Annotated in this window: 46 protein-coding genes; 15 read left to right on the plus strand and 31 right to left on the minus strand. The window is 69.2% G+C overall.

Translation table 11 applies throughout. The annotated features are described in order from the left end of the window. Positions 1-112: 112 nt before the first annotated feature. The gene (locus ACGFI6_RS17905; protein WP_393119772.1) at positions 113-1,711 is read right to left on the minus strand and encodes a S1C family serine protease; all 1,599 of its coding nucleotides are present in this window, start codon (positions 1,709-1,711) and stop codon (positions 113-115) included. A gap of 92 nt (positions 1,712-1,803) precedes the next feature. Then, positions 1,804-2,946, minus strand: a complete 1,143-nt coding sequence (locus ACGFI6_RS17910; RefSeq protein ID WP_393119774.1) for an epoxide hydrolase family protein — start codon at positions 2,944-2,946, stop codon at positions 1,804-1,806. A 61-nt stretch (positions 2,947-3,007) separates the two neighbouring features. Here ACGFI6_RS17910 and ACGFI6_RS17915 point away from each other — a divergent pair, with 61 nt between their 5' ends. Both ACGFI6_RS17915 and ACGFI6_RS17920 read left to right on the plus strand, forming a co-directional pair. Next, positions 3,008-3,952, plus strand: a complete 945-nt coding sequence (locus tag ACGFI6_RS17915) for a helix-turn-helix transcriptional regulator (RefSeq protein WP_393119775.1) — start codon at positions 3,008-3,010, stop codon at positions 3,950-3,952. A gap of 17 nt (positions 3,953-3,969) precedes the next feature. Next, entirely contained in the window at positions 3,970-4,785 is an 816-nt protein-coding gene (locus ACGFI6_RS17920; protein ID WP_393119777.1) for an alpha/beta fold hydrolase, read from the plus strand. Between the two features lie 18 nt (positions 4,786-4,803). Here ACGFI6_RS17920 and ACGFI6_RS17925 read toward each other — a convergent pair whose 3' ends face one another. The 15 genes from ACGFI6_RS17925 to ACGFI6_RS17995 all read right to left on the minus strand — a co-directional run bounded on the left by ACGFI6_RS17925 (position 4,804) and on the right by ACGFI6_RS17995 (position 22,683). After that, positions 4,804-6,435, minus strand: a complete 1,632-nt coding sequence (locus ACGFI6_RS17925) for a phospholipase C (RefSeq protein WP_393119779.1) — start codon at positions 6,433-6,435, stop codon at positions 4,804-4,806. A 20-nt stretch (positions 6,436-6,455) separates the two neighbouring features. Continuing rightward, complete coding sequence (gene efeB, locus ACGFI6_RS17930) at positions 6,456-7,664, minus strand: iron uptake transporter deferrochelatase/peroxidase subunit (protein WP_393119780.1); 1,209 nt, start codon at positions 7,662-7,664, stop codon at positions 6,456-6,458. A 115-nt stretch (positions 7,665-7,779) separates the two neighbouring features. Continuing rightward, entirely contained in the window at positions 7,780-8,901 is a 1,122-nt protein-coding gene (locus ACGFI6_RS17935) for an EfeM/EfeO family lipoprotein (protein WP_393119782.1), read from the minus strand. Positions 8,902-9,012: 111 nt separating this feature from the next. After that, positions 9,013-9,921 carry a ribonuclease Z gene (locus tag ACGFI6_RS17940; protein ID WP_393119784.1) on the minus strand — a complete coding sequence of 303 codons (909 nt, stop codon included), beginning with the start codon at positions 9,919-9,921 and terminating at the stop codon, positions 9,013-9,015. A gap of 39 nt (positions 9,922-9,960) precedes the next feature. Further along, positions 9,961-12,219: an aminotransferase class III-fold pyridoxal phosphate-dependent enzyme gene (locus ACGFI6_RS17945; RefSeq protein ID WP_393119786.1), complete on the minus strand. Its 2,259-nt coding sequence runs from the start codon at positions 12,217-12,219 to the stop codon at positions 9,961-9,963. 15 nt (positions 12,220-12,234) lie between these two features. Next, on the minus strand, positions 12,235-13,569 hold the full coding sequence (locus tag ACGFI6_RS17950) for a TldD/PmbA family protein (protein ID WP_393119787.1): 1,335 nt from the start codon (positions 13,567-13,569) through the stop codon (positions 12,235-12,237). Next, positions 13,566-15,017, minus strand: coding sequence for a TldD/PmbA family protein (locus ACGFI6_RS17955; protein ID WP_393119788.1), 1,452 nt, complete (start codon positions 15,015-15,017; stop codon positions 13,566-13,568). Before ACGFI6_RS17955 ends, ACGFI6_RS17950 begins: the two co-directional genes overlap by 4 nt. Positions 15,018-15,179: 162 nt before the next feature. Further along, on the minus strand, positions 15,180-15,398 hold the full coding sequence (locus ACGFI6_RS17960) for a hypothetical protein (protein WP_393119790.1): 219 nt from the start codon (positions 15,396-15,398) through the stop codon (positions 15,180-15,182). Further along, positions 15,395-16,195, minus strand: coding sequence for a COG4280 domain-containing protein (locus ACGFI6_RS17965; protein ID WP_393119792.1), 801 nt, complete (start codon positions 16,193-16,195; stop codon positions 15,395-15,397). The genes ACGFI6_RS17960 and ACGFI6_RS17965 overlap by 4 nt, the downstream gene beginning before the upstream one ends. A gap of 167 nt (positions 16,196-16,362) precedes the next feature. Beyond that, a complete protein-coding gene (locus tag ACGFI6_RS17970; protein WP_393121255.1) occupies positions 16,363-17,334 on the minus strand; it encodes a threonine/serine dehydratase in 972 nt (323 codons plus the stop codon). 181 nt (positions 17,335-17,515) lie between these two features. Further along, positions 17,516-18,322 (minus strand): ABC transporter ATP-binding protein, encoded by an 807-nt coding sequence (locus tag ACGFI6_RS17975; protein WP_393119794.1) that lies wholly within the window; start codon positions 18,320-18,322, stop codon positions 17,516-17,518. A 10-nt stretch (positions 18,323-18,332) separates the two neighbouring features. Continuing rightward, positions 18,333-19,361 carry a FecCD family ABC transporter permease gene (locus ACGFI6_RS17980; protein ID WP_393119795.1) on the minus strand — a complete coding sequence of 343 codons (1,029 nt, stop codon included), beginning with the start codon at positions 19,359-19,361 and terminating at the stop codon, positions 18,333-18,335. Continuing rightward, entirely contained in the window at positions 19,358-20,419 is a 1,062-nt protein-coding gene (locus tag ACGFI6_RS17985) for a FecCD family ABC transporter permease (RefSeq protein WP_393119797.1), read from the minus strand. The genes ACGFI6_RS17980 and ACGFI6_RS17985 overlap by 4 nt, the downstream gene beginning before the upstream one ends. Position 20,420: 1 nt before the next feature. Then, positions 20,421-21,443, minus strand: coding sequence for a Fe(3+) dicitrate ABC transporter substrate-binding protein (locus ACGFI6_RS17990; RefSeq protein ID WP_393119799.1), 1,023 nt, complete (start codon positions 21,441-21,443; stop codon positions 20,421-20,423). A gap of 43 nt (positions 21,444-21,486) precedes the next feature. Further along, the gene (locus ACGFI6_RS17995; RefSeq protein WP_393119801.1) at positions 21,487-22,683 is read right to left on the minus strand and encodes a C45 family autoproteolytic acyltransferase/hydolase; all 1,197 of its coding nucleotides are present in this window, start codon (positions 22,681-22,683) and stop codon (positions 21,487-21,489) included. A 207-nt stretch (positions 22,684-22,890) separates the two neighbouring features. On the opposite strand from ACGFI6_RS17995, the gene ACGFI6_RS18000 reads away from it, so the two are divergent. After that, entirely contained in the window at positions 22,891-23,820 is a 930-nt protein-coding gene (locus ACGFI6_RS18000; RefSeq protein ID WP_393119802.1) for a MurR/RpiR family transcriptional regulator, read from the plus strand. Positions 23,821-23,836: 16 nt separating this feature from the next. Here the strand turns inward: ACGFI6_RS18000 and ACGFI6_RS18005 are convergent, their stop codons facing one another. The 4 genes from ACGFI6_RS18005 to ACGFI6_RS18020 all read right to left on the minus strand — a co-directional run bounded on the left by ACGFI6_RS18005 (position 23,837) and on the right by ACGFI6_RS18020 (position 31,032). Continuing rightward, on the minus strand, positions 23,837-25,618 hold the full coding sequence (locus ACGFI6_RS18005; protein ID WP_393119804.1) for an FAD-binding protein: 1,782 nt from the start codon (positions 25,616-25,618) through the stop codon (positions 23,837-23,839). A gap of 94 nt (positions 25,619-25,712) precedes the next feature. Further along, positions 25,713-27,485, minus strand: a complete 1,773-nt coding sequence (locus ACGFI6_RS18010) for an aldehyde dehydrogenase family protein (RefSeq protein ID WP_393119806.1) — start codon at positions 27,483-27,485, stop codon at positions 25,713-25,715. Continuing rightward, positions 27,482-29,983 (minus strand): aconitate hydratase AcnA, encoded by a 2,502-nt coding sequence (gene acnA, locus ACGFI6_RS18015; RefSeq protein ID WP_393119807.1) that lies wholly within the window; start codon positions 29,981-29,983, stop codon positions 27,482-27,484. Before acnA ends, ACGFI6_RS18010 begins: the two co-directional genes overlap by 4 nt. After that, positions 29,980-31,032, minus strand: a complete 1,053-nt coding sequence (locus tag ACGFI6_RS18020) for an isocitrate/isopropylmalate dehydrogenase family protein (RefSeq protein ID WP_393119809.1) — start codon at positions 31,030-31,032, stop codon at positions 29,980-29,982. Before ACGFI6_RS18020 ends, acnA begins: the two co-directional genes overlap by 4 nt. Positions 31,033-31,137: 105 nt before the next feature. On the opposite strand from ACGFI6_RS18020, the gene ACGFI6_RS18025 reads away from it, so the two are divergent. Both ACGFI6_RS18025 and ACGFI6_RS18030 read left to right on the plus strand, forming a co-directional pair. After that, complete coding sequence (locus ACGFI6_RS18025; RefSeq protein WP_393119811.1) at positions 31,138-31,833, plus strand: GntR family transcriptional regulator; 696 nt, start codon at positions 31,138-31,140, stop codon at positions 31,831-31,833. Next, positions 31,830-32,822: a GDSL-type esterase/lipase family protein gene (locus ACGFI6_RS18030; protein WP_393119812.1), complete on the plus strand. Its 993-nt coding sequence runs from the start codon at positions 31,830-31,832 to the stop codon at positions 32,820-32,822. Before ACGFI6_RS18025 ends, ACGFI6_RS18030 begins: the two co-directional genes overlap by 4 nt. On the opposite strand, the gene ACGFI6_RS18035 is transcribed toward ACGFI6_RS18030, so the two are convergent. Further along, complete coding sequence (locus ACGFI6_RS18035; RefSeq protein ID WP_393119814.1) at positions 32,806-35,793, minus strand: glycine--tRNA ligase; 2,988 nt, start codon at positions 35,791-35,793, stop codon at positions 32,806-32,808. The genes ACGFI6_RS18030 and ACGFI6_RS18035 overlap by 17 nt on opposite strands. Positions 35,794-35,847: 54 nt before the next feature. Continuing rightward, positions 35,848-36,384 carry a TetR/AcrR family transcriptional regulator gene (locus ACGFI6_RS18040; protein ID WP_393119816.1) on the minus strand — a complete coding sequence of 179 codons (537 nt, stop codon included), beginning with the start codon at positions 36,382-36,384 and terminating at the stop codon, positions 35,848-35,850. A gap of 93 nt (positions 36,385-36,477) precedes the next feature. On the opposite strand from ACGFI6_RS18040, the gene ACGFI6_RS18045 reads away from it, so the two are divergent. The 3 genes from ACGFI6_RS18045 (at position 36,478) to ACGFI6_RS18055 (ending at position 40,048) form a co-directional block, all read left to right on the plus strand. Then, entirely contained in the window at positions 36,478-37,371 is an 894-nt protein-coding gene (locus tag ACGFI6_RS18045) for a TIGR03564 family F420-dependent LLM class oxidoreductase (RefSeq protein ID WP_393119818.1), read from the plus strand. Between the two features lie 116 nt (positions 37,372-37,487). Beyond that, positions 37,488-38,528 (plus strand): methyltransferase, encoded by a 1,041-nt coding sequence (locus tag ACGFI6_RS18050; RefSeq protein WP_393119820.1) that lies wholly within the window; start codon positions 37,488-37,490, stop codon positions 38,526-38,528. A 263-nt stretch (positions 38,529-38,791) separates the two neighbouring features. Next, positions 38,792-40,048, plus strand: coding sequence for an RNA polymerase sigma factor (locus tag ACGFI6_RS18055; protein WP_393119822.1), 1,257 nt, complete (start codon positions 38,792-38,794; stop codon positions 40,046-40,048). A 1-nt stretch (position 40,049) separates the two neighbouring features. Here ACGFI6_RS18055 and ACGFI6_RS18060 read toward each other — a convergent pair whose 3' ends face one another. Then, entirely contained in the window at positions 40,050-40,709 is a 660-nt protein-coding gene (locus ACGFI6_RS18060) for a response regulator (protein WP_393119824.1), read from the minus strand. After that, entirely contained in the window at positions 40,706-41,824 is a 1,119-nt protein-coding gene (locus ACGFI6_RS18065; RefSeq protein WP_393119826.1) for a sensor histidine kinase, read from the minus strand. Before ACGFI6_RS18065 ends, ACGFI6_RS18060 begins: the two co-directional genes overlap by 4 nt. Positions 41,825-42,019: 195 nt before the next feature. On the opposite strand from ACGFI6_RS18065, the gene ACGFI6_RS18070 reads away from it, so the two are divergent. Then, positions 42,020-43,495 carry a carboxylesterase/lipase family protein gene (locus tag ACGFI6_RS18070; protein WP_393119827.1) on the plus strand — a complete coding sequence of 492 codons (1,476 nt, stop codon included), beginning with the start codon at positions 42,020-42,022 and terminating at the stop codon, positions 43,493-43,495. Between the two features lie 39 nt (positions 43,496-43,534). On the opposite strand, the gene ACGFI6_RS18075 is transcribed toward ACGFI6_RS18070, so the two are convergent. Then, entirely contained in the window at positions 43,535-45,826 is a 2,292-nt protein-coding gene (locus ACGFI6_RS18075) for a M4 family metallopeptidase (protein WP_393119829.1), read from the minus strand. A gap of 229 nt (positions 45,827-46,055) precedes the next feature. Between ACGFI6_RS18075 and ACGFI6_RS18080 the strand changes: the two genes are divergently transcribed. After that, on the plus strand, positions 46,056-46,847 hold the full coding sequence (locus ACGFI6_RS18080) for an alpha/beta fold hydrolase (protein WP_393119831.1): 792 nt from the start codon (positions 46,056-46,058) through the stop codon (positions 46,845-46,847). 98 nt (positions 46,848-46,945) lie between these two features. Here ACGFI6_RS18080 and ACGFI6_RS18085 read toward each other — a convergent pair whose 3' ends face one another. The 3 genes from ACGFI6_RS18085 to ACGFI6_RS18095 all read right to left on the minus strand — a co-directional run bounded on the left by ACGFI6_RS18085 (position 46,946) and on the right by ACGFI6_RS18095 (position 49,867). Further along, on the minus strand, positions 46,946-47,572 hold the full coding sequence (locus tag ACGFI6_RS18085; RefSeq protein WP_393119833.1) for a superoxide dismutase: 627 nt from the start codon (positions 47,570-47,572) through the stop codon (positions 46,946-46,948). A 272-nt stretch (positions 47,573-47,844) separates the two neighbouring features. Then, on the minus strand, positions 47,845-48,222 hold the full coding sequence (locus ACGFI6_RS18090) for a YciI family protein (RefSeq protein ID WP_393119834.1): 378 nt from the start codon (positions 48,220-48,222) through the stop codon (positions 47,845-47,847). A gap of 178 nt (positions 48,223-48,400) precedes the next feature. Continuing rightward, positions 48,401-49,867 (minus strand): LCP family protein, encoded by a 1,467-nt coding sequence (locus ACGFI6_RS18095; protein ID WP_393119835.1) that lies wholly within the window; start codon positions 49,865-49,867, stop codon positions 48,401-48,403. 184 nt (positions 49,868-50,051) lie between these two features. Here ACGFI6_RS18095 and ACGFI6_RS18100 point away from each other — a divergent pair, with 184 nt between their 5' ends. Further along, positions 50,052-51,026: an NAD-dependent epimerase/dehydratase family protein gene (locus tag ACGFI6_RS18100; RefSeq protein WP_393119836.1), complete on the plus strand. Its 975-nt coding sequence runs from the start codon at positions 50,052-50,054 to the stop codon at positions 51,024-51,026. A gap of 191 nt (positions 51,027-51,217) precedes the next feature. Here ACGFI6_RS18100 and ACGFI6_RS18105 read toward each other — a convergent pair whose 3' ends face one another. Both ACGFI6_RS18105 and ACGFI6_RS18110 read right to left on the minus strand, forming a co-directional pair. Next, positions 51,218-52,120 carry a hypothetical protein gene (locus tag ACGFI6_RS18105; RefSeq protein WP_393119837.1) on the minus strand — a complete coding sequence of 301 codons (903 nt, stop codon included), beginning with the start codon at positions 52,118-52,120 and terminating at the stop codon, positions 51,218-51,220. Beyond that, positions 52,121-53,014, minus strand: a complete 894-nt coding sequence (locus tag ACGFI6_RS18110; RefSeq protein WP_393119838.1) for a GntR family transcriptional regulator — start codon at positions 53,012-53,014, stop codon at positions 52,121-52,123. An 85-nt stretch (positions 53,015-53,099) separates the two neighbouring features. Here ACGFI6_RS18110 and ACGFI6_RS18115 point away from each other — a divergent pair, with 85 nt between their 5' ends. Genes ACGFI6_RS18115 through ACGFI6_RS18130 form a run of 4 tightly spaced genes read left to right on the plus strand, consistent with a single transcriptional unit; the run spans position 53,100 to position 57,606 of the window. Beyond that, complete coding sequence (locus ACGFI6_RS18115) at positions 53,100-53,915, plus strand: ABC transporter ATP-binding protein (RefSeq protein WP_393119839.1); 816 nt, start codon at positions 53,100-53,102, stop codon at positions 53,913-53,915. An 11-nt stretch (positions 53,916-53,926) separates the two neighbouring features. Then, entirely contained in the window at positions 53,927-54,901 is a 975-nt protein-coding gene (locus ACGFI6_RS18120) for an ABC transporter substrate-binding protein (RefSeq protein ID WP_393119841.1), read from the plus strand. After that, positions 54,898-56,982, plus strand: coding sequence for an iron ABC transporter permease (locus tag ACGFI6_RS18125; protein ID WP_393119843.1), 2,085 nt, complete (start codon positions 54,898-54,900; stop codon positions 56,980-56,982). Before ACGFI6_RS18120 ends, ACGFI6_RS18125 begins: the two co-directional genes overlap by 4 nt. 45 nt (positions 56,983-57,027) lie before the next feature. Continuing rightward, entirely contained in the window at positions 57,028-57,606 is a 579-nt protein-coding gene (locus ACGFI6_RS18130; RefSeq protein WP_393119845.1) for an HhH-GPD-type base excision DNA repair protein, read from the plus strand. The last annotated feature ends 65 nt before the right edge of the window (positions 57,607-57,671 follow it).

A 57,671-nucleotide genomic window follows, 5' to 3' on the forward strand; every position in this document is an offset into this window, starting at 1 on the left:
CGTCGGGCCCGGGGGGTGGGTCGGTTGGGGTGTGGGGGGTGGGTTGGGGTGGGGTGGGGGGTGGGGTGGGGTGGGGTGGGGGGTGGGGTGGGTTGGGTGTGGGGTGGGGTGGTTAGCGGACTGGGCCGGTGATTAGTTGGATGGTGGCTTTGTGGGACTGGCCGGATTGGTCGGTCCAGCCGACTTCTACCTTGTCGCCGGGGTGTTGTTTGTTGAGGAGGGTGGAGAGGGTGTCAGGTGAGTCGACCGCGTGCCCTGCGAACGAGGTGATCAGGTCGCCGGCTGTGATGCCGGCGTCGTCTGCGTGACCGTTCGCGACCACGTCGCCGACTACTGCGCCGGTGGTGCCGGGGGTGGTTGCTACCGAGATTCCGAGCATTGCCGAGTCGCCGATGTGTACGGTGTCGGACGACTTGCCGTTCTCGATCTGCTTGGCGATGTCGAGCGCCTGGTTGATCGGGATCGCATACCCCTCGGTCGTCACACCCGACCCGTTCCCGTTGCCGTTCTCAGAGCCGTTGCCGTTTCCGTTGCCCTCGCCGGATCCGTTGCCGTTCCCGTAGCCGTTGCCGTTGCCCTGGCCGTCGCCGTACCCGTTCCCGGATCCGTCGCCCTGGCCGTTCCAGTAGCCGTTTCCGTTGCCGGATCCGTCGCCGTTGCCATTGCCCTGGCCGTTCCCGTTCCCGTTCCCGTTCGCGTTTCCTTGGCCGTTGTTGTTGTCGAAGGGGAAGCCGGTGCCGTCGCCATCGCCCCAGGCGGCGAGGATTGCGGTGGCGGCTTGGGCTGTTGACTGGGCTGTTGACTGGGCTGTCGACTGGGCGGTCTGGCCGGGGCGGCCCTGGCCGCCGTTGCTGCCGCCGTTGCCGGCTACGTCGACGCCGACCACTTCGCCGTTCGCGTTCACCAGGGGGCCGCCGGAGTCGCCGGCCTGGATGTTGGCGTCGGTCTCGATCAGGTTGGTCAGGTTCTCGGGGTCCTGGCCGTTCTGGTCGGTCGCGGTGATGGACTGGTTCAGCCCGGTCACCTTGCCGGCGGCGTAGCTCGGCGTTCCGCCGGTGCCGCCTGCGTTGCCGACCCCGACGACCTGGTCGCCGAGTTTCACCTGGTCGGAGTTGCCGGTCTTGGCGGTCTGCAGTCCGGACGCGTCCTTCAGTTTGAGTACGGCGATGTCGTGCGCCTCGTCGTACCCGACGACGCTCGCGCTGTACGTCTTCCCGTTGCCGATGTCGGTGACGGTGATCGACGTCGCGCCCTCGATGACGTGGTGGTTGGTGAGCACCTCGCCGTCGGAGGTGAGCACGATCCCGGTACCGGCGGCCCGGGCGTTCTCGTACCCGAGGACGGTGTTCACGTCGACCAGCCCGGGCGATATCTTCGCCGCTACGGACGATGCGTCGAACGCCTTCTGCGACAGCTCCGAGTTGTTCCCGGCGGTGCGCTGACCGATGCCCCAGGCAACCGAACCCGCGACCAGCGCCGCAGCCAGCCCGAGCGCACCGGCACCGAGCAGCCGGCGACCGCGCCGCTTCTTCGGCGGCTCCTGCTGCGCGAACGGAAACTGCGGCCCGTTCGGGTACTGCGGCCCACCCGGCCCAGGCTGGTACTGCGGCCCTGGTTGATACTGCGGATACGGGCTGTACCCGCCGGCTGCCTGCTCGCCGTGCGGCGCCTGCCCACCGTTGTACGGTCCCGGTCCAGCGCTCTCGTTCATTGCTGTCGCCCTCCTCGGCAAATTCCCTCTGCTACGAGTAGAGCGCGCCAGACTGAGAACTAGATCGGCCCAACCAATGAATCACCTGAGAATCAGCCCCGGAGCGTGTGGAAGAAGTCGCGGACGTCTGCCACCAGCGCCTCCGGGATCTCCAGCGCCGCGAAGTGACCACCCTCAGCAAGGTCCGTCCAGCGCGTGATGTTGTTGGAGGGTTCGCAGTACCGGCGGATGGCTACATCGTGAGCCGTGGCAAGGACCGCCGTCGGCACCCCGGAGCTGGGCGGCGGCGCCCAGGACCGCGGCTGGGCGTACCCGATGTACGCGGCCGACCCACCGGTCCCGGTGAGCCAGTACATCATCACGTTGGTGAGCAGCCGGTCCTTGCTGATAATTGCCTCAGGCAACTCGGCCGACGGCCAGGTCCAGGCCTTGAACTTGTCCATGATCCAGGCGAGTTGCGCGACCGGCGAGTCGACCAGCCCGTACGCCAGCGTCTGCGGCCGCGTGGACTGGATCGAGATGTAGCCGAACTCGTCCTTCATGAACTGCGCGATCCGCGCCATCTTGTCCTGCTCCAGCGGCGTCAGCGTCTGCAGCTCCTCGTCGGAGAGCTGCAACGGCGGCAGGTTCGTCCCGCCGTTCGTGTGGACGCCGACGACGTGCGCCGGAGCGGCCCGCCCCACCTCGGGCGACACCGAGCCACCGAGGTCGCCACCCTGCACGCCGTACCGATCGTAACCAAGCTCGGCCATCAACGCGGCCCACACCCGACCGATCCGCGGGAACGTCCAGTCGCCGTCTGCCGTCGGCCCCGAGAACCCGAACCCGGGCAGCGCCGGAATCACCACATGGAACGCGTCCGCAGCCTGCCCACCGAAGGCGACCGGATCCGTGAGCGGCCCGATCAGGTCAAGGAACTCGACGATCGACCCCGGCCACCCGTGCGTCAGCAGCAGCGGCAGCGCATCCGGCTCGGCGGACCGTACGTGCAGGAAGTGGATCTGCTGGCCCTCGATCTCTGCGGTGAACTGCGGGTACGAGTTCAGCTCCTTCTCGGCCGCGCGCCAGTCGTACGAGGTGCGCCAGTACTCGACCAGCGACGACAGCCAGGACACCGGAACGCCGGTGTCCCACTCGTCGCCGGGCAGCGGTGCGGGGAAGCGGACGTTCGCCAACCGAGCGGCGAGGTCGTCGAGGGTGCTCTGCGGGATGTCGATGCTGAACGGCTTGATCATGACTCCACTCTGACATCCACTTAGGACAGCTTCGGTCCTAACCAACTGGCAAACTGAGCACATGATCGAGACGTCCGCACGACTGCTCAAGCTGCTCAGCCTCCTGCAGCAACCCAAGGAGTGGAGCGGCAACGCCTTGGCCGCGGAGCTCGGCGTCGGGATCCGGACCGTACGGCGGGACGTCGACAAGCTGCGCAATCTCGGCTACCCGGTCGACGCCGCGCCTGGTGTGGCCGGCTACCGCCTCGGCGCCGGTGCCGCGCTGCCGCCGCTGCTGCTCGACGACGACGAGGCGGTCGCCGTCGCGATCGGACTGCGCGCCGCCGCGAACGAGACCGTCGCCGGCACCGAAGAGGCATCGATGCGCGCACTCACCAAGCTGGAACAGGTCCTCCCGTCCCGCCTGAGGTACCGCATCGAGCTGCTCCAGCAGGTCGCCGTCACCCCCGCCGGCGGGCCGAGCGTGCAACCCGACGTACTGCTTGCCGTCGCGGCGGTCTGCCGCGACCATCACCAACTGCGTTTCGACTACCGCAATCACGACGGTACGTCGACCACGCGGACGACCGAGCCGCATCGCCTCGTGCACACCGGCCGACGGTGGTACCTGGTCGCGTGGGACCTCGACCGCGACGACTGGCGTACGTTCCGCGTCGACCGCCTCCAGCCCCGGATCCCGACCGGCCCGCGGTTCACCCCGCGCGAAATACCGGACCTCGCCACCACGAACCGTGGCGTCGCGTACGGCGGCTACCGCTACCAGACCCGCATCGTGGTTCACGCCCCCGCCGAGCAGGTCGCCGACCGGTACGGGCCGAACGTCGCGTCCGTGACCGCGATCGACGACACGACGACGCTCGTCGAGACCGGCGCGAACGAGCTCGCCCAACTCGCCCTGTACCTGGGCGTACTGGGCCTCCCGTTCGAGGTCCAGGAGCCGCCGGAACTGATCGACGCGATCCGCGAACTGACGACGCGCCTGGCAGCCGCGATCCCAGCGCCCTGACCGGTACCGTTTCGAGCATGCAGGATCGGTACGTCGGCACCGTGCTCGGAAGGATCCGCCTGCGCGTCGACGGGACGGGGCCCGCGATGCTGTTCTGGCCGAGCCTGCTGATGGACGGCACGCTCTGGTCCGCGCAGGCCGCGCACTTCGCCGGCCGCTTCCAGGTGATCCTGGTCGACCCGCCCGGACACGGCGGCAGTGAGGCGCTCGACCAATCGTTCACGTTCGAGCAGTGCGCCCAGGTCGTGGAACACATCCTCGACGACCTGCAGATCGACAAGGTGCATGTGATCGGCAACAGCTGGGGCGGGATGATCGGCGGTACGTTCGCTGCCCTGCACCCGGAGCGCACCGGCATCGCCGTACTGATGAATGCGACGGCAGCACCGGCCGGGCTCAGGCAGAAGGCGGAGTATGGGATCCTCGTCCAGGCAGCCCGGCTGCTGGGTGGGATCCGTGGACCGCTCAAAGGGCCGGTCCGGGACGCGTTCCTCGGTCCCACTGCGAAACGGGACAAGCCCGAAGTGGTTGCCACGGTCAACGACCTGGCCGCCGAGGTGGACGTTCGATCGGGGATGCACGCGGTCACGAGCGTTGTCCCGCGCCGTCCTGACCAAAGAGCGTTGTTCAGCAAGATCCGTACGCCGGTGCTCGTGGTCGCCGGCGGCGAGGACAAGACGTTCCCGGTCACGGAGACCGAGGAGATGGCCGACGCGATCCCGGGTGCGCGCTTCGTCGTACTGGAGCAGTCGGCGCACCTGGCCGCGCTCGAGTCCCCGAAAGAGGTGAATGCCCTGATCGACGACTTTCTCGCCGATCAGGGCATCAGCTAGCTCAGTGCTTGAACCAGATCAGTGCTTGCCGACCGCGGCCCCGGTCTTCGGGTCCAGGATCAGCGGCTTGGTGTTCGGGTGCGATCGCCAGCTGAACATGCTGTTCAGGCTGCCGGCCCGCTCGTCGAACGAGTGGTCGCCGATCCGGCCGGTCCGCCAGTTGTCCTCGATGAACTTCAGTACCGAGGTCTGGTCGGTCAGCGCGTGGTCGACGTGGTTCGTCTTCGCGTACGGCGACACGACCATCAGCGGCAGGCGCGGACCGTAGCCGCACCGGTCGGCGTAGCCGCCGGCGGCAGGCTTGGTGCCGCACAGCGCCGCCTGGTCCAGGGTCGCGTCGTGCGAGCCGTTGACCACCGGTGCCTTCACGTGGTCGTACCAGCCGTCGGAGTCGTCGTAGGCCAGGACGACCGCGGTGGACTTCCACTCCGGCGACTTCTGCAGTGCGTTGATCTCCTTGACGACGAACGCCTGCTCGTCCAGCGGGTCGGAGTAGCCGGCGTGGCCGTCCTGATACGAGCCGGCCTTCAGGAAGCTGACCGCCGGCAGGTTGTGTGCCGCCAGCGCCGCGTCGAAGTCCGAGGTGTCGTACTGGTGGTTGGCCTGGTCGGTGTGACCGATCGCCTGCACCGACGAAGGCGGCAGGTGCTTTGGGTTCGCCGTCGACTTGTAGTACATGAACGGCTCGTGGTGTGGGCTGTAGTCGGTTGAGGCCTGGCCCCCGACGTTGGCGTGCTGCGTACCGCAGACCGCCTTGCCGTTGGCGGAGCCGGTCGGCTTGAAGCCACCCTGGAACCAGCCCCAACTGACGTTCCGCTTGTTCAGCAGGTCGCCGATGTTCTGCCCGTGCATCACGCCCAGGTTGTTCGAGGACTTGCCGTTGTTGTTCGAGCAGTCGTCATAGAACGGGTCGGGGTCGTTGGTCATCGTGCCGATCCCGTTCGCGTCCGGCGACTGCACGACGTAGGCGTCGGTGGTCGGCTCGCCCGTCTTCGGGTCGTAGGCCTGGATGCCATGGGTCTGGCCGGAAATCAGGTTGATGGCACCGGGGCTGGACGGGCCGTACACCGAGTCGAACGAGTTGTCGCTCAGCGAGTAGTGCTGCGCGTAGTTCCACATCGCGGTGACGGTGTTGCCGTCGAAGTAGTCCATCACCAGGCCCGGCTCACCGAACAGCACCGGTTGGCCGGTGCACTTGTCGGTCTCGGTGTTCTCGACGAACTTGTCCATCTTGCCGGCGTTGACGGCCTTCTGTTCCGCGCTGTAGCCGTGGTTCTGGTCGCAGGTCAGAGCCTGCGACGGCGCCAGCCGCTTCGGGTTGTACGCGTTCGGGTTGTTCGTCAGCAACTGCTTCGAGAGACCGTTCACCTTCGGCGTGTGCCGGGCCGGCGTGAACGGCGTACCGTCGGCGTTGGTCGCGTTCGGGTACACACCGAAGTAGTGGTCGAACGAGATGTTCTCGCCGAAGATCACCACCACGTGCTGGATCGGCGTGGTCGGGCGGACCGCCTGATGCCAGTTGGCGGGGTCGGCCACCGCGTAGGTCGCGGCGGCATCGGTGACCTGATGAGTGTTGTCGCCGGGCGCGGCGCAGGCGGCCAGCAACAGGCCCGTCGCGGCCGTGGCGGCGACAGCGAGTCTTGCACGCATGCCTTCTCCTTCTGGGTAACTCATGCGAGCAACGACCGGCCGAAGTGGTCGTTGCCGTCCCGTACACCGGGAAGCGTGAAGAAATAGCCGCCACCGACCGGCCGGATGTAGTCGACGAGGGGTTCGTCGGCCAGCCTGGTCTGTACGGCTTCGAACTGCCGGGCGATGTCCTGCTGGTAGCAGCAGAACAGCAGGCCCATGTCCAGGTCACCGACCGAGTCGGTGCCTTTGTCGTAGTTGTAGCCGCGGCGCAGGAACTGGCTGGCCGCGGTGTCGGCGGTCCGCGGGTTGGCCCGGCGGATATGACTGGTCAGCGGGATCGCTCCGCCGGTCGGATCGTCGCCGTAGTGCGGGATGTCGGTCTCGCTGCTGCCGTCCAGCGGTGCTCCGGTGTCGCGGCGGCGACCGAACATGTTCTCCTGCTCCTGCACCGACACACGGTCCCAGAATTCGACCAGCATCCGGATCTGCCGCAGTACTTGGTAGCTGCCGCCCTCGGTCCAGGCCGGCTCGCCGTTGCCCCGACCGACCCAGACGAGCTTGTCGTAGTCGGCCGATGCCGGCTTCACGGTGCCGTCCTTGAAGCCCATCAGGTTGCGCGGCGTACCAGCCGGTCGCGGCGGACTCTGGAAGCCGTCGACCCGCCAGCGCAACTGCATCCCGCCGCGGGTGTGCCGGGCGAGGTCGCGCAGCGCGTGCAGCACGACGTCGGTCTCGGATGCGCACAACTGCAGGCTCAGGTCCCCGTGGCACAGGCTCTCGTCGAGGCTGTCGTTCGGGAACTCCTTCATCGGCGTCAACTTGGCGGGCTTGCGATCCTTCAGGCCGTACCGATCATCGAACAGGGACGCCCCGACGCCGACGGTGACGGTCAGGTCGTCGCCGGGCATGTCCGGTCCGAGTACGCCGGAGTCGGCCGGCGGGGCCGTGATGCCCAAGGGCGGCAGGGCACCGCCGGTCGTGAGCAGCCGCGCCCTGTCGGTCAAGGTCTTGAACAGGTCGGTGAGCTCGGACTTGTCCACGGCGATCACGTCGAACGACGCGAAGATCGCCTGCTTCTGCTGATCGGTGACGATGCCGGCCTGGTGTACGCCGTGGAACGCCACCGAAGCCGGCGCCCCGTCGGGCCTGGTCGCCGCGTCCGCCGTCACCGAGAACCCGGTCACCGCCGCCGCGCCAGCACCTGCCAGCGTCCCGCGAAGGAACGACCGACGATCCACGCCGGTCATGGGGCCTCCCGGTCTGAACTGAGGAGCGCAGGGAGCGAAGCGACTGGAGCGACGAGGGAAGACCGGGAGTTCCAGCCCCATGACCCGCCGCGACGGAGTCGCGGCATGTGCACCGTCATCCGGCCCTCCGAACTTCGCAGATGGTGGCGACCGGGGCGAGCTTCTCGAGGAGCTCGCCGACCGCCCCGTCGAGTTGTTCGGACGTGGTGCGATCGAGCTGTCCGACCGGGGTGTTCTGATGCGCGGTCAAGAGGGCGCGTACGCGGTCCTCCCACTTCTGCACCGCAGGCAGGTCGGCGTACCGGGGCTTCAGCACCGGGTCGAGGATGGCCAGCACGTTCGCCGTCCCGTTCAGGTTCGCCAGCGCGGTGTTCAGCGACGTACCGCTGCCTTGGTCGTTCTCGCCGGTGAGCTCGAACTGCAGGGCGTTCTCCATGATCTCGTGGGCGCGCAGGCCCAGATCGTTCGGATCGACCTGTTCGTTGGGCAGATCCTTCTGCAGCCCGTGGACGTCGACTGCCAACTGGTCCGCGATCGGCTTCAGAGCGGCCGCGGAACCCTTGTGCCACAGGCCTTTCTCCAACGGGTGGAAGCCGGCCGACCCGTCGATCTTGTCGGCGAAGTCCCCGAACGCGTCGTACGCGGCGCCGAGCGAGTTGTACGCGAGATGCGCCGCCAGCCAGTCGGTCCGCGCAGTGTCCAGGTTGCCGGCGTCGACATCGGCGCGCAGCTTGTCCGTCTTGACCGCCAGGTCCGCGACACCGCGAGCGACGCTCGCCTCGTACTTCTTCACCAGCGGCAGCATGTCGTTCTTCGTGACGGGGACCACCGCAGGGCCGTCCTGCCCGTCGCCGGTCACCGTGACCGTCGGTCCGGTGATGACGTCGGTGTCCTCGATCAGGCAGCGGATCGCGTACCGGCCGGCGCCGAGTTGTACGGCCATCGCGGCACTGGTGTTGGGCCCCAGGCCCTCGACCTCGCCGTACACCTTGTTGCTGCCGACATCGACCAGATCGACCTCAGCGGGAGCGTCGCCGGTGTTGTGCACGGTCAGCGTCTGCCGGCCGGTCCGCGCGTCGGTCCAGCCCTGTCCGCACTGGCTGCGCGAGACGCTGATCCCGGCAGGCCCACCGGCCGCGTCGGCCGAACCTTCCCAGGGCCGCCACACAGTCACCGACGCGGCCGCAGCCAGCACCACGAGCGCGACAACCGTCGGTAGCGGACGGGGCGTGCGCACGAGAGATCGCTCCTGGAGATCGGCGGTTTACATTCGCGGGCAATGCTAATCCTGCCGCCGCCCGGGTGCAGCCTTGTTCGCGCGTCGGTCACGCATTGTTCGCCTCCGGCGCTAACGACGCGGCGGAACCGGCGTCCGCGCGAGATCGGAGGCGACCACGATCTCGCCGGAGAACTCCGCCGCCGCTTCCTCCGCGAAACGCTCCGGCTCCAGGTACCGCTGGGAGAAGTGCGTGAGGACCAGCTTCCGTACGCCGCACTCGGCCGCCACCCGCGCCGCCTGGCGGGCGGTCAGATGACCGAAGCGCCGGGCCAGCTCGGCCTCCGACGAGAGGTACGTCGACTCGATCACCAGCAGGTCCGCGTTCTCTGCGAGACGCAGGACGTTCTCGCACAGTCGCGTGTCCATCACGAACGCGAACCGCTGCCCACGCCGTACCTCACTGACGTCCTCCAACCGGACCGTCCGGCCGTCCACCTCGAGCGACCCGGCCCGCTGCAGCCGCCCGGCGGCGGGTCCCGTCACGCCGTACTCCGCCAGCTTGTCCGGCAGCATCCGGCGGCCGTCCGGCTCGATCAGCTGGTACCCGAACGACTCGATCGGATGCTCCAGCCGGCGTGCCCACAGCTGCCCGAACGACCCGACCGACAGCAGCCCGTCCTCCTCGACCGGCTCCTCGAGCAGCTCGGCGCGTTCGAAGAACGACGCGGCGTACCGCAGGCGGGTGAAGTACGTCTGCCCGGACGCCGGGTAGTGCGCGTGCACCGGATGCGGTACGTCATCGAGCGACAGCCGCTGCACCACGCCCGGCACCCCGAGGCAGTGGTCGCCGTGGAAATGGGTCACGCACAGCCGGGTGATCGCGCCGGCCGCGAGACCGGCGAAGATCATCTGCCGCTGGGTCCCCTCCCCCGGATCGAACAGGAACCCCTCGTTGTCCCACCGCAGGAAGTACCCGTTCTGGGTGCGTTCCCGGGACGGGACCTGACTGCCGGTGCCCAGCACAACCAGTTCACGCACGTGCCCAACAGTAGCTAACCGATCGCCCGTTGGAACGAACTAACCGATCGCCCGTTGGAACGCCGACAAGAAGTGCTCCACCTCCGCAGACGTCCAGATCAGCGGCGGCCGGATCTTCAGCACTCCCCCGCCCGGCCCGGTCGTGCCGACCAGTACGCCGTTGTCCCGCAACCGTTCCGCGAAGTCTGCCGCGCCGGGCAGCTCCACCCCGACCATCAGTCCTTGACCACGTACCGGCAGGTCCGGCACGAGCGCCCGCAGCCCGGCGCGCAACTCCGCGCCGACCTCGCCGGAACGCGCGACCAGTCCGGTCTGTTCGATCACGTCCAGCACAGTGAGCGCCGCGGCACAGGAGACCGGATTGCCGCCGAAGGTGCTGAAGTACTCGTCCAGCTCCGTGAACGCCTGGGCGATCTCGTGCCGGGTGATCAAGGCCGCGACCGGATGCCCGTTCCCCATCGGCTTGCCGAGTGTGACGAAGTCCGGCGTCAGCGCGAAGTCCTGGAACCGCCACAGGTTCCGCCCACCACGTCCGAAGCCGGCCTGCACCTCGTCGGCGAGGAACAGTCCGCCGGCCGCGTGCGTCGCGTCCAGCAACCCGCACATGAAGTCGTCCCGCGGCGTCAGAATCCCCGCGCTGCTGAACACACTGTCCACCGCGAGCAACGCTAGGTCGTGCCCGGCCCGCTGCAACTCGTCACGAGCGGCCTGGACTCGAGCAACGGCGGCGGCACCGTCATCGGCAACGTTCCGCGGGGCCTCGAAGACCGCGACGTGGGACGGGCGCGCCGACGCCGGATACGTGTTGGTCGAGAAGGCAGCGGTTGCCTCGCTGACCCCGTGGTACGACAGGTCCGCGGCGACCACACCGCCCCGCCCGGTCACGACCCGCGCCATCCGCCACGCCAGATCGTTGGCCTCACTCCCGGAATTGACGAACACGCACGTGTCCAGCCCGTCCGGCATCGACGCGACCAGCCGCTCCGCGAGCTCGACGACATTCCCGTGCAGGTACCGCGAGTTCAGATTCAGTACGGCAGCCTGCCGCGAAATGGCCTGCACGACGGCCGGATGCGTGTGCCCGACGACGGGAACGTTGTTGTAGGCATCGAGATACCGCCGGCCGTCGGCCGTGTACACCCATGGACCTTCCGCGCGGACGACCTGCAACGGTTGGCGGTAGAACAGCGGAGACAGCTCACCACCGAGTGCGGACCTGCGCCGTACGAGCAGAGTCGGGTCCGGGGCGGTGGCGACGCGCGAGGTGCCGCAGAGGCGGTGGAAGCGGTCGGCGAGCTCGGTCCGATCGACTTCGGTGAGCTGGTCGAGGATCTGCCAGCTGCCGGCGACCAGACTGGTCAGGTACTCCTCGTTGTCCGGATAGAGCGGTGCACGCCACGCCGAGATCAGCACGCTGGCGGCAGACCGGGCCAGGACGAGCTCACCGATCAGCGCAACCTCGGCCGGCTCCAACGGAAGTACGCGCTGATAGCCGTCGAGGAAGCGGCCGGCATCCGCCCAAAGGTCGTCGGACTCGCGGAGCAGGGAGGTCAGACTGATCGCGAGCTCAGCGACCCGCGCGGTGTGGTGCAGGTCGCCGAAGTCGATGACGCCGGTGATGCCGCCGTCCTGCAACAGCAGATTGCTCAACGTCACGTCGCCGTGCAGGGCGGACGCCGGGAGCTTGCGGGTCGCTTCCTCCAGACCGGCGAAGCGATCGAGCAGGCGGTGCATCGGAGCACGTCGCCGTTCGTCCGGCAGTTCGTCGGCGTACGGGCGCAGGTCCGTCACGTGGCGCGGGTCCCAGTCGAGCCTGCGGTACGCAGCCGGGTGCCCGAAGCCCTGGAGCGCACGGGTCAGCCGCGCGGTGATCGAACCGAACTCCGCCGCGAACCAACCCGGCAGCGCGGTCAGGTCGGCCACTTCGCCCGGCAGCGCGGTGATCACCCGCACCAGATGCGAACGACCGTCCGCAGCCTGGACCGTGGTGACGGGCCCGCCGGTCGTACTGGGAACGATGCGTGGGATCGGCAGGTCCGGGTCAACGGTGGCGACGTGCTCCATCGCGGCGCACTCCATCGCGATCTGGTTCGCGTCGTCGCCGGTGTTCGACACCTTGACCACGAGTCGCCGTCCGTCCGCCTCGGCCTCGGCGAGGAAGTTCCGGTCCCGCTCACTGCGCAGTTCGGACACCCCGGCGTTGATCCCGTACCGGGCCTTCAACAGCCGGGCCGCCGCCAGTACGTCGACGTACGGCGGATCCTCCTGCATGCTCGGCGTACGCTCACCCTGCTTCACCGTGCCTCCGTCGGGTCAGGTGAGGACGAATGGTCCGGCGTCGATCAGCAACGCCGGGACGACCACGCTGTCCATGAACGTCTGGTCGCCGATCTCCCGGGCCGCTCCGACCGCGAGGACGGAGTTCAGCACCTCGTCCATCCGGAAGGTGAAGCGCAACTGCGGGTGCCAGGCGACGATCTTGCCGTCCTCGGCCCAGTAGGTGGCGTCCCGGGTGGTCCCGGTGACCAACGTCTGCTTCGGGTGCTGGACCCGCAGATAGTCGAGCCGATTGACCACCAGACCACTGCCGCAGCCGGTGAGCAACTCGTCGTCGGTGGTGTCACCGGCGTCGAGCAGCAGGTGCGACGGCACCGGATCGCCACCGAACCGTGAGCCGTCCGGCACCGCATGACCGGTCGGCACACCACCGGTCAGCTCGGCCCGCCGGCGATCGGAGACCACGCCGGTGAGCACACCTCGATCGATCAGCGTGGTCCGCCGCCGAACGTTGCCCTCAGCATCGAACCCGCTGAGCAGGCCGGCCTCGTTGGTGGCGTCGTCGACCAGCGTGAGCTGCTCGCTCACCACCTGCTGCCCGATCCGCCCGGCCAGCGCCGAGCGTCCACTCGCGTAGTGCTCCGCGCCAAGGGCCCAGTGGCCGAAGGTCGCGATCAGGGTGTTCACCGCCGACGGCTTGAGCAGCACCCGGCAGGTGCCGCGGAACGGTTCCCGTACCGGCAGCGGACGCAACGCCTCCCGCAGCCGGCCGGGGATCTCCGCGACCGGGATCAGATCGGCGTCGCGATGCACGAGCTTGACACTCGCGGATTGCCCGTCCTGCTTGGCGATCGCCTGGATCGATGCCTTGGTCAACGTCTCGGACCGGAACAGGCCGGCCGAGTCCGCGACCACCCGATCCAGTACGTCGTACCGGATCGCACCGCCGAGGCGGGCGGACTCGTCGAGCCCGTCGCGCACCGTCGTGAACCACTGATGCCGTACGTCCGGATCGCCGTCCACGATGGACCTCGCCGGCTCGACCACGAACTGCTCGAACTCGGGCACCGGGTCCGAAGGCGCGGTCTCGGACTCACCGTTGGCCGGAGCCGGCAGGTCGGCGAAGGCCGCGCCAAGACGGTCGGCGAGAGCCTGTACAGCGTCCCGGTCCAAGGTCTCCAGCGTTCCGCCGGCGGTCCGGCCGTCGCGGTTCACCTTCACGCGGACACGGAGCCGGCGTTCGCTGTGCTGGGCGGTGATCTCGGACTCGGCGTACCGGAGCAGTTCGGCATTCTCGCCGAGCACGTCGAGGCGGGTACCCCGCCCGAGGATCTGCAGCGCCTGCTCGATGTCTGTCCGCTCGATGCTCATCGCCCCACCTGCACATTCTGGAAACGTCCCGGCACGGTGCCGTGACCGACATGAGCCACCTGCAGCGGCTCGCCCTTGTTGCACGACGGGACGCCGTGCAACTTCCACTCGTCCGGACCCCCGAGCGCGTCCAGACTGGCCCAGAACTGCGGGGTGACGCTCTGGTAGCTACAGTTCTTCAGCAGCCGGCCGACCTTGCCGTCGCGGATCTCCCAGCCGAGCTCGGTGGTGAAGCGGAACGACATCCGCTGGTCGTCGATCGAGAAGCCGCGGTTGGTGTCGACCAGGATGCCGCGCTTGGTACCGGCGATCATCTCGTCCAGCGACGACTCCCCCGGCTCCAGGCAGATGTTGGTCATCCGTACCAGCGGCAGCCGCTGCCACCCGTCCGCGCGGGACGCGCCGGTCGGACGATCGCCGAGCGCCGCGGCCGATTCGCGGCCCGACATGTAGCCCTGGAAGATGCCGTCCTTGACCAGCTGGGTGCGCTGCGCCGGGATGCCCTCGTCGTCGTACCCGAAGGAGCCCAGCCCGCCGGGGATGGTGGCATCGGCGTACGCGGAGACGATCGGCGAACCCCAGCGGAAGTTGCCGCGCCGCTCCGGCGTCGCGTATGTTCCGCCGGCCAGGCTGGCCTCGGTGCCGAGCGCCCGGTCGGCCTCCATCGGGTGGCCGGCGCACTCGTGCAGGACCATCGCCAGTTGGTTGCCACCGGCAATGAGTGTGGTGACCTCGTCCGGGCACTGTGGCGCGGTCAGCAGCGCGACCGCCTCGGACGCGACGCGGGCCGCGTTCTCCACCAGGCCGAGCGATTCGACGTGCTCCCAGCCTGCGGTGCTGAAGTCTCCCCGCTGGCCCCGGATCTGCCGTGGGACGCCTTGCGGGAACGACCGCCGTTGCAGGTCGTCACCGTTGCCGGCGTTCACCATCAGACCACCGCCGCTCTCGGTCAGGGTCTGCTCGATCAGTGCGCCCTCGGTGTTCGCGAACACCTTCTCGTCGCGGTAGAGGTCGATCGACGCCTCGATCTGCTGGACCAGCGGACCGGCGGTCGACGCCTCCTTGACGGTGGCCGAGAGCAGGTCGAGCTTGGTCGACAGCGGCACCTCGAACGGGTCGATCCGCAGCGGCGACGACCAGGTCGCCCGCGTCGTGACCGGATCCCCGAGCGCCACGCGGCCGGCACCACCGGCGGCGCGGGCCTGGCCGACCGCCTGCGCGATCACGCTGTCGAGGCCGTCGGGGTCGAGCCGGTAGGTGGCTGCGAAACCCCAGTGGCCGCCGATCAGCACCCGGAGCCCGAGTCCGAGCGAGTCGTCGTACCCGACCTCACCCGGACCGTCGAGTTCGACCAGGACCTGCTCGTGCGTCCGCCGGACCACTCGGATGTCGCCGTACTGGACGTCCGTGGGCAGCAGGGCCAGCACGGTCTCGGCAGTGTCTCGCATCACTCGGACCTCCGATTCGGACGGGATGAAGCCCCACCGTAGCAGACACTACGAGATTTTGAATAGAGGTCGTGATCACTACAGAGCCTGGAGCGGGCAGCAATCGGCCCCGGTGCGCGCAGGGACGCATACCGGGGCCGATCGTCAACAGGGACTGGGTTTTCAGCGCTTCTTCGGCCGAACGTCGATGGCCAGGCTGATGCTGAACGCGGCGACGATCAGCGCGCCACCCAGCAGGGTCAGCCCGGTGTCGCCGAACAGCTTGGCGGTCATCGCGGCGAACAGCAGGACCAGCGAGACCAGCACGGCGACCGCGATCTTCCAGTCGTCACCGATGATGAAGTCGTACCAGAACTGCCCGAAGGACTTGAGGAACTTCACTTCTTCACCTCCATCGCGAGGTCGGTCGTCCCGGCCGGCGCCGGAGCGGCCGGCTTACGCAGCACGGCCACGAAGATCCGGCTGAGCACCAACCAGGTGGCGATCAGGACCAGGATCATCAGGTCGTGGCCCGGCCAGCCCAGGCTCTCCCGGCCGTCCCGGAAGATGCCGATCCCCTCGACGGCCCAGTACGTCCCGAACGACGCGAGCAGCAGGCCGACGCCGTACTTCAGCAGGTTCTCGTTGATCATCGACAGCGGCCGGCGCAGCGCCACCGCGATCCCGAGCACGATCACCACGGCCGCGACGGCACCCAGGCTGGCCGCCGGGATGTTGTCGGCATTCAGGCCGAAGGTCAGCACGATGAAGACGACCTCCATCCCCTCCAGGAACACGCCCTTGAACGAGACCATGAAGCCGAACATGTCCAGGCCGCCCCGGCTCTCGCCGGCCGCCTTCGCCGCCTCCACCTCCTCGCGGTAGATCGCGTCCTCGTCGTGCACCGCCTTGCGGCCCGACGATCTGAGGATCGCCTTGCGCAGCCACTGCAGCCCGAAGATCAGCAGCAGACCGCCGATCGCGAGCTGCAGCGCCGACTCCGGCAGCCAGGTCGCCAGTGCGTAGCCGGCCGCCAGGGTCACCACCGCGAGCGCTCCGAGCGCCGCGAAGGTGCCGGCCATCGCCGACCGCCAGCCGCGGGTGTAGCCCATCGCCATCACGATGGTGGTTGCTTCCACCATCTCCACGAAACACGCGACGAACGTCGCGATGACCAGCCCCCACGTTGCCGCGTCCATCTCTCACTTCCCTCGCTCAGTTGAAACATATGCTGCACGAAACGATAGTTACACAATTCTGGGCATGTCAATGACACGACCCGTACGGCTGAGACCCCCCGAACGCGGGCATGCCGAAGCACCCGAGGTGGAGGGACCTCGGGTACTTCGGCTTGCGGGCGGCTGGGCTAGGCCAGGGCGGCGACCAGGGTGCTCGCCGAGATGTTGCCTCCGCACGACACGACGGCGACTCGCTTGCCCTCCAGCTCGTCACGCCGGGCCCGTACGGCAGCGAACGCCATCGCCGCGGATCCCTCGATGAGCTGGTGCTCGGTGTCGATCACCGTCCGCAGGGCAGCGCTGATCGCGTCCTCGCTGACCAGCACCCAGTCGTCGACCAGTTCGCGACAGAGCTCGAAGGTGATACTGCCCGGCTCGACGCTGCCCGCCGTACCGTCGGACAGGGTCTCCTGGGCGTCGACCAGGACGATCTTCCCGGCCCGTACCGAGGCGGCCATCGCGTCGTCGCGCACCGGCGAGGCGCCGTACACCCGGATCCCGGGCAGGTTCTTCTTGAGTACGGACGCGACACCGCTGATCAGTCCGCCGCCACCGACCGCGACCACCACGGCGTCCAACTGCGAGCCGGCCAGCTGCTCGAGGATCTCCACCGCGACCGTGCCCTGCCCGGCGATGATGTCCGGGTCGTTGTACGGCGGCACATAGGTCAGGCCGTGTTCGGCGGCATACGCCCGTGCCTTCGGTTCGAGGACGCCGGAATCGTTGCCCTCGGCCCGGATCTCCAGCCCGAGCCGGCGCAACGCGGCCACCTTGCTCGGCGACGCGTTCTCCGGCAGGTAGACGATGCCGTGCCCACCGAGCGTCGCGAGGGCGTTCCCGACCCCGAGGCCGTGGTTCCCGGTCGACGCGGTCACCACGCCGGCCTTCCGCTGCTCATCGGTCAGCGTCAGGATCTTCGCCATCGAGCCGCGGGCCTTGAACGAACCGGTGCGCTGCAGGTGCTCGCTCTTCACCAGCACCTCGGCACCGAGCTCGTCGCTGAACGCGCCGTACCGGACCAACGGCGTGGGCGGCAGGTGCTCGCGGAGCTTCGGTGCGACCCGTTCCGACCGCTCGGCGGCCTCCGCGGGACTCAACATCACGCAGTACTCCTATCCGGTTGCCACTGAGGCTGTGTCTGATGGTCCAGCGCCGTAGCGAGGAGGTGCTCGGTGCGGTAGCTCGGCGCGCGGGGGCGAAGGTCTCGATGCGGAGCATCGTGGCCTTTGCACCCGTGCGGCGAGATGCCGTGCCGAGTGCCCCGCAGTAGGCGGTGGACCATCAGGCACAGCCTAGGAGCTGGGCCCGGAGCCCGGCGCGCAGCGGGATACACATCGGTTTACCACTCACCGGGTGCGGCACAACTTTGGACTCCACCCCGAAGACGTCCCGGATGGTGTCGCAGGTGAACACGTCCTCCGGCGTTCCCTGCGTGACCAGGCCACCGGACTTCATCACGAAGACGTGGTCGGCGTACTCGGCCGCCATGTTGAAGTCGTGCAGCACCATCGCGACGGTCTTGCCCTGCTCCTGGTTCAACTGGTGCAGCAGGTCCAGTACCTCGAGCTGGTAGGCGACATCCAGGTAGGTCGTGGGCTCGTCGAGCAGGATCAGGTCCGTGCCCTGCGCCAGACAGAGCGCGATCCAGACCCGTTGGCGCTGACCACCGGACAGCTCGTCCACGTGCTGATGCCGCAACTCCGCCGTACTGGTCACCTGCATCGCCCACTCGACGGCCTCCTTGTCGGCCTCACTGGGCACCTTCAGCGACGTACGGTGCGGATGCCGGCCGAACCACACCAGGTCCTCGACCGAGATCGACTCGGGCGTGACCAGCACCTGCGGCAGGATCGCGAGCAGCCGGGCCACCTCCTTGGTCGGGGTGTCCTGGATCGACTTGCCGTCGAGGATCACATTGCCCTTCGACGGCGGCAGCAACCGGGCCAGGGCCCGCAGCGCGGTGCTCTTGCCGGAACCGTTGGGCCCGATCAGCACGCTGACCTTGCCGTCGGGAATGGTCAGAGTCAGGTCGTGAGCGATGACCTTCTGGTCATAGGCGAGTTGCACGCCTTGTGCCTGCAGACGCATGGCGGGTCTCCTACTTTCCGGTCTTCACGAGCAGGTACAGGAAGTACGGTCCGCCGACCACGGCAGTCACCAGGCCGGCCGGGATCTCCAGCGGCGGCGCAAGACCGCGGCCGATCATGTCGGCGAACAGCATCAGCAGTACGCCGAACAACGCTGCCGCCGGGATCGACGCCAGGTGCTTGCCGCCGAAGATCCGGCGAGCCATGTGCGGAGCGATCAGTCCGACGAAGCCGATCGTGCCGGCCACCGCCACCGCGGCCGCGGCGAGTGCGACCGCGAACAACAGCAGCAGCCGTCGCGTTCGCTCGACCGGCTCGCCGAGGCCGGCGGCCAGGTCGTCGCCGAGCCCGAGCACGTCGAGCTTGCGAGCCCACACCACGATCAGCGGCACCAGCACGAGCACCCATGGCAGGATCTCGAGGACGGCGCTCATCGACCGGCCGAACAAGCTTCCGGTCAACCAGATCAGTGCCGCGCTGACATCCAGCGGGTTGCGGACGAGCAAGAACCGGATGCCCGCCTCGAAGGCCGCGCTGACGGCGATACCGACCAGCGCGATCCGTACCGGGGTCGCACCACGCCGGTACGCGAGCAGGTACACCAGGCCGGCGGCCGCGAGACCACCGACGAACGCCGCCGGCACGACGGCCAGCACCGGGACGCCGGGGATCGCGAGCAGCAACAGCATGCCGCCGAAGCCCGCACCCTTGGTGACACCAATGATGTCCGGCGCCGCCAGCGGGTTGCGGATCACGCCCTGCATCACCGCGCCGGACACTGCGAGCGCCGTACCGATCAGCCAGCACAGCAAGACCCGCGGCAACTGGAAGTCGAGAACGATCGCGGCCGCCTGGTCCGACCGGTCGCCGGCGAGTGCGTGCGCGAGGTCGCCGAACGACACGGCGGTCGCGCCGACCTTCAGGCTGTAGACACTCAGTACGAGCGCCAGCACACCAAGCGATCCCATCAGCGCCGCCGGATGCCGCTTCGCCAGTGACGTCCGCCGGACGCTCTGCGCAACAATCGCTGCACTGGTCATGAGGTCACCTTCTGTCGACGGGCCAGGTAGACGAAGATCGGTGCGCCGATCAGGGCCGTGACCACACCGGCGGGTACTTCGAACGGTGGCTTGACGTAGCGGGACACGATGTCGGCGTACAGAACAAGCACTCCTCCGCCCGCCGCGCACAACGGCAGCAGCACCGTGTAGCTGGAGCCAACAAGGCGGCGCATGATGTGCGGAATGATCAGGCCGATGAAGGCGACCGGCCCTGCCACGGACACTGCCGCACCACACAGCACGATCACGAGCAGCGACCCCAGCATCCGGGTCCGCTCGACGTTCTGGCCGAGCCCGCGGGCCATGTCGTCTCCGAGCGCCAGCAGGTTCAGCGGCCGCGCCATCGCGAACGCACCGAGCAAGCCGAGCACCAGCCAGGGCAGCAGGTTGCGTACGTCCTGCCAGCCGGCGAAGTTGACGCCGCCGACCAGCCAGAACAGCACGCTGTCGGTGGAGTTCTCGTCGAAGATGATCAGCACCTGCGTCAACGAGATCAACAGGCTGCTCGCCGTCACACCGGCCAGCGCGAGCCGTACCGGACTGACCCGGCCACGCCCGGAACCGGCCAGCAGCATCACCGAGATACCGGCCGCGGCCGCACCACCGAACGCCAGCAGGATCGTTGGTGCACCCGACAGCGACGGCACGATGGTGATCGCCAGTACGACGACGAAGACCGCGCCGGCGTTCACGCCCATGATCTCCGGTGCGGCCAGCGGGTTCGCGGCGACCGCCTGCATCAGCGCGCCGGCCACCGCCAGGGCGGCGCCGACGCAGAGCGCCAGCACCACCCGTGGCAGCCGGATCGACTGCAGGATCAGCTCGTCGGCATCGTTCGCCTTGAAGATCGCACCGGGCAGCCGGGCCAGCGAGATGTGCTGGCTGCCGATCGACATCCCCCACGCGATCCCGCCGACGATCAGCACCAGCAGCACCAGCGACACCCAGGTGACGCGCTGCTTGCTGGTGACGATCTTCGGGCGCTTGTGCGTGGCGTCCTCGGCAGGTTTGGGCACGGTGCCCACGGACAGGCTCATGTCACTTCCCGTAGAGGAGTTTGACGGCTTCCTGGGCGACCACCTCGGAGGCGATCAGGCCTCGGGACCGGGACCACTCGTTCGGGTCGACGTCGTAGCTCGCGTTGTTCTTCACCGCGGGGATCTCCTTCCACAACGGGCTCTTCTTCCACTGGTCCCGCAGCGTCGGTCCGTCGTTGGGAGCGATGAACATCACGTCCGGCTTGGTGGCGACCAGCGTCTCCAGCGTGAGCGACACGGACGCGTCACTGCCGCTGTCCGGCAATGACGAGTTGATGCCGATCGCGGACAGCACGCCCGGCGTGTAGGCCTTCGGCGGGAACCCGGTGAAGCCCTTCTCCGAAGCGCGCACGAACAGGGCCTTGCGGTTCTCGTCCGTGGGCGCCGTCGCCTTCAGATTCGCCATCGTCTTGGCATGCTCGGAGAGCCGGGTCTTCATCTGGTCGCACTTGTTGAGCGCGATCGCGGTCGACATCTCGCTGTCCAGCACCTGCTGGTAGTTGCCGTTCAGGCTGGCGTAGGCGATCGTCGGCGCGATCTTCGACAGCTGCGCGTAGATGGCCTTGTGCCGGCCGCTGTCGGCCACGATCAGGTCGGGCTTCAGCGCCGTGATCACCTGGATGTTCGGCGTCGCCCGCAGGCCCACCGACTTGTACGTGCCGACCTTGTCGCGCAGGGCTGGAATGATCCGCTTCGGCTGGTTGTCGTCGGCAACTCCGACCGGGGACATGCCGACCGCGACCAGGGCGTCGACGAACGAGTACTCCAGCGCCACCACCCGGACCGGCGTACCGGTGATCGTGGTGGTGCCGAGATCGTGCTTGATCGTACGGGTCGCCTTGCCGCACTGGTCCAGGTTCACGCTGGGGCTGACGCCTTCGGCGGCGGCTGCCCGGTCGGCGTTCGGTGCGGCGCCGGTGGCGGACGAGGAGGCGGAGCCGCCGCAGCCGGACAGGGCGACCGCGGCGGCGGTCAGGGTGACGGCAACGGCGAGACGCCGAAACCTCGAGGTTCGGTGGGACATGGCATTCGCTCCTGATGTCGACAATGCCTTGCAGGGGTCGGTTTCAGCCGGTCACAGTGAGAGACAGCGCCGGGTCGTCGACGTCCGGGCGGTCGGACAGACCGGGGCCGTCGTAGAGGTTCCACGGAGCCTGCTGGTAGCTGTTGCCGCAGGGCAGGCCGGGAGTCAGCTGATAGCGGCCAGTGGTCAGATCGACCAGGCTGGACACGATCGTGGCGTAACGGTCGAGCTCGTGCCGGCGCGGGTCGACGTGCTGGCAAACGGCGTTCGGATGGCTGAAGTGATCGCTCATCGTGGTCTGCACGATGGTCTCGACCGCCTTCTCGGTACTGCCGTCGCGGGCGGCCTGACGCAGGCCCTCCTCGACGCGCGGCACCCGGTACAGCGAATCGGGCGAGAACGGGCGGTAGGTGTCGTTGATCTGCGGCGGCACGAACGCCTGGAAATGGTTGCCGTGAACAAGCAGTCCGTCGGTCGGGTACATCCAGCCGTGCCGGCCGGGCGTGGTCTCGACGTCGATGGCGAAACCGTCGCGGTGGGTCAGAAGCAGGTTGCTGGACAGGCTCTGGCGGGTGTTGAAGACGACCTGCAGCGCGTCGTACAGGTCCCAGCTCTCCAGCACCATCCGGCGCACGAACGTACCGGGGACGGCGAGACCGCGGCCGAAGCCGGCGCCCAGCCCGTTCGCGTTCAGGGCCAGACCGGCCGAGTTCGCGCCGTGCCGGGCGAGCTGCCCGGCCTCGACGTGGCCGATCACCGTCGGCTTGCCCGGCTGGGAGATCCGCAGCAGCACGATCGTGTCGGCGACGCCGGCCCACAGGTCCCAGTTCTGTCCGGCCCAGACGTGGCCGAGCGGGTTGGCCCGTGGCAGCAGCGCGAACGAGGTGCAGCCGTCGTCACGCTGGCCGTCGAGAGCCGCTGCGGGCTCGTCCGCGAACGGGTTTCCGCGGGTCAGCTCGCCGCGACTGTTCAGGGCGAGGATCTCGGCGAAGGTCCGGCCGGATCCCTCGGCGATCCCGCGGACCTCATCCAGCAATTCGGGGGCGTGCGGCTCGATCACCGGCACCCAGTACGGCGCGCGGTCGAGGACCTCGGGCCAGGACAACCCGGTGGCACGCGGAACGGATTCGGCGTAGAACGCCAGCGAGCGCTCGATCAGCGTCCGCGCGGCCTCGCCGTACTGGCGGCCGCGATCGCGGGCGTCGGCGCCGGAGATCTCGATGGTCCGAAGGTGTGACACGGAGGTCGCTCCAGGGGGTGGACGGCGGACTGGACACGCGCTGTTCGTTGTGTTCACTACGAATATTCGTCTGACGGTAGTGATTGCTACAATCCCTGTCAACGGGTCGGCGCATCGTTTACCTGCCGGTGACACACCGGGCCGGATGACATGATCTGCGTACTGATAGGTACTGACAGGCACAACTTGGGAGCCGGAGGAGCCGCCGTGACCGAGACCAAGGCACCCACCCTGCCGGAGCGGGTGGCGAGCCGGATCGACTCGCTGACCGCGACCGAGCGGAAGATCGCCGAGTACCTGTCGGCCCATCCCCAGGAGGCCGCGTTCTCCTCCGCCGAGGAGCTCGGCCGGGCCACCGGTACGAGTGATGCCAGCGTGGTCCGTACCGCCAAGGCACTGGGCTTCGACGGACTGCCGGGCCTGAAGCGATCGCTACAGGGCCAGCTGCAGGCACTGCTGAGCCCGGCGAACCGGCTCAGCAACAGCCTCTCCTCGTTCGACGACGGCGCCGAGGGCATCCTCGCCGCGACCCTGCGCGACCACGTCGAGCGGCTCGAGCAGGCCGAACGGAGCATCGACCCGCGCGCCTTCGAGCACGCCGTCGAGCTGATCGACTCGGCCCGCGAGACGATCATCTGCGGCTTCGCCGGCCTGGACGGGATCTCGGCGTACACCGCGACGCACCTGACCCGGATCGGCCGCCGGGCCCGGGCCGCGTCGGACACCGGCTACCGGCTGGCCGACCGGCTGCTGACGCTCGGGCCGGAGGACGTGGTGGTCGTGATCGCCCACAACCGGATCATCGTGGAGACCCGCGTCGTCCTCGACCTCTGCGCCGAGGTAGGCGCCCACGCAGTACTCATCACCGACACGCTCGGCGAGGCATTGCGCGACCAGGTCGACGCCGTCCTGTCGGCGCCGACGAGCCGTCCGGGGACGTTCACCAGCCAGGCGACCGTGCTGATCCTCCTGGAGGCTCTCGTGATCGCGGTGGCTGCGCGGAACCAGGATCGCTCGCTCGAGACGACGAATCGGATGAACCAGCTGCGCGAGGAGTTGATGGGCTTCTCCCGCGCCGACGAGGTCGCGCTGAACCTCCCGGCCGCACGGCGCGACCGCAAGCCCGGCAACCCCTGAGGTCCTGTCGCCACGGTCAGCCGTTGACGCAGGACCGCAGTCCGTCGACGAGGTACGGCATCACCTCCTGCCAGTCCGCAACCAGACCGACATCGCAGTGCGCGAAGATCTCCGCGGCCGGGTCGGTGTTGATCGCGACGACGGTCCCGGCCCGGCTCGCGCCGGCCAGGTGGTTCAGGTTGCCGGACAGCCCGACGGCCAGGTAGATGCGCGGGGCAACGCTGCGGCCGGTGATGCCGATCTGCCGTCCGTGCGGGAGCCAGCCCTGATCGGTCACCTTGCGGGTGGCCGCGAGCTCTGCGTTGAGCAGCGCGCGGACGGGCTCCAGTTCGTCGTACTTCTCCGGTGAGACGCCACGACCGACGCCGATGACGACTTCCGCGCGGTCGAGCGCGTCACCGTCGTTCCCGGTACGTCGCTGTGTTCGTGTGATCGCCGGATCAGGCTCGACGTGCAGGACGCGCTCCTCCAGCGGACGGTCGGCGCGCGGGGCGCTCAGCGGCAGCAGACCGGTCCTCAGGGTGGCGATCTGTGGGGTGCCGTGGCTGACGATCTCGGCCAGGGTGCCCCCGCCGGACGGCTTCAGTCCGCTCAGCCGGCCGTCCTTCGTGGAGAGGCTGACGAGGTCGGACATCAGGCCCGCGCCGGAGCTGACAGCCAGCCGCGCGAGTACCTCCCGATCCCACGGCAGCGCAGCACCCAGCACGGCCCACGGGCGCCGCTCCCCCATCCAGCCGGCCAACGCTCTCGCCACAGACCGCGGCTCATCACCGTCCAGTACTACTACCGAATCGGCACCCCACTGAGCCAGGTCGTCAGCAGCTGCTGCGGTCCGCACAGCTACGACTTCGCCGCCGGCCTCAGCAGCCAACGCCGCGGCCGCCCCGAGCAGTGCGCGAGTCCCTTCGACGGAACCCCCGCCAACCAACGCGACCACCTGCACCTCGGCCCGCGGCGATGCCGGCGTCACGACGGCGTTCGGGTGGGGGGCGGCTGACGGCGGACCGTGTGGATTGAAGCAGCCTCGGGTGGTCAGTTCGGCTAGGGCTCGGGTGACTTGGGATTCGGGGTGGCCGCGGAAGATGACCGGGTTGCGGGTCAAGGGTGCAGGGTGCACCTGGGCGACCTTGGTCGGGCTGGCGGCCATGCCCCAGGAGCCTTCAGCTTCCGAGAGGTCGGTCGTGCTGAGTCGGCGGACTGCTTCGGGCGCCGGCCAGGTATCGACGGGGGCTTTGGCGGGATCGCAAGAGCGCTCGGCGACCGCTACGACCGCCGGAAGATCGATGGTGACCGATTCCGTCCCGGCGTCGTGCTGAACGGTGGTTCGGAGCCGGCCGTCAACCGGATCGACAGCCAGGACAGGACCGGTGAACGGCAGGCCGAGGAGCTCGGCGAGCATCGCGCCGACGGCTCCAGTGCTGCCGTCGACCGAACTGTTGCCGACCAGGATCAAGTCCGGTGGATCATCGAGCAGTCGGACCGTGGCGGCCAGCGCCCGCGCGGTCACCAGACAGTCCGATCCGGCCAGCGCGGGGTCGGACAACTGCACAGCATCGTCGACACCCCAGGCCAGCGCCTCCCGCAGTACATCGACGGCCGCGGGCGGGCCCATTGTGATGGCCGTACTGCGACCACCCGTCACCCCCGCCAGCCGCACAGCTTGCGCCACGGCCCGGCGGCACCACGGGTTCATCTCGGCGACCGCACCGTCCCGCTCGAGCCGGCCGTCCGCGTCCAGACGACCGCTGTGGTCACCCTTGGGCACCTGTTTCACCAGCGCCACAACGACGAGGCTCATGACAGACAGTCCTTCCGCGGATAGGTATGCCTTTCCGAACTGAGGATTGCGTAACCTCAGTTGGTTTGCATCATCTGTTACATCAGTCTATTCGTTACTTCTCGTTGGCGGCAACGGCACCGCGGTCCGCGGCCGACAGGTGTTGCACGGTCACCCCGGTCGCGGTCATCGTGCGCGTCACCGCGCGACCGCCGTACACCCAGTAGATGACCATCTCGCCCGCGCCGCGGTTGATGAACTGGTGCGGTACGCCGGCCGGCACCCAGGTCGCGTCACCCGCCTCCAGGTCGACACGTTCACCATCGATCACCGCGGTCGCCTGCCCCACGAAGACCAGCACCGATTCCTCGACATTGTGCGAGTGCAGCGGGATTTCGGTGCCGACGGCAAAGGTTGTGGTCCCGGTGGTGATCCGGTTCGCGTCGTTGTTCCACGCGCCGACGTACGGGACCGTACGGACGCCACTGCCGCGGTCGAACACCTCGGTCTCGTCCGGCCGGATCACCAGCCGGGGCGCGGGTTCCGGCGACCACACGGTCTTGACGTTCATGAACTCGCGCATCCCGTCGGCGCCGAGCTCACGGCCGTACCCGGACTGCTTGATGCCGCCGAACGGCAGGCGCGGATCCGATGCGACCATCGCGTTCACGAACACCGCGCCGGCATCGATCCGCCGGACCAGGCCGGCCGACCGCTCGGGCGAGGTCCACAGCGATGCGCCGAGGCCGAACTCGGTCTCGTTCGCGAGCCGGATCGCCTCGTCGGCGTCACGGGCGCGGACGACGGCCGCGACCGGACCGAACGTCTCCTCGTCGAACGCCGCCATCCCCGGCAGCACGTGATCGAGAACGGTCGGCGCGTAGTAGAACCCCGGCTCGACCGGAGCTCCCCCGCAGACGAGGGTGGCGCCGGCCTCGACGGTACGGCGAACCTGGTCGTGCAGCGTGTCGCGCAGAACGCCGCGAGCCAGCGGGCCGAGGGTGGTCGCGCGCTGCAGCGGGTCGCCGACGACGAGCCTCTCGACCTCGGCGGCTAAGCGGGCGACGAACTCGTCGGCGACCGACTCCTCGACGATCAGCCGTTTCGCGTTCACGCAACTCTGGCCGGTGTTGAGGAATCGCGCCTTCACGGCGGTCCGCGCCGCGGCTTCGAGATCGGCGTCGGCGAGGACGATGAACGGGTCGGATCCGCCGAGCTCCAGGACCTGCTTCTTCAACGCCTGACCGGCCTGGCTCGCGATGATCCGGCCGACCTCGGTGGAACCGGTGAACGTGACCGCGGCGATCCGGTGATCAGCGATCAGCCCGGCGACCTGGTCGGTCTCGACGAGAGCGACGCCGATCAGACCGCGCGGCATCCCGGCCTCCGCGAGCACGGACTCGATCGCGAGCGCGGTCTGCGGCACGGTGTTCGCGTGCTTGAGGATCGCGCCGTTGCCGGCCGCGAGCGCGGGAGCGGCGAACCGGAAGAACTGCCAGAACGGGAAGTTCCACGGCATCACGGCGAGCACGACGCCGAGTGGTTCGACCTCGATCCGGCCTTCCGTGGTGACCTGCTCGGCGGCGAGGAAGCCGGCCGCGTTCGCGGCGTAGTACTCGCAGGTGAGCGCGCACTTCTCGATCTCGGCCTCGGCCTCGGTGATCGGCTTGCCCATCTCGGTGCTGATCAGGTGCGCGAGGCCGTCGCTGCGAGCGCGCAGCGTGCCGGCGATCGACTGCAGCAGTACGGTTCGCTCGTCGACGGGCGTGCGGCGCCAGTTGCCCTGGGCAAACAGTGCGGCGTCGAGGAGCCGGTCGACGCGGTCCTGGTCGTACGGCTCGAACGCCGCGAGGCGCTCACCGGTGGCGGGGTTGATCGTTGCGATCACGTGGTGTGCCCTTCGCTGAGTTCCTGCAGGACGTGGGGGAGTACGCCGCCGTGGCGGTGGTAGGCGTGCTCGCGGGGCGTGTCGAGCCGGACTTTCAGTCGGTAGGTGCGACCGGCGGAGCGCGCGGTGGCCGAGTTGTCGTCGTGCAGCTCGATGTCGATCGGAGCGTTGCCGGTCAGGCCGCCGCCCTCGCCGGGGAGGAACTCGAGCGGAAGGATGCCGAGGCCGACAAGGTTGGAGCGGTGGATCCGCTCGAAGGACTGCGCGAGAACGGCCCGGACGCCGAGCAGTGCGGGTCCTTTCGCCGCCCAGTCCCGGGACGAGCCCGTTCCGTACTCCTTGCCTGCGACAACGACGATCGGTACGCCCGCGTCCCGGTACGCCATCGCGGCGTCGTAGATCGAGGTCGTGGTGCCGTCGGGTCCACGGGTCAGCGGGCCTTCGACGTCGACGAGTTGATTGCGCAGGCGTACGTTGCCGAAGGTGCCGCGCATCATCACCTCGTGGTTGCCGCGGCGGGAGGCGTAGGTGTTGAGCTCGGTCGCGCCCAGGTCTTGGAGGTAGCGTCCGGCGACGCTGTCGCGCGGGATGGCACCGGCGGGCGAAAGGTGGTCGGTCGTCACGGAGTCACCCAGGCGTACCAGGGCGCGGGTTCCGGTGAGGTTGTCGGTTTGCTTGGTGAAGTAGTCGGGTTGCTGGAGGTACGTCGAGTTGCCCCAGGCAAACGTTTCGCCGTGCGGTGCATCCAGGTGCTGCCAGCGATCGTCGCCGGTGAACAGGTCGTCGTAGGCGTGTTCGAAGAGTTCGGGCTTGAGGACGTCCTGCAGTACGGCGTCGATCTCGGAGCGTTCGGGCCAGAGGTCGCGCAGGTAGACGCCATCGGCCAGCGGCTCGGTCAGGAGGTCGGTGTCGATCCGGCCGGCGAGCGCGTACGCGATCACCAACGGCGGCGATGCGAGATAGTTCAGCTTCACGTCGGACTGGATGCGGCCCTCGAAGTTGCGGTTCCCCGACAGGACGGCCGCGACGGTCAGGTCCTGCTCGCGGACCACCTCGGCGACGTCGTCGATCAGCTCACCGGACGCCCCGATACAGGTCATGCACCCGAACCCGGTCAGGTGAAACCCCAACTTTTCCAGGTACGGCGTCAACCCGGCCGCCTGCAGATAATCCATCACCACCCGCGACCCCGGCGACAACGTCGTCTTCACCCAGGGCCGGCTCCCCATCCCCCGCTCCACAGCCTTCTTGGCCAGCAACCCCGCAGCCACCATCACCGCCGGATTAGAAGTATTGGTACAAGACGTAATCGCCGCCACAACCACAGCCCCATGCCCGATGCCACCACCAGCCAGCTCGCCGTGCCCCACCGGTTGCTTCCGTTCTCCCGCCGCGATCATGCGGGGGCCCGGCGGTAGTTCGGCTTCAGCGGCTTGTTTTGCGTGGGTAAGGGGGAGTCGTTGGTTCGGGCGGCGGGGCCCGGCGATCGCGGGGACGACGGTGCTCAGGTCGATCTCGACGTACTCGTCGTACAGGAGGTTGGCGGTGGGGTCGTGCCAGAGGCCCTGCCGGCGGGCATAGGACTCTACGAGGGCGACCTTTTGGGGTGGGCGGTTGGTGAAGGTGAGGTAGTTCAGGGTCTGCTGGTCGATCGGGAAGTACGCCGCGGTGGAGCCGAACTCGGGGCTCATGTTCGCGATCGTCGCGCGATCGGTGACAGGGAGTCCGGCGAGCGCGGGCCCGGTGAACTCGACGAGCTTGCCGACGACGCCGTGCGCGCGCAGCGTCTCGGTGATGGTGAGGACAAGGTCCGTGGCCGTACTCCCAGCCGGCAACGCACCGACCAGCGACACGCCGACGACCGGCGGCAGCACCATCGAGACCGACTGCCCGAGCATCGCGGCCTCCGCATCGATGCCACCGATCCCCCAGCCGAGAACGCCGAGCCCGTTCACCATCGTGGTGTGCGAATCGGTCCCGAGACACAGATCCGGGAACGCCCACCCGTCCCGCTCCTCGACCACCCGAGCCAGATGCTCCAGATTGATCTGATGCATGATCCCCGCACCAGGCGGTACGACCTTCAACTGCCGGAACGTCTGCTGTCCCCAACGCAGGAAGCGGTATCGCTCAGCGTTCCGCTCGTACTCCCGGGCGACATTCACCCGCAGCGCGTCCGGCCGACCGAACACATCAGCGATCACCGAATGATCCACCACAAGCTCCGCCGGGATCACCGGATCGACCAACGCCGGATCTTTGCCCAGCGCAACCATCGCGTCGCGCATCGCCGCCAGATCGACCAGTACGGGGACACCGTTCGTGTCGTGCAGGAACACCCGCGACGCATGCACCTCGAGTTCGCCGGTGACCCCCGGCGACCAGGATCGCAACGCCTCGGAGGCGGTCCCGTGCCGAAGCGCGTTCTCGAGCAGGATCCGCAGCGTCCGCGGCAGATGGTCCGGGGCGATCCCGGCGAGCGGCTGGATCCTGTTCACGTCGGCTCGCCGATGGCGGCGACGACCGCGTCGGTGAAGGCGGCGGTTCCGGCCGTGCCGCCGAGATCCGCGGTCCGCGTCCCCCGGGCGACGGTGGTCCGCAGCGCCTCCTCGATGCGGTTGGCAGCCGCGCTGGCGCCCAGCCAATCGAGCAGCATCGCACCGGAAGCGATCATCGCGGTCGGGTTCGCGAGCCCTCGACCGGCGATGTCCGGCGCCGAGCCGTGCGCCGCCTGCGCCATCGCGCGTTCGTGCGAGGCGTTGATGGACGGCGCGATGCCGAGCGATCCCGCCAGCTCGCCGGTCAGGTCGGACAGGATGTCGCCGAACATGTTCTCGGTCACCAGCACGTCGAAGTCCGCCCCGTGCCGGACCAGATGCACGGTCATCGCGTCGATGTGGAAGTCGTCCACCCGCAACTGCGGATAGTCGGCGGCGACCTCGCGGCAGATCTGCAGGAAGAACCCGGTCGTGGTCCGCAACACGTTCGCCTTGTGCACGATGGTCAGGTGCCGGCTCCGTCGGAGCGCGAGCTCACACGCCTGCCGCGCGATCCGCTCGATCGCCGGCCGGGTGAAGATCCCCATCGCGATCGCCACGTCCGGGGTCGGCATGAACTCGCCGGTCCCCTTGTACGTACTGCGGTCCGCGTAGAAGCCCTCGGTGTTCTCCCGCATCACCACGAGATCCAGCCCGGGCACCAGCGCCGGCGTACCCTCGAACGCCCGGGCCGGCCGGATGTTCGCGAACAGGTCGAAGTGCTTGCGCAGAAACCCGCTGGGATTCAGCCGGGCGCGATGCTCGGCCGGGTAGGACGCACTGTCATGCGGACCGAGCAGCCACCCGTCGAGCTTGTCCAGCGTCTCGACCGTGATGTCGGGCAGCGCACTGCCGTGGGTCGCGATCGCCGCGCCGCCGACCGGGAGCGGCACCCACTCGACCGGCTCGGCGCCCGTCGCGGCCAGCGCCGCGTCGAGGACCTGAGCTGCCGCCGGAACGATCTCCGGCCCGATGCCGTCGCCGTCGAGTACTCCGAGTCGATGCGCCATGGACAGGAGTGTGAGTCGTTATAACGACTCACGTCAAGACATCGCGCCGGGACGTCTCGCGCCTTGATATGCTGCGATTCGACGTTATAACCGCAAGGAGGCCCGGTGACGAAGGCAGAGAGTGCCTACGAGCTTGTCCGTGAGCAGGTGCTCCGCGGCGACCTGGAGCCCGGTGCGGTGATCCCGCAGGCCGCCCTCGCCCGCGAGCTCGGTGTCAGTACGACGCCGCTGCGCGAGGCGCTGCGCCGGCTGATGACCGAGGGCCTGGTCGAGCTCGACGCGCACCGCGACGCCCGCGTCACCCGGCTGACCCTCGAGGAGGCGCGCGACCTGATCGAGGTACGCCGTTCGCTCGACCCGCTCGCGGCCGGCCTCGCCGCGGAACGCCGTACTCGCGACGACCTCGCACTGATCCGGCAGACGGCCGACGAGTTGCGTCCGCTGCGCGCCGATCCCGGATCGGCCGAGCTGCTCACGCACCGCCGGTTCCACGTGGCGATCTACAACGCGTCCCACAACCAGCTGCTGATCCAGAGTCTGGACGGGCTCTGGGACAAGGCCGACCGCTATCGCCGGCTCGCGCTCGAGGACGGCCGTACGGAGGCGGATCTGGACCGCACGCACTTCGAGCACCGCGCCCTGGTCGACGCGATCGCCGCGGGCGACTCCGGCACCGCGACGACCGTCATGCTGGCGCATGTCGAGGCCAGCCTCGGTGCGCGCGCCGTCGCCCGTCTCACGTCCGCCGCCGCCGAACCGGCGGCCCGATCCCTGCGGGGTATCCGAGGAGTCCGCGCATGACCGCTGCACCCTGGACCGGGTTCCGCCACGCCGCCGTCGATGCCGGCGGCTGGACCACGTTCTGGCGACTCGACCCGCGCGATCACGACTTCCGGCTGTCCGACTGGACCGGGCATCCGGACCGGCCCGGCCATCGCCTGTGGGAACGGGCCGCGACACCCGCGGGGGTGCGCGCAGCCTGGCGCACCACGGCGACATCGGTCGAGCTGGAGGTCCGCGCCGCGCTCGGCATCTACACGAGGATCTCCCCCGTCGACGTCCTGGTCGACGGCGAGCTGCACCGGCGATGCGAGGTGCTGGAGGGCGAGCAGCGACTGCGGATCGAGCTACCGGGCCGCGCTGCCGAGGTCGAGATCTGGCTCCCTCAGGCCGGAAGGATCGCACTCCGGGAGGTGTCCTTCGACGGCGACGCCGAGCCGCTGGCGCCGACCGGGCCGCGATGGATCACGTACGGCAGCTCGATCACCCAAGCCGGCGGGGCTTCCGGACCATCGGAGACATGGCCCGCATTGGTCGCCCGGGCGAACGGCTGGAACGGCGTCTCGCTCGGCTTCTCCGGTGAATGCCACCTCGACCCGATCGCCGCCCGCACGATCCGCGACCTGCCTGCCGAGCTGATCTCGCTGTGCCTGGGCATCAACATCCACGGCGGCGCGACGTACAGCGGCCGGACGCTCCCCGGCCAGGTCGAGTCGTTCATTGCCACCGTACGCGAAGGCCATCCCCGGACCCCGCTGATCGTCATCACTGCGCTGGCCGTCCCGGACAGGGAGGGCAAACCGAATGCGGTCGGCCTCACGCTCGACGACGTCCGCGCCTGCGTCGAGCTCGGCGCCCGCACCGACCCCGGCGTACGTGTCATCGACGGCCGCACGATTCTGAGCACGGACGAAGCTCGGGCCCTGTACACAGATGGTCTGCATCCAGGGCCCGAGGGTTACCGCCTGATCGCGGAGCGGCTGATTCCGAGGCTCACTCTGCCGGGCTGAGGCTCGTACCCAATGCCTGCCAGTCGAGGACCGGCGCCGCCAGTCGGCTGATCGTGGCGAGCAGGCCCAGGCGCGCGGCCCGGATCTCGGGCTCCTTCGCCATCACGAGGATCTCGTCGAAGAAGGCGTTCACCGGCTCGACCAGAACGGACGTCGCGGCGACGAAGTCGGACAGGCCGGTCGGTGCCTGACCGATCTTCTGTACGGCCTCGTGCAGCGCGACCTCGGCCGGCTCGGTGAGCTTGCTCGAGTCGTACGACGCCTCGGTGCCGTCGGGGACGATCCGGCGGACCCGCTGGAGAACGGCGACCAGGCCGGCGAAGTCGCTGTTGCCGACCAGGCTCTGGAGCGTCTTCAGCGTTTCGTCGGCCGCGGCCGGGGCAGTTGCCAACGGCAACACTGCGGCGACCTGCAGGTGGTCGTCGCCACGGTCGAGCAGCTGCTGCTCGTACCGCCGGACGGTGAACTCGGCCACCTCGTCCAGCGAGTCCGCCGGTACGTCGATGCCTTGGGCACCGATCTCCGCGGCCGCCGCCTGCAGACCCGTGGCAAGCGTGATCGCCCGCAGTTCCGGGTGCTCGCGCAGGATCGCGACCACACCGCCGGCCGCCCGGCGCAGCGCGAACGGGTCCGAGCTGCCGGTCGGCTTGGCGCCGACACCGAACAGGCCGGCGAGCAGGTCGAAACGGTCCGCCAGCGCGAGCAGCGCACCCGGCGTCGTCGACGGGATCGGGTCACCGGCGGACCGCGGCAGCTCCATGTCGAACAGCGCCTCGGCGACCGCGTCGGACTCCCCGGCGCGCTTGGCGTACTCGCGGGCCATCGTGCCGGCCAGGCTGGTCAGCTCGACCACCATCTGCGAGCCGAGGTCGAACTTCGCCAGCTCGGCGGCCCGCTGCAACGTAGCCAGCTCGTCGCCGTCGAGGTCGATCTTGGCGGCCAGGGCGAGCGCGATCCGGCCGATCCGGCCGGCCCGGTCCGCCATCGAGCCGAGCCGCTCCTCGAACGCGAGCTTGTCGAGCTCGCCCTTCATCGACTCCAGCGGGGTGTCCAGGTCGGCGCGCCAGAAGAACGCGGCGTCCTCGTAGCGCGCCCGCAGCACCGCCTCGTTCCCGCCCCGCACCAGGTCCTCGTCGACCGAACCGTTGGCCACGGCAACGAAGTGCGGGAGCAGCTTGCCGTCCGCGTCCCGTACCGGCAGGTAGCGCTGGTGCTTGCGCATCACGGTGGTGAGGATCTCGCTCGGCAGGTCCAGATACTCTCGCGCGAAGTCGCCGAGGATCGGTGTCGGCTCCTCGATCAGGTTGACGATCTGGTCGACCAGCGCGGACTCGCCCTCGACGTCGACCGTGCCCTGGACCTTGGTGGACAGCTCCGCGGCGGCCTCGACGACCGTCGCCCGCCGGCGCGCCGGGTCGGCCTCGATGCCGTGGATCCGCAGCAGGTCCAGGTACCCCTCGGCGGACGCGATCTCGACCTTCGGCTGCGCCGCGGTGCGGTGCACGCGGGTGGTGCGGCCGGCGGCGAGTGTGGAGACCGACACCGGCACGATCTGGTCGCCGAGCAGCGCCACCAGCCAGCGGATCGGGCGGGTGAAGGAGAGCTTCGCGTCGTTCCAGCGCATGTTCTTGTCCGAGCGCAGACCGGCGACGATCTCGCTCAGTACGCCGCTCAGCACCTCGGCGGCACCGCGACCCGGATCGGGCTTGGTCACCGCGACGTACTCGACGCCGTCGACCTCGAGGTCGTGCAGTTCGCTCTGCTCGACCTTCTGGCCACGCGCGAACCCGGCGGCCGCCTTGGTGATGTTGCCGTCGGCGTCGTACGCGGCCGACTTCCGCGGACCGCGAACCACTCGCTCCGCGTCCGGCTCACCGGCCTGGACGGAGGCGACGAACGCCACCACCCGGCGCGGGGTCGCGTACGTCGTGATCGCACCGTGTTCGAGCCGCGTCGCGGCCAGCTTCTCCTCCAGCGCGGCCTGCACGGCAGCGGCAGTCTTCGTGACCTCGGACGGCGGCATCTCCTCGGTACCGATCTCGAAGGTCAGCTGCCGGGTGCCCGTACTCACCGGGAACTCGGTCGGCTCCGCTGCCGCCGGCGGCAGCTCGGCGAGACCCAGCGGATGCTCCAGCTCCTCGCGGCGCTCGGCCCACAGCCGCGAGACCTCGCGCGCCAGCGTCCGCATCCGGCCGAACGCCTTCGCGCGTTCCGTCGTGCTGACGGCACCGCGGGCGTCCAGCACGTTGAACGTGTGCGAACAGCGCAGGACCTGGATGTGCGCGGGCACCGGCAGCCGGTCGTCGATCATCCGGCGGGCCTCGTTCGCGTACTCCTCGAAGAGCCGCTTCTGCGACTCCACGTCCGCGTCGTCGAGGTAGTACCGGCTCATCTCGTACTCCGCCTGGCCGAAGGCCTCGCCGTACGAGATGCCCGGCGCGTACGCGATGTCCTTGAAGTGCGAGACGCCCTGCAGCGCCATCATGATCCGCTCGATGCCGTAGGTGATCTCCACCGACACCGGGTCCAGCGTCATGCCGCCGGCCTGCTGGAAGTACGTGAACTGGGTGATCTCGAGGCCGTCCAGCCAGACCTCCCAGCCGAGGCCCCAGGAGCCGGTCGCCGGGTTCGCCCAGTTGTCCTCGACGAACCGGACGTCGTGCGCGTCGATGTCGATGCCGAGCGCGGTCAGGCTGTCCAGGAACAGCTCCTGCGGGTTGCCCGGGTCCGGCTTCAGCACCACCTGGAACTGGGTGTGGGTCTGCAGGCGGTTCGGGTTCTCGCCGTAGCGGCTGTCGTCCGGCCGGACACTCGGCTCGACGTACGCCACCCGCCACGGCTCGGGACCGAGCACCCGCAGGATGGTCGCCGGGTTCAGCGTTCCGGCACCGACCTCGGTGTTGAACGGCTGCACGATCATGCAGCCGCGATCGGTCCAGTACTTCGTGAGCGCGATGAGCGCTTCCTGCATGGTGAGCACAGCAAACCTCGAGCCGTCTTCGGGGGTGGTGGTTCGCAGCGAAGTCTATTGGTTGGGCGCGGGTGCTATCCCCCGGATTGCCAGCGTGAGCAACTGGTCGGCCTGGGTCGCGTCCTCGCCACTGGCCAGGACGATGCCGTTGACCAGCTTGAGCAGGTCGGAGATCTCCACGTCGGCGGGCACCGAGCCGTCCTTCTGCGCCCGCTCGAGCAGGCGCCTGCCGGCCGTACGGATCCGGAGGTGACACTGCGAGCCGTGGTCGGCGCTCATCACCAGCGCCGGACCCAGACCGTGGACGGTGGCGATGTGGGCGACCATGCCGCGCAGCCAGATCGTCAGCGCCTGCAGGGGATCCGGGTGGTCTGCGAGCTCCTCGGCCCGCGTACAGACGCCCGCGATGCTGGTCTCGAAGACGGCCTCGAGGAGCGCGACGCGGCCGCCGAAATGGCGGTGCAGGGTCGCCGAGCCGACGCCCGCGCGGCGTGCGATCTCCTCCAGGGAGGCCTCGGCCCCTTGCTCGGCCACCACCTCGGCGGCGGCCGCGACCATCAGGTCCCGGTTCCGCTGGGCATCCGCGCGCACCGTCGGCTCCCTTGCTAACTGGGGTACTACCCCATATCGTAACAGGGGTTAAACGGGGTAGTACCCCACTTACTCTCGTGTGAGGAGCACAGGATGCGGATCGGACTGGCGTTCGGGGACGCCCGCCAGCAGCGTGATCTGGCCGGCATCGGCGAGCAGATCCGGACAGCCAACGGCATCGACACCGCCTGGGTCACCCAGGGGCCGAACCTCGACGCGCTCATCACCCTGGCGGGCGCCTCAGCGGCGGGGCCGCGAGAGCTTGGTACTGCTGTGGTGCCGATTCCGCAGCGGCATCCGCTGATGCTGGCGAGCCAGGCGCTCACCGTCCAGGCGGCGACCGGCAACCGCCTGACGCTCGGGATCGGCGTCGGCATCGCCCGGATGGTCGACGCGATGTTCGGCCTGCCGACCGACCGCCCGGCCCGGCGCCTGCGCGAGTACCTGGAGGTCCTGCGCCCGCTCCTTCGAGGCGAGGCAGTCGACCACCACGGCGAGACCCTGACCGCAGTCGGTGCAGTCGCCATCGAGGGCGCCGCCGAGCCGTCCGTACTGGTCGCCGCGCTCGGGCCCGCCATGCTCAAAGTCACCGGCGAACTGGCCGACGGCACCATCACCTGGATGACCGGCCCCAGGACCCTCGAGGAGTACGTCGTACCGTCCATCACCAAGGCGGCACAAGGCCGGCCCGCCCCACGGGTCGTTGCGGGACTGCACGTCTGCCTGACCACCGACACCGACGCGGCACGAGCCCGGTACGCGACCGACTTCGCACTGTCCGGTCAGGTGCCGGAGTACCGCGCCGTACTCGATCGCGAGGGCGCCAGCGGCCCGGCCGACGTACTGATCGCCGGTGACGAGCACTCGATCACCAAGCAGCTCGACCGGCTGCGCGACGCGGGGGTCACCGACGCGATGCTGGCTCCGATCGGCACCGCGGACGAGCAGCGCCGGACGACCGAGTTCCTGGTTACGGTTGGTCGGTGACCTTGCCCAGACATGCGGCGGTAGTTCGCTAGTTCCGTCGTCCGCTCCCCGGCGCCGATCAGGCCTCCGGGTGAGCCGTGCTGCCCATCTCCACTTCGCACCGGCAGGGACGACCCATGCATGTCGACGACACCATCTCCGCGAACCAGGCACTCCGTCTGATCCACCGCGGCACCGCGCTCCACTGGACAGGTGACTATCACAACGCCAAACAACTCCTCGCCGCGCTCGGCCGCCGACTTCCGGCACCGCGCAGCGGTTCATTCCACGACCAGCGCCAACAGCAGGCGGACCGCGTCCGCGTACTGAACGCACTACTGGTCCCGATGACCAACCATCAGGTCGAACTGCGCCGGGCCCCGGACGTCAGCAAGGCCTGCGCCGAGGCCTACGGCCCGCCGCCCGACACGCACCGCGACTCGTCCACGTCAGGCAGCGTTGACGTCCGGTCACCCCGTGAGCGCTGGGTTCCGTTGCGCGAGCCGTCCACGCGCTGGGTTCCGTTGCGCGAGTTGCTCGGCGTGATCGGGGCGCATCAGCTCCGCGTTCGGGGCGTGTACGTGCCGGCGCTCGGCGAGCGGATCCACCCGCACTACGGCGTCTTCGCGCCAACCAGATCGGAGTACGCAGACCTGGTCGCGCAACACCCACTCCCCTTTGGCAGCACCGCTTTCGACCTCGGCACCGGGACTGGAGTGCTGGCCGCGATCCTCTCCCGTCGCGGGATCCCGCAAGTGATTGCCACCGACAACAACCCGCGAGCTGCCGCGTGCGCCCGCGAGAACCTCGAACGACTGCAGGTGAACGCCGAGGTACAGGAGACCGACCTGTTCCCGCCTGACCAGGCCGACCTGATCGTGTGCAACCCGCCGTGGATCCCCGCGACACCACTCACGCTCCTGGACCAAGCCGTCTACGACGAGGACAGCCGGATGCTCCGCGCCTTCCTGGCCGGCGTGCGTGATCACCTGAAGCCGGGTGGGGAGGTCTGGCTACTCCTCTCCGACCTGGCCGAACACCTCGCCCTCCGATCCCGCGCCGAACTGCTCAGCCTGATCCGCGCCGGCGGCCTCCAGGTCGCCGGACGCGTGGACATCACACCCCGGCACCCCCGAGCGCGCAACCAGGAGGTCACCTCACTCTGGCACCTGAAGTAGCGGACCCCCAGGCCATCACAACTGCACCACCCACGCCGCCTCCCGCTCAGCCCGAGCCAGCCGGCCCAATTGTGATGGCCTGGCGACCCGCCACCACTCACCAACCCGGCACCACCGCCGCCCGAAGCCGACCGCTGGGCGTAGGTGGGCCGGCCGCACAGCGTGGGCGGCGGCTTGGTGAGTGGGAGCGGTCCGCCTGGCGAGCGCGCGCGGGCCGGTTGGTGAGGGGGCGGGGCTGCCTTGGATCTGTCTACTATCGGCGGGTGACGGTTATTGAGGCGCAGGGGGCGGTTGACGCGGTCTGGAGGATCGAGTCGGCGCGGATCATCGCGGGCGTCGCGCGGATCGTACGGGACGTCGGGCTGGCCGAGGAGCTGGCACAGGACGCGTTGGTGGCGGCGCTGGAGCAGTGGCCCACGTCGGGCGTGCCGAACAATCCGGGCGCCTGGCTGATGGCGATCGCCAAGCGGCGCGCGATCGACCTGATCCGGCGCAAGGAGACCTACCAGCGCAAGCTCGCCGAGATGGGCCACGAGCTCGAGATCGACGGCGACAGCGTCGAGGATGATGTGGAGGCGATCCTCGAGGACCACATCGAGGACGACCTGCTCCGGCTCGTGTTCACCGCCTGTCATCCGGTGCTCACCATGGACGCGCGGGTGACGCTGACTCTCAAGCTGCTCGGCGGTCTGAAGACCGACGAGATCGCCCGCGCGTTCCTGGCTCCGGAGGCGACGATCGCGCAGCGGATCGTCCGGGCCAAGCGCAACCTGGCGAAGGCCGGCGTCGAGTTCGAGGTACCCGCCGGACCGGACCTGCTCGAACGCCTGCAGTCCGTCCTCGAGGTCGTCTACCTGATCTACAACGAGGGCTACTCCGCGACCGCCGGCGACGACTGGATGCGCCCCACGCTGTGCAACGAGGCGATGCGGCTCGGCCGCCTGCTCGCGGAGCTGATGCCGACCGAGCCTGAGGTGCTCGGCCTGCTCGCGCTGATGGAGCTCCAGTCCTCCCGGGCGAACGCACGGACCGGCCCGGACGGTGAGCCGGTGCTGCTCCTCGACCAGGACCGCCGCCGCTGGGACCGACTCCTGATCACTCGCGGCCTCGAAGGCATCGACCGCGCCTGGGCCCTGGAGAAGCCACCCGGCCCGTACCTCCTGCAGTCCGCGATCGCCGCCTGCCACGCCCGCGCCGCGGATCCCGAGGACACCGATTGGGCCCGGATCGCCGGCCTGTACGCGGTCCTCTCGCAGGTCACGCCCTCACCGGTCATCGAGCTCAACCAGGCGGTCGCGATCTCGATGGCGTTCGGCCCCGAACGCGGCCTCGAGGCGGTCGACCTGCTCGCCGACGATCCGTCGCTCAAGGACTACCACCTGCTGCCGAGCGTCCGCGGCGACCTGCTCTTCAAACTCGGTCGCCTCCCCGAGGCCCGCGCCGAGTTCGAGAAGGCCGCCGCCCTGACCCGCAACGAACGCGAACGCAAACTCCTCCTCGAACGCGCCGCCGCCTGCTGACTCACTCCGCCGCGTGCAGGAGCACGGCGACCTGGGTCCGGTTCGCCACGTCGAGCTTCGCCATCAGCCGGGTCAGGTGCGCCTTGACCGTCGCCGTACTGAGGTAGAGCTCGGCGGCGATCTCCCGGTTGGTCAGACCGCGCGCGATGGCGTTCGCGATCGCACGCTCGCGTTCCGTCAGTGCACCGAGCAGTTCGCGCGCCTCACGACGCTCACCGTCCGGTGTCGTGACGTGCTGGATCAGTCCGGCAAGCACTGTCGGCGACAACACCGGTTCGCCAGCTGCAGCGCGGCGGACGGCGTCCACGATGTCGGCCGGTGGCGTGTGCTTCAGTACGTACCCGGCAGCGCCGGCCCGGAGCGCCTGCAGCACCTGGTCGTCGGCGTCGTAGGTGGTCAGCACGATCACCGCCGGTGCATCCGGGTGGTCGCGGAGCCGGGCGGTCGCGGTGATGCCATCGGTCCCGGGCATCTTCAGGTCCATCAGTACGACGTCGGGCCGGGTCGTGGTCACCAGGTCGGAGACCTCGGCTCCGTCGTCGGCCTCCCCTACGACGACCAGGTCCGGTAGGCCGCCGAGCATCGTCCGCAGCCCCATCCGCACCAGCGGATCGTCGTCAACGAGCAGCACCCGCAGCGGTCGTCCCTCGGGCGTCCTCATGACGCCAAGGGTAGCCAGACGGCCAGCCGGAAGGCCCCGTCCGACGCCCCGTAGCTCAGCCGTCCGCCGAGCAGTTCCACCCGCTCGCGCAACCCGATCAGCCCCAGTCCCGTCCCCGGTAGGGCGGCTTCCGAGGACGCCGACAGCTTGTTGCTAACGACAACGGTCAGGCCGTCCGCGGTGCCGAACTCGATCCGCACCTCCCGGCCGGGGGCGTGCTTACGTGCGTTCGTCAGACCCTCCTGAACGATCCGGTACGCAGCCCGCCCGGCCGCGTCCGGAACGGTTGCTGGCGGCAACGCATCGGCCCGCACCTGTTGCCCGGAGCGGACCGCGTCCTCGACCAGCTCCCGGATCGCCTGGGCTCCAGGCTGCCGAAGCTCCGCCGGGCCGCTGTCGTCCCGCAAGACGCCGATCACCTTCTGCAGGTCGGTGAGGATGTCGTGGGACGCGCCACGGATCACCTCGGCGGTCGCGGCAACGTCCGCGGCCGGTGCGTCGGGCCGGAAGGCCAATGCGCCCGCATGCACGCTCAGCAACGAGATCCGGTGTGCGAGTACGTCGTGCATGTCGCGGGCGATCCGCAGCCGCTCGGAGCGGCGGGCGTGCTCGATCCGTTCCTGCTCCTCGGCGGCGGCCCGTCGTACCCGCTCCGCGGCCTCCCGTGAGAGCCGCAGCCGCAGCCGCAGGAACAACCCGAGCTCGATCGCACCGATCATCACCAGCACACCGAAGATCGGCCAGTACGTCGTGAAGCCCTGCCGGACGAGCAGATTCACCGTCACCGCCGCGAGCGCGAACCCGGCGACCGTGAGCGCCTGCTGGTAGCGACGCCGGACCAGGACCGAGGCGATCGCCGCCGCGGCACCGGTCGTCGTACTGACCGCTGTCAGCGCGAGCAGCACGGCCACGACCGGGATCGGCCGGCGGTGCCGGAACATCAGCAGGGCCGGACCGACCGCGCCGACCACCAGGTCCAGCACGATCCAGGCCTGCGCCGGTCGCGGATGGGCAGTCAGTTCCCCGGCCAGCGTGGTCGCGGCAACCAAATAGGCCAGCAACGTCAGACCGACCTCGGTCAGGCGCTGCCAGGGCAGCTTCTCCGGGTCCTCCACCCTTCCGAGGGTAGGAGAAGCCCGGTCCCGCCGGGCGGATCGTCGACCGTTGGCCAGCAGAAGTAGCCATCTGGCTACTGCACTCGGCGGCACGCGGCACACAGGCTGGACCGCATGATCAGAAGCCTTCTCACGGCAGCACTGAGCGTGTTGAGCGTCCTCCCCGGACCAGCCTCGCCTCCAGTTCAGGAGGTCGTGCGTATCCATGACGGACTGGTGCGTGGCACGACCGGCCCGTCGACGGTCACCTTCCAGGGCATTCCGTACGCCGCTCCGCCGGTTGGCGCGCTGAGGTGGAGTGCGCCGCGTCCGCCGGCGTCGTGGACCGGCGTACGGGATGCTTCGAAGGCAACGCCGTACTGCCCGCAGCTCGGTGATGACGGGCAGCCCCGGACCGACACCTCCGAGGACTGTCTGTACCTGCACGTCACCGTACCGAAGGGCAAGCCGGCCAAGCCCCGTCCGGTGATGGTGTGGTCGCACGGCGGCGGATTCAGCTCCGGGTCAGGGAGCCAGCACGTACCGACCTCGCTGGCGACCGAGGGCGACGTGATCGTCGTGACGGTCGACTTCCGGATCGGTGTCTTCGGCAACTTCGGGTTGGCAGGGCTGAACGGGTCCGGCACCTTCGGGCTGCAGGACCAGCAGGCCGCGCTGCGCTGGGTCCGGCGGAACATCGGCGCGTTCGGCGGCGACGCGCACAATGTAACGCTGTTCGGAGAATCGGGTGGCGGCATCGGGACCTGCGGTCTGCTCACCTCACCCGCGACCCGCGGCCTCGTCGACCGCGCGATCCTGGAGAGCGGGTCGTGCAAGCTGGACTGGCCCGCGAACGGTCTCGCCATCGGCATTCCGGCCGGCTCGTTCTGGCAGCCCGTATCCAAGGTCCAGCAGACGGGCAGAACCGCTGCCACGCGCCTCGGGTGCACCGGTTCGAGTACAGCGGTCCTGCGCTGCCTACGCGGACTGGACACCACAAAGGTGTTCACCGAGTCCGGCGCGTTCGGATCCGTTGCCTACGGCAACGCGACGCTCCCGGTCGAGCCCGGCAAGGCACTCGACCTCGGCCTGTTCCCACCGATCCCGACTCTGTCCGGCCACACCAAGGACGAGGCACGTGCGATCGCATCGGTCGCGGAGCTCCTGAGCAATCCTGTGACGAGCGACAACTACGCCACGCGGCTGAAAGAAGCGTTCGGATCGCACGCGGCCGCGGTCCAGGCGGCGTACCCGTCGTCGGCGTACGAGGGAGAGCGGGCGGCCGCGCTGGCCTGGTCTGCAATGGACACCGATCGCGTCTGGGCGTGCACCCAGCAGGCGACGACGGCAGCTTTCGCGCGGCACACCACGGCGTACTCCTACGAATTCGCCGACCCGGCGGCGCCTGGCTACGTCCCGTTCCCACAGGGGTTTCCGACCGGCGCGTCGCACGGGTCGGAGCTCAACTACCTCTTCGACGCGGCCGGTGGGGCCGAGTACGAGCTGACGCCGACGCAGCAGCAGTTGGCCAAGCAGCTACGGCAGTACTGGACGAACTTCGCCCGCACCGGCGACCCCAGCGGACCCGGCGTACCGGGCTGGCCGCAGTGGCCGAGCACCCAGATCATCGCGCCGGGCGCGACCGGACCGATCGATGACCGGGGCAACCATCACTGCGAGCTCTGGAGGTGAGTGCGGGCCCCGCCCGAGGGCGGGGCCCGCATCAGAGCCCTACTTGGAACAGGTGTAGATGGCGGCGTTGTCGAGCCACCAGTTCGCTGGGATCAGGTCGGCGAAGTCCTTGCCGTGCTCGGTCCAGCGGAACTTCAGCTGCTTGCCCTTGAAGTCCGACAGGTCGAGCCGGCTGGTCTCCCAGCCGCCGGAGTTCCCGTGCCAGGCGGCCGGTTCGTCGGTGAAGTTCGGGTCGACGGTCGGGCCGTTGACCCACTTGAGGTCGGCAGTGTCCTTCCAGGTCGCCCCACCGTTGTCGGAGTACTCCATGCTTGCGGTGCCGGTACGGACGCCGAAGATGATGAACACGTTGTAGAAGTTGTACGCGTGCGTGAACCGCAGGTACGTCTTGTCCTTCTTGATCTTCGTGCCGTTCGCGGTCTGCAGGCTGATCGAGCCCGCCGGATCGGTCACCGTCCCGAACATCGAGTCGTCACCGTCCTGCGAGTACGAGGTGTCGACCAGCGCACCGTCCACGCCCTCGGCCTTGCCGAGCACCCAGCCCGCGTCGCGGACGATCTTGCCGTCCGGGTACTCGACGAAGCTGTCCTTGAACGCGTTCTTGGCCCTCGCGCCGGTGGTGTCGCAGACCGGTGCCTGGGCGGGCTTGCCGATGGCCGGCTCGAAGTCCATCTCGGTGGCCTTGATCGCCAGGCCGACCTGCGCGCAGTCGGCCTTGGTCATGCCGTACTTCTTCTTCTTGGCCAGCTTGGTGCAGCTCGCCCGGAGCGTCTCGGCCAGGTCGCCGTAGTCGGCGCCGCTGGTCAGCGACTTCTGCGTCTCGTGCCACAGCACCTCGGAGCGGGCCAGCCCGATGCCGAGCATCTTCTGGCCGTTGAACGAGCCGCCGTCGGCGATCAGGTACGCGGCCTTGTTGCCGACGCCGGAGTTGAAGTGCACGCCGCCGTTGTCCTGGAAGAACTCGTCGTCGAACCAGTTCGCGCTGCGCATCCGGTCCGGGTCGCCGAACTTGGTCGGATCGGACATGCTCCGGATCACGCCGAGGCTGGAGCCCTCCCCGATCTGCCAGCGGTTCTCCGCGGTGTCGTCCGCCGATCCGTTGGTGAGGTCAACGAACTCGCCCATGATGTCGGACAGCGACTCGTTGATCGCCCCGGCCTCCCACAGGTACGCCAGGCCGGAGGTGTGCTGCGTGACGCCGTGGGTCAGCTCGTGGCCGGTCACGTCGTCGGTGCTGACGCCCTCACCGAAGGCCATCTGCTCGCCGTTCCAGAACGCGTTCGCGTACGGGCAGCCGCCGTCGACGCAGATCCGTACGGTCCCGCGCAGCGCTTTGCCCTTGCCGTCACCGTAGTCGGCGCCGATCAGCTCGGTCAGGTCGGTGCCAAGACCCTCGTAGTAGTTCGAGGTGTCGCCGAAGTACTCGTACACCTGGTTGACGTCCTGGACGCTCGACGGCGCCTCGCCCTCGGCGCGCGACGACGGGAACACCGTGCCGCAGCGGACGTCCTCGGCGCCGGTCTGGATGACCGTGTGGTTCGCGTCGCAGACCACCCGGTTCAGGTTCTCGTTCAGGTTCCAGGCGAGCAGCGCCTGGCCGGCCGACGCGTGCACCATCGCCTGCCAGCGGACGTCACCGGGACCGGTCACCTCGAACAGGTACACCGGGATCGCGGCCGAGCCCGGCATCCGGGTCATCAGGCCGAGGTCGAACCAGCGCGGCCCGTCGAGCTTCGCGGTCAACTTGCCCGCATCGACCTTGCCGCGCTTCGCGACCGCGTCGACGGCCGCCTGCGTGGCCTTCGCCTGCGCCGCACCGGCCTGATCGGCGGCCGGGAACTTGCCGTACGTCGCCAGTGAGACCTCACCGTTCGCGGACTCGAGCGCGCCGGCCTTGTCGAGGTTCGTGACGATCTCGCCGCCGTACACCGGAACGCCGTCGATGGTCTGCTGGAAACGGGTCTGCGAGCCGTACTCCGAGAGCGTGCTGCTGCTCGCCACCAGGTCGGAGGCACGCGCACCGAAGTACGGCGCGATGCTGTCCACCTGCGCCTTCGCGACGGCGAGCGCGTCGGGTTTGCTGGTCGCGGCCTTGGCCGCCTTCGTCCCCACCGCGGCCGGCGCCTTCAGCGGAGTCGTGGGCCGGATCGAGTGCGCGCGGCCGAGAGCGTCGCGCTTGGCGACCACGCCGGCACCGCCACCCTTCGGGGTGTCCAGTTGCCGTAGCTCGGGGCCGTTCTGCACCGGGGCGCTGTTGGCGACCCCCGGCGACATCATGGTCAACGCGACTGCGCCGGCCGCGAGACCGGCCAGCCAGGATCGAACTTTCACGGGCTTCCTCCCAGTTCCGTGGACGACCGGGAACGCTGACGAGCCCCCAAGCTCGTTCCCGGACGGAACGCCCGAACCCCACACGTAAGCGGGGCGGACGCTTGCGATGGCTGCACCCTGTCATCCGGCAACTGCGCACCGCGAGCGTGAGTGATCTATGTCACAGGCAGTCGAGGGAGATCCTGCACGCTCGACGCACTGGTGAGATCGTCACCCAGCAGGAGGAATCATGAGCACCGTTGTCTCCAAGGACGGCACCACCATCACCTATGACCGGCGCGGCGAAGGCCCCGCCCTGGTTCTCGTCGACGGCGCGCTCTGCTCCCGCGCGCAGGGCCCGATGCCCGGACTCGCCGACGAACTGGCGGACCGCTTCACCGTCTACAACTACGACCGGCGCGGACGCGGCGAGTCCACCGACGTCAGCGGTACATCCGGGTACGAGGTCGCCCGCGAGATCGAGGATCTGGCCGCGGTGATCGAGGCAGCCGGCGGATCCGCGTACGTCTACGGCTCGTCGTCCGGCGCCGCGCTGGCACTGCGAGCGACTGCCGCGGGGCTGCCGGTCGAGAAGCTGGTCGCGTTCGAGCCGCCGTACGTCGTCGACGACAGCCGCAAGCAGATCCCGCGGAACTGGGTCACGGAGCTGCAGTCCCGCGCGCCGGACGACGCGATCAAGTACTTCTTCACCAAGGGCATCGGGCTGCCCGGGATCCTGGTGACAGCGATGAAGCTGATGCCGGCCTGGAAGCAGATGCGGGCGATCGCGCACACCCTGCCGTACGACGCGCAGGTGGTCGGCGGGAACTGCTTCGGCGAGCCGATGGACGCGGAGCAGTGGGCTCCGATCGAGCGGCCGGTGCTGGTCGTGAACGGCGGCAAGAGCCCCGCCTGGATGAAGGCGTCGAACCGGGCGCTGGCGGACGCGGTACCAGGCTCCGGACACACCGAAGTACCTGGTCAGAACCACATGATCAAGGCATCGGCGATCGCACCGGTGATCGCGGACTTCTGTGGCTGATGCGGACCGCCACGCCATCACAATCGCGCCCGCCCGGCTCCCTTGAGCGGGGACCGGGCGGGCGCGACGGATTGTGATGGTGTGGCGATCCGGGTGTGTCAGGCGCCGGTGATCAGGGCGCCGGCGCCGGAGCGGGCCGCGTCGAAGCGAGCCTGGGCGTCGGCCCAGTTCACGACGTTCCACCACGCCTTGACGTAGTCGGGCTTCACGTTCTTGTACTGCAGGTAGAACGCGTGCTCCCACATGTCGAGCATCACGATCGGGATCTGCCCGGCCGGCAGGTTGCCCTGCTGGTCGTACAGCTGGTGGACGAGCAGCTTGCCGCCCAGCGCGTCCCAGCCGAGGATCGCCCAGCCGGAGCCCTGGATGGTGGTCGCGCTCGCGGTGAAGTTCGCCTGGAAGCCGTCGAACGAGCCGAACGACTCGTCGATCGCGGCACCGAGCTCGCCGTCCGGCTTGTCGCCGCCGTCCGGAGACAGGTTCTTCCAGAAGATCGAGTGGTTGACGTGCCCGCCGAGGTTGAAGGCCAGCGTCTTCTCCAGCCCGACGATCGAACCGAAGTCACCCTTGTCGCGGGCCTCGGCCAGCTTGTCCAGGGTGTCGTTCAGACCCTTCACGTAGGTCGCGTGGTGCTTGTCGTGGTGCAGCTCCATGATCTCGCCGGCGATGCTGGGCGCCAGGGCGCTGTAGTCGTAGGGAAGATCGGGAAGCGTGTACGTGGTCAACTCTGCTCCTTCGTCGGGGCCCAGCGAGGGCCGATATCTGCGATGTCCCGGGTCGGCGACATCAGCTTGAAACTTCAACCACGGTTGAGGTCAAGTAGCCACGCGGGCGACGCGGCACCTGCCCGGTGCCCGGTGCGACCGCGATGACACCCGCGCACCCACCGGACACCTCCAGCTTCACATACTCCACCCGACGACCCACGACTGAGTCTCACCTCGGGACGGACCGGCCCTCCAGGCCGCCCCGGCGAACGGCCGGCCGAACCAGCCGGTCAGCTCCGGTAGAGGTCGGACGACGGGTCGAAGTCGGCTTCCTCGACCACCCGGCGGACCTCGACCTCGCCGTGCAGCGCCTCGGCCAGCCGGGCGGCCCACTCGACCGCCTCGTCCCGGGAGCGGACCTCGACGACGATCACGCCACCGATCAGCTCCTTGGTCTCCGCGAACGGTCCGTCGGTGACGGTCCGCCGGCCGTCGTCCACCTTCACCCGCGCGCCGAGCGCACTGCGGTGCACACCCTCGGCGAACAGCAGGACGCCCGCCTTCGACAGGTCCTCGACGACCTTCCCGACCGCCGCACCGACCTCCGGCGCCGGGAACTTGCCCGCCTCGCTGTCGGCGTCGGCCTTGTTGATGATCATGTAACGCATCGCTGCTCCCTCGTCGGGTCGGTTCACTTACTCCCGCGTCGAATGGGCGCGCACCGGATCGACACCCGCCAGCAGACCATTTCGCGCGCCGGTGGATCGCCACGCAGGCAGAACCCCCGAATTCGGGGGGTAAGTGGGCGCTTTTGGTGGGTTCTGCCTGCGTGGCGGTCCGGGTGACTCAGTTCGGCTGGTCGCCGTTGGGGTTGTATGCGCATGCGTCGGCCAGATCCTGGGTCGGGCCGGGGGGCGTGGTTGTGGTTGGGGCGGTGGGTTTGCGCGTGGTGGTCGGGGTCGCGGGGGTGACCGGGGTGGTCGCCGGGGCCGGGTCGGACTCGAGGGCGTTCTCGACGGTGTCGCGGAGCGCCTGGTAGTCCGGGTGCAGGTACTTGAGGCGGAGCTTGTCGGTGTCGAGCGTGACGTTCGAGACCGTGCCCGCCTTCACGCGGAGCGCGAGCTGCACCATCGCGGGCAGCAGTTCCTGCGGGATGTCCGTACGCAGCAGGTGCCGGCCGGCCTTCGCGATCGCCTTGTACTTCGTGACGAGCGTCTGCGGGTCCGCGGCGTCCACGATAGACTTGATCACGCACCGCTGCCGCACCTGCCGCTGGTCGTCGTCGGCGCCGTACCGGCCGCGGGCGAACCAGAGCGCGTGCCGTCCGTCGAGGTGCTGCTTCGCGCCGGGCTCGATCCACTCCTTCGGCGGGATGTGCGAGCTGCTGATGCCGCCCATCGCGACCCGCTCGTTGACGTTCACCGTGATCCCGCCGAGCGCGTCGACGATCTCCGGGAAGCTCTGCAGGTTGACCTGCAGGTAGTAGTCGAGCTTCAGCCCGAGCGCCTCGCCGACCGACTGCTTCACGACGTCGGCGCCCTCGTTGTCCGACGGGCCGAGGATGCCGGGATGGGCGTCGGGGATGTTCTGGTACATCGCGGTCAGCATCCACTCCAGCCGCCCGTCGAGGCTCAGCCCCTCCTTGCCGAAGCCCTCCGGGTAGAACTTGTGCAGCGGCGAGTCCGCCGGGAACGGCATGAAGGTCAGGTTCCGCGGGAGCGAGATCAGCGCGGTGTTCCCGGTCTTGGTGTCGATGCTCGCCACAATCACCGTGTCGGTCCGCACCCCCGGGCGGCTCGGTGCGTCGTCACCGCCGAGCAGCAGCAGGTTCAGCCGCGGCTTGTCTTCCCACGGGTCCTTCACGTTGACCGTCGTCGGCCGGGTGGCGCTCTTGCTCTCACCCTGCGACTGGAACACGTCCTCGACCAGCTTCCGCTGCGCCAGCACACTCTGCACACCGATGGCCGCCGGCGCCGCGATCGCGAAACACAGCACGCCGACGAACAGCGCACCGGCCACCCGCCCGCCGGCCCCGCCCGTTGCCGGACGCAACGACCTGTGCGAGCCGACGACGATCACGATCCAGCCGAACGCGAGTGCGCCGATCACCACCGACGTCATCAGCAGGCGGCTCGGCACCACAGCCGCGGCGAGCACCTCGTCGCGGCGGGTCAGGCCGACGTACACCCCGAGACCGACGAGCGCGAGGAACACCGTGAGCACGAACGCACCGAGCTTCCGGCGCCCGCCGACGATCAGTCCGAGTCCTGGGATCAGTGCGCCCAGCAGCGTGAACCCCAGCAACTTCGGCATCGACCGCGGCCGCCTCGCCGTCGCCCGCCCACTCCCCATCGGCTCCCCTGTCACCCCGTTGGCCCCCGGTACCAAGTGTGCGCCCTGGAACACACCTCTACCTGTTCAGACGTGTTACGGGAGCATTCGGTTGTCAAACAATCGGGTCGCGGCGGGTGGAGGGCTGGGGCTAGGTTGAGCGATTGTGCGCATTTTGGTGCTGGGCGGGAACGGATTTGTCGGGCGTGCGGTCGTGGACGACGCGCTGGCGCAGGGTGCGGAGGTCGCGTCGTTCAGTCGCGGTCTGAGCGGTACGCCGCTGCCGGCCGGCGTCACTCAGTTGGTCGGGGACCGCGAGGCCGGGGACTACTCCGCGCTGGAGACCGGCGAGTGGGATGCGGTGGTCGATCTGAGCGGGTTCCGGACTCGGGACGTCGACCAGGCGATGGACGTACTCGGGGATCGGGCGGGACGGTACGTGTTCGTGTCGAGCCACGCGGTGTACGTCCGCGATCTGCCGGCCGGTACGGATGAGACCGCGCCGCGCCGCGAGCCGTTGCGCGATGCAGACGTACTGACGAACGAGACGTACGGGCCGTGCAAGGTCGCGTGTGAGGACGACGTCGTAGAGCGGTACGGCGAGCGCGCGACGATCGTCCGGCCGGGGCGCGTCACGGGGCCTGGCGACTCGTCCGGTACGGCGCTGTACTGGATCCGTCGTGGGGCGCGTGGTGGTCGGGTCGCACTACCGACGAGGCCCGAGGCGCCGCTGCAGCTGGTCGACAGCCGGGATGTGGCGCGGTTGATCACGCGGCTGATCGCGGACGAGCGGTCCGGGGCGTACAACGCGATCGGGCCGGATTCCACGATCGGCGAACTGATCAGCACCGCGGCCGAGCTGTCCGGGAGTGCCGTCGACATCGTGCCGATCCCGTTCGACGCCGTCCCGCCGCGCTTCCCGTTGATGGACCCCGAGTCCGAGTGGGGCGAACGCCGCCGCAACCCCGCCAAGGCCCGCGCCGCCGGCCTGCCGGTCACCCCCCTCCGCCAGACCCTCACCGACGTCCTCCACTGGGACACCACGCGCGGCACCCCACCCCTGTCCATCGGCCTAACCCCCACCGACGAAGCCGCCCTCCTCGCCAATTTGCCTGGCAGACCCACCAATTTGCCTGGCTGACCCACCAATTTGCCTGGCAGACCCAGCGCGTGCGGGGTTCCACACCGCCAACCCGGGTCAGGAACCCCACACTTGCTGGGCCTACCAGGCAAATGCACCGGCGCGTGGCTACTCCGGGAGAACCAGCGTCCGGCCGGCGTCTCGGGCGGCGTTGACGCGCCACCCCACCATCGCCCGGTCCGGAGGACCGGTCAGTCGGGGAGGGCCAGGGTTCGGCCGGCGTCTCGGGCCGCGTTGATGCTTCGGGTGAGGGTGTCTTTCAGGGCGGTGGCCTCGTCGGTGAAGCCTTCTACTACGGCGGTGTCGCCGGCGGGTTCGGTGCGGGCGAGGAGTTCGATGTAGCGGTCGCCGTCCTCGAGGGCTGCCTCGGCGCGGAGCGCGGCGTCGGCGGAGCGGACCCGGTCGGCGTACCGGTCGAGCAGGTCCACCTTGCGCTTCATCGCCTCAGCGGACAGTGCGAGCGCCCGGCGCTGCGGTCCGAGTACGGCATCCAGCTCAGCGGACTTCGCACCACGAGCGATGTCCTTCTGCCGCGCCCGCAGTACGGTCTGCTCACGGAGCACCTGCGCGATGTCCCACAGCTGCTCGGGCAGCACCAGCTCGTTCTTCACGTCGTCGAGCAGCCCGCGCCGCGTGACCGTTGCCTCGAGCACCGTTTTCACCGCGCGCTGCGCCTTCGCCAGCAACCACGACGCCTCGCTGTCGAAGTCCTCCGGCAGCAAGTACTTCCCGTACTGCCGCCGGACTGCCTTGTGCCCGCGGTCCTCCCCCATCGTCTTCGCGAGGATCCCGCCGGTGGCGATCACCGCGACCCCGGCCAGCGCCAGCGCCGCCCACGCCGCGACCTCGGTCGGCAGCGTCGCCGCGAGCACGATCAACGCGAGGATCCACCCACCAACGCACACCGCGAGCCACACCAGCAGCGTGCCGAACGTGTTCCCGGGCGCCACCGACCACGACGTCTCACGCTTCGGCCGCGCCGCACCGGCCGCAACGAACAGCTCCGGCCTGCGCTCGTACAACCGCCGTACGCCGGCCGGCACACCCGGCGCGAACACCGGCTCCATCGCCACCTCCGAAGAAGTCGTCAGCACTCAGCGTAGCCGTGTGGCCAGCCCGTCGAGGTAGATGTTGAGGCCGAATTCGAAGAGTTGGTCGAGGTTGTACTCGTAGTCGAAGTCGTCGGCGAGCAGGTCGCGGAAGGCGGTCAGGTTGCTGCCCGCGACCATCGCCGCCAGCCGGTCGCTCTGCTGCCCGACCCACTCGTCCGCGGTGACGCCGGTGTCCTGCTCGGCCTGCGCCTCGGACTCCATCACCAGCGCGATCCCCCGGACGTACGCGAACAGGCTGATCATCGTCGACATCGCCGCGCTCTTGTCCATCCCGCGCAACGCGCCGAGCACCGCATCTGTGTGCGGCAGCAATCGCGGCGCCAACTGCGGCCGACTCAGGCTGATCGCACTCGCCAGCCACAGATGCTTCCGGTACGCGGCCCAGTGCACCCGCGCCACCAGCGTCACCGCGTCCCGCCAGTGCTCCGGGATCTTGCCCAGCGGAAACTCGCCGAGCGCCGCGTCGACCATCTGTACGACGAGCGCGTCCTTGCCGCCGACGTACCGGTAGAGCGCCATCGTCGACACCCCGAGCTCGGTCGCAATCCGCCGCATCGACAGCATCGCGAGCCCCTCGGCGTCCGCGATCGCGATCCCCGTCCGCACGACCTCGTCGCGGTTCAGGTCGGGCACGCCGTCGACCGCCGTACGGTGAGAACGCGGCGGCGGCCCCACCACGGTCCCGACCCCGGGCGACGCATGGACGAGCTGCTCCATCTGCAACATCTGCAGCGCCCTGGTCGCGGTCGCCATCGCCACGCCGTAGTCGCGCACCAGCGCCCGCGTCGACGGCACCCGGTCGCCCGCCAACAGCTCGCCGGTCTCGATCCGGCGCCGCAACTCGGCGGCGATCACCTGGTACGGCGCTTCGCCCATCAACCCTCCCGAGGTAGTGCACGTACATCGTATGCGCACTAGTTCGAGATGACAGTTGCAATTAGGTAAGGCTATCCTCAGCAGCATGCAGGAGTCAGTGGGGCTGACTGGTACCGGGCTCGCTCTCGGATATCACGGGCGCCGAGTGGTCGACGGCGCCTCGTTGGAGATCGCGGCGGCGAGCGTGACCGCACTGGTCGGTCCCAACGGTAGTGGAAAGTCGACGCTGCTGCGCGCTCTCGCGCGCCTCCATCAGCCGGACGGCGGGACCATCACCTTCCCCGGCGGCGGCGACGCGCTCACCCTCTCGGCGAAGGAGTTCGCCCGCAAGGTGACGTTGCTGTCGCAGTCCCGGCCGACGCCGAACGGTGTCAGCGTCCGCGACGTCGTCGGGTACGGACGGCACCCGTACCGCAGCCGCTGGCGCAACGACGACACCGACGGTCCGCGGGCGATCGAGCACGCGATGAGCGTCACCGGCGTCACGTCGATGGCCGATCGCGGCGTCGACGAACTGTCCGGCGGCGAGTTGCAGCGCGTCTGGCTCGCCACCTGTCTCGCCCAGAACACCGGCGTCCTGCTGCTGGACGAGCCGACCACGTTCCTCGACCTGCGCTACCAGATCGAGATCCTCGACCTGATGCGCGAGCTCGCCGACGAGCACGGGGTCGCGGTCGGCGTCGTACTGCACGACCTGAACCAGGCCGCCGCGGTGGCGGACCGGATCGCGCTGCTCGATCAGGGGCGAGTACGCGCGACCGGTACGCCGGAGGAAGTACTGCAGGCCGACGCGCTCACAGCGACGTACGGCATCACCATCGAGGTCGGCACCGACCCGGCCACCGGGCTGGTCTCGACCCGCCCGATCGGCAAACACCTGACCCGCGCCACAACCAACTGAGGTCATCCACCATGAGACGAACCGCCATCGCCCTGGTCGCTGCTGCCCTGTTCGGCCTGACGGCCTGCGGTACCAGCGAACCGGCCGCATCCGACGACACCAGCGACGCGGCCGCCCAGCCGGTGTCGCTGACCGATGCCCGGAACAAGAAGCTCGACCTGAAGGCGCCCGCCACCAAGGTCGTCGCGCTCGAATGGGGCGCGGCCGAGAACCTGGTCTCGCTCGGCGTGATGCCGGTCGGCGTCGCCGACACCAAGGGCTACACCAACTGGGTGACCGCCGCGAAGCTCGATCCGTCGGTGAAGGACGTCGGCACCCGCGGTGAGGCCAGCGTCGACGCGATCGTTGCCCTGAACCCCGATCTGGTGATCACCACCACCGACGAGGCGGCGAACACGATCACCCAGCTGGAGAAGGCGACGCCGGTCCTGGTGATCCGCGGCGCGGACGCGGCGAACGCGATCCCGCAGATGAAGACCAACCTGGACCTGATCGGCCAGGCGGTCGGGAAGTCCGAGCAGGCCAAGCATCTGACCGGCGACTTCGACAAGGCGCTTGCCGACGGCAAGCAGAAGATCGCGGACGCCGGGAAGGCCGGCAGCACATTCATGATGGCGGACGGCTACAAGCAGGGCAGCACGATCTCGATCCGGATGTACACCACCGGCTCGCTGCTCGGCGCCGTCACCACTGAGCTCGGCCTCAAGAACGGCTGGACCGGGGCCGGCGACAAGGACTACGGCCTGGCGCAGACCGACCTCGAGGGCCTGACCAAACTGACCGACGGCTACTTCCTCTACATCGCGAACAAGAACGACGGCGGCGACGTGTTCGGCGGCGATCTGGCCGGCAACGCGATCTGGAAGAACCTCCCGTTCGTGAAGTCGAGCAAGCTGCACCGCCTGCCGGACGGCATCTGGATGTTCGGCGGCCCGAAGTCCACCGAGCAGTACATCGACGCCGCCGTCCAGGCAGTCACCTCTTGACCCAGGTCACCGCCGTGGAGGCCGAGACCGTTCGGCAGCCGGTACGGCGGATTCGCGTCGCCGGCCTGTTCGGCGGCGCCCTCGTACTGATCGTCGTCCTGGCGGCGGTGCACCTGACACAAGGCACGTCGTCGGTGGGGGCCGGGGACCTGCTGCGGCTGGTGTTCGGGCACGGCACCGACAACGCGGCGAACGTACTGATCGCGTCGCGGTTGCCGCGACTGCTGGCCGGAGTACTGGTCGGGGTCGCGCTGGGCGTGGCGGGTGCCGGGCTGCAGTCGCTGGCCCGGAACTCACTCGCCTCGCCGGACACGTTGGGGGTCAACGCCGGCGCCTACCTGGCCGTGGTGATCGCTGCCGCGTTCGGAGTCTCGCTGCCCGTGGTGCCGGCCGGCGGGGTCGCGTTCGTCGGCGGGCTGGCGGCCGCGGGCCTCGTACTGGCCTTGTCCGCCGGCGGCTCCACCGGCCCGACCCGGCTGATCCTGGCCGGGTCGGCGGTGGCGATGGCGCTCGGGGGCGTGACGACTCTGATGCTCCTGCTGTTCCGCGAGGAGACGGTCGGTACGTTCGCGTGGGGCGCCGGAACGCTCGTCCAGACCGATCTGCGCGCGGTCACCCAGATGGCGCCGGTCGTTGCCGTCGGCATCGTGGGCGCGATGCTGCTCGCGTCGAAGCTGGACATCCTGACGCTCGGCGACGACACGGCATCGGTCCTCGGCGTGAACGTACGTCGCACCCGCGTCCTCACCACCCTCGTCACCGTACTGCTCTCCGCGGCTGCTGTGACGGTCGCGGGACCGGTCGGTTTCGTCGGGCTGGTCGCCCCGGTCCTGGTACGGCTCCTCGCCCCGGTCGTTCCCGGACTGCTGCGGCACCACGTCTTGCTGCCGCTGTCCGGCCTGGCCGGTGTGCTCGTCGTGCTGGCCTCGGACGTCGTCCTGCGGGCCGCGTTCGGTGGGCAGGCCGGCGTCGAGATCCCGACCGGCATCATGACGATGGTGGTCGGTGCGATCGTCCTGATCTGGCTGGCCCGGCGGCACCGCGACTCCGGGCCGAGCCGCTCCCCCGGCGGCACCGGCGGCGGCCTGCGGACCCGGCGTACGTTCTGGCTGGTCACCGTCGCGCTTGTCGTGCTGCTGATCGGCGCAGGCGTCGGCGCGATGCTGACCGGCGATGCGCTGCTCCGCACCGGCGACCTGGCCAACTGGGCCAACGGCCAGTCCGGGCGCGCGATCACGTACGTCCTCGACCAGCGCTTCCCGCGGGTGATCTCTGCCGTACTGTGCGGCGCCGCGCTCGCGATCGCCGGGACCACGGTCCAGGCCGTCTGCCGGAACCCGCTCGCCGAGCCCGGCATCCTCGGTATCACCGGCGGCGCCGGCGTCGGCGCGATCGGCACGCTCATCCTGTTGCCAGCAGCAAGCATCTGGCTGTTGTCCGGAGTGGCCGCGCTCTGCGCGGTGGTCACGTTCGGACTGGTTTATCTGATCTCGTGGCGGGGTGGGCTGAGCTCCGATCGGCTGGTGCTGATCGGCGTCGGCGTCTCGTCGGCCGCGACCGCGATCATCACCTTGCTGATCGTCGCCACCGACCCGTGGAACCTGAGTCTCGCGATGACCTGGCTCTCCGGCAGCACGTACGGCCGCACGCTCCCCCAGGTCGTGCCCGTCGCGCTAGCATTGCTAGTATTAGTACCACTGCTAGTCCACGCGCGCCGGGATCTCGATCTGCTCGCGCTCGACGACGACGTACCGCGCATCCTCGGCGTCCGGCTGGAACGCACCCGACTGCTAGCGCTGCTCGCGTCCGCCCTCCTGACCGCGGCCGCTGTGTCCGCGATCGGCGTGGTCGGGTTCGTCGGCCTGGTCGCACCGCACGCGGCCCGCGCACTGGTCGGCGGACGGCACGCGCGGATCCTCCCAATCGCGGCTCTGCTCGGCGCGATCCTGGTCAGCCTCGCCGACAGCCTCGGCCGGACGCTCCTCGCCCCCGCCCAGATCCCGGCCGGCCTGCTCACCGCCCTGATCGGCGCCCCGTACTTCGTCTACCTCCTCTGGCGCACCCGGGTGCCTGCGAGGTGAGGAGGGGGGCATCAGGCACCCCTCAATCGTGTCAAGATGGGCGGCATGCTGCGCGAACTGCACCTCACCGGCAACCCGGATGCCGACAAGTTGCTCAACGACGACCCGTTCGCCTTGCTGGTCGGCATGCTGCTCGATCAGCAGTACCCGATGGAGCACGCCTTCTCCGGCCCGCTGAAGCTCGCGAACCGGATGGGCGGCTTCGACCTGCACAAGATCGCCGCGACCGACCTGGAGTCGTTCGTCGAGCTCGCCGTCACCCCGCCGGCCATCCACCGGTACGGCGGTTCGATGGGCCGCCGCGTGCACGCGCTCGCGCAGGAGATCGTCGAGACCTACGACGGTGAGGTCGCGAACATCTGGCTCGCCGGCCGCCCGAAGCCGGACGGCGCCGAGGTGCTGAAGCGGCTCAAGGCCCTGCCGGGCTTCGGTGAGCAGAAGGCGAAGATCTTCCTCGCCCTGCTCGGCAAGCAGCGCGGCGTTGCCCCGAAGGGCTGGCGCGAGGCCGCCGGCAACTACGGCGACCGCGGCTCCCGGCGCTCGATCGCGGACGTCACCGACGCGACCACGCTGCTGGAGGTCCGCAACTTCAAGAAGGCCGCGAAGGCTGCCGCAAAGGCCTGATCCGCGAGACATCCGGCGCCGATCTGTTGCAGCCGTGCGCGGGATGTCCCTTGTACTCCACGCGA

Source organism: Kribbella sp. NPDC048928 (genome assembly GCF_043197975.1).
In the GTDB taxonomy this organism is placed as follows: domain Bacteria; phylum Actinomycetota; class Actinomycetes; order Propionibacteriales; family Kribbellaceae; genus Kribbella.

Coding starts and splice junctions, on each gene's coding strand:
- ACGFI6_RS18020 (WP_393119809.1), bottom strand. CDS start 31,032: ATGGCGCATCGACTCGGAGTACTCGACGGCGACGGCATCGGGCCGGAG.
- ACGFI6_RS18130 (WP_393119845.1), top strand. CDS start 57,028: ATGCTGCGCGAACTGCACCTCACCGGCAACCCGGATGCCGACAAGTTG.
- ACGFI6_RS18035 (WP_393119814.1), bottom strand. CDS start 35,793: ATGCAGGAAGCGCTCATCGCGCTCACGAAGTACTGGACCGATCGCGGC.
- efeB (WP_393119780.1), bottom strand. CDS start 7,664: ATGACCGGCGTGGATCGTCGGTCGTTCCTTCGCGGGACGCTGGCAGGT.
- ACGFI6_RS17970 (WP_393121255.1), bottom strand. CDS start 17,334: ATGTTGAGTCCCGCGGAGGCCGCCGAGCGGTCGGAACGGGTCGCACCG.
- ACGFI6_RS18120 (WP_393119841.1), top strand. CDS start 53,927: ATGAGACGAACCGCCATCGCCCTGGTCGCTGCTGCCCTGTTCGGCCTG.
- ACGFI6_RS17925 (WP_393119779.1), bottom strand. CDS start 6,435: ATGCGTGCAAGACTCGCTGTCGCCGCCACGGCCGCGACGGGCCTGTTG.
- ACGFI6_RS18005 (WP_393119804.1), bottom strand. CDS start 25,618: ATGAGCCTCGTCGTTGTGGCGCTGGTGAAACAGGTGCCCAAGGGTGAC.
- ACGFI6_RS17915 (WP_393119775.1), top strand. CDS start 3,008: ATGATCGAGACGTCCGCACGACTGCTCAAGCTGCTCAGCCTCCTGCAG.
- ACGFI6_RS17920 (WP_393119777.1), top strand. CDS start 3,970: ATGCAGGATCGGTACGTCGGCACCGTGCTCGGAAGGATCCGCCTGCGC.
- ACGFI6_RS18050 (WP_393119820.1), top strand. CDS start 37,488: ATGCATGTCGACGACACCATCTCCGCGAACCAGGCACTCCGTCTGATC.
- ACGFI6_RS18115 (WP_393119839.1), top strand. CDS start 53,100: ATGCAGGAGTCAGTGGGGCTGACTGGTACCGGGCTCGCTCTCGGATAT.
- ACGFI6_RS17975 (WP_393119794.1), bottom strand. CDS start 18,322: ATGCGTCTGCAGGCACAAGGCGTGCAACTCGCCTATGACCAGAAGGTC.
- ACGFI6_RS18090 (WP_393119834.1), bottom strand. CDS start 48,222: ATGCGTTACATGATCATCAACAAGGCCGACGCCGACAGCGAGGCGGGC.
- ACGFI6_RS18080 (WP_393119831.1), top strand. CDS start 46,056: ATGAGCACCGTTGTCTCCAAGGACGGCACCACCATCACCTATGACCGG.
- ACGFI6_RS17905 (WP_393119772.1), bottom strand. CDS start 1,711: ATGAACGAGAGCGCTGGACCGGGACCGTACAACGGTGGGCAGGCGCCG.
- ACGFI6_RS17950 (WP_393119787.1), bottom strand. CDS start 13,569: ATGAGCATCGAGCGGACAGACATCGAGCAGGCGCTGCAGATCCTCGGG.
- ACGFI6_RS18095 (WP_393119835.1), bottom strand. CDS start 49,867: ATGCCGAAGTTGCTGGGGTTCACGCTGCTGGGCGCACTGATCCCAGGA.
- ACGFI6_RS18030 (WP_393119812.1), top strand. CDS start 31,830: ATGACCGCTGCACCCTGGACCGGGTTCCGCCACGCCGCCGTCGATGCC.
- ACGFI6_RS17985 (WP_393119797.1), bottom strand. CDS start 20,419: ATGAGCCTGTCCGTGGGCACCGTGCCCAAACCTGCCGAGGACGCCACG.
- ACGFI6_RS17955 (WP_393119788.1), bottom strand. CDS start 15,017: ATGCGAGACACTGCCGAGACCGTGCTGGCCCTGCTGCCCACGGACGTC.
- ACGFI6_RS18045 (WP_393119818.1), top strand. CDS start 36,478: ATGCGGATCGGACTGGCGTTCGGGGACGCCCGCCAGCAGCGTGATCTG.
- ACGFI6_RS17910 (WP_393119774.1), bottom strand. CDS start 2,946: ATGATCAAGCCGTTCAGCATCGACATCCCGCAGAGCACCCTCGACGAC.
- ACGFI6_RS17980 (WP_393119795.1), bottom strand. CDS start 19,361: ATGACCAGTGCAGCGATTGTTGCGCAGAGCGTCCGGCGGACGTCACTG.
- ACGFI6_RS17965 (WP_393119792.1), bottom strand. CDS start 16,195: ATGGACGCGGCAACGTGGGGGCTGGTCATCGCGACGTTCGTCGCGTGT.
- ACGFI6_RS18060 (WP_393119824.1), bottom strand. CDS start 40,709: ATGAGGACGCCCGAGGGACGACCGCTGCGGGTGCTGCTCGTTGACGAC.
- ACGFI6_RS17990 (WP_393119799.1), bottom strand. CDS start 21,443: ATGTCCCACCGAACCTCGAGGTTTCGGCGTCTCGCCGTTGCCGTCACC.
- ACGFI6_RS18110 (WP_393119838.1), bottom strand. CDS start 53,014: ATGGGCGAAGCGCCGTACCAGGTGATCGCCGCCGAGTTGCGGCGCCGG.